General features: G+C 49.1%; 50 protein-coding genes and 1 pseudogene (2 of these 51 running past the window's edge). 36 read left to right on the forward strand and 15 right to left on the reverse strand.

Annotated features, from left to right (window positions below; translation table 11 throughout):
* The 12 genes from AC2T0J_RS08210 to AC2T0J_RS08265 form a co-directional block, all read left to right on the forward strand.
* Positions 1-1,259: the 3' portion of a mannitol dehydrogenase family protein gene (locus tag AC2T0J_RS08210; RefSeq protein WP_489809647.1), read on the forward strand. The gene continues 205 nt to the left of window position 1, outside the view; 1,259 of the gene's 1,464 nt are visible here — the last part of the coding sequence; the start codon falls outside the window, past its left edge; the stop codon is at positions 1,257-1,259.
* On the forward strand, positions 1,259-1,897 hold the full coding sequence (eda, locus tag AC2T0J_RS08215) for a bifunctional 4-hydroxy-2-oxoglutarate aldolase/2-dehydro-3-deoxy-phosphogluconate aldolase (protein ID WP_489809648.1): 639 nt from the start codon (positions 1,259-1,261) through the stop codon (positions 1,895-1,897). The genes AC2T0J_RS08210 and eda overlap by 1 nt, the downstream gene beginning before the upstream one ends.
* Positions 1,894-2,808, forward strand: coding sequence for a sugar kinase (locus AC2T0J_RS08220; RefSeq protein ID WP_489809649.1), 915 nt, complete (start codon positions 1,894-1,896; stop codon positions 2,806-2,808). The genes eda and AC2T0J_RS08220 overlap by 4 nt, the downstream gene beginning before the upstream one ends.
* A gap of 156 nt (positions 2,809-2,964) precedes the next feature.
* A complete protein-coding gene (locus AC2T0J_RS08225) occupies positions 2,965-4,332 on the forward strand; it encodes an alpha/beta hydrolase family protein (RefSeq protein WP_489809650.1) in 1,368 nt (455 codons plus the stop codon).
* Position 4,333: 1 nt separating this feature from the next.
* Positions 4,334-5,365: a sensor histidine kinase gene (locus AC2T0J_RS08230; RefSeq protein WP_489809651.1), complete on the forward strand. Its 1,032-nt coding sequence runs from the start codon at positions 4,334-4,336 to the stop codon at positions 5,363-5,365.
* The gene (locus AC2T0J_RS08235) at positions 5,356-6,072 is read left to right on the forward strand and encodes a LytR/AlgR family response regulator transcription factor (protein ID WP_489809652.1); all 717 of its coding nucleotides are present in this window, start codon (positions 5,356-5,358) and stop codon (positions 6,070-6,072) included. The genes AC2T0J_RS08230 and AC2T0J_RS08235 overlap by 10 nt, the downstream gene beginning before the upstream one ends.
* 52 nt (positions 6,073-6,124) lie before the next feature.
* A complete protein-coding gene (locus AC2T0J_RS08240) occupies positions 6,125-6,574 on the forward strand; it encodes an FAD synthase family protein (RefSeq protein WP_489809653.1) in 450 nt (149 codons plus the stop codon).
* Positions 6,571-7,176, forward strand: coding sequence for an SDR family oxidoreductase (locus tag AC2T0J_RS08245; protein WP_489809654.1), 606 nt, complete (start codon positions 6,571-6,573; stop codon positions 7,174-7,176). The genes AC2T0J_RS08240 and AC2T0J_RS08245 overlap by 4 nt, the downstream gene beginning before the upstream one ends.
* A gap of 323 nt (positions 7,177-7,499) precedes the next feature.
* A complete protein-coding gene (locus AC2T0J_RS08250; RefSeq protein WP_070175315.1) occupies positions 7,500-7,790 on the forward strand; it encodes a co-chaperone GroES in 291 nt (96 codons plus the stop codon).
* 33 nt (positions 7,791-7,823) lie between these two features.
* Entirely contained in the window at positions 7,824-9,461 is a 1,638-nt protein-coding gene (groL, locus tag AC2T0J_RS08255; RefSeq protein ID WP_489809655.1) for a chaperonin GroEL, read from the forward strand.
* Positions 9,462-9,840: 379 nt separating this feature from the next.
* Entirely contained in the window at positions 9,841-10,326 is a 486-nt protein-coding gene (locus AC2T0J_RS08260) for a fibronectin type III domain-containing protein (RefSeq protein WP_489809656.1), read from the forward strand.
* Complete coding sequence (locus tag AC2T0J_RS08265) at positions 10,323-11,771, forward strand: metallophosphoesterase (RefSeq protein ID WP_489809657.1); 1,449 nt, start codon at positions 10,323-10,325, stop codon at positions 11,769-11,771. The genes AC2T0J_RS08260 and AC2T0J_RS08265 overlap by 4 nt, the downstream gene beginning before the upstream one ends.
* A gap of 180 nt (positions 11,772-11,951) precedes the next feature.
* Here the strand turns inward: AC2T0J_RS08265 and AC2T0J_RS08270 are convergent, their stop codons facing one another.
* Complete coding sequence (locus AC2T0J_RS08270) at positions 11,952-12,329, reverse strand: DUF3224 domain-containing protein (protein WP_489809658.1); 378 nt, start codon at positions 12,327-12,329, stop codon at positions 11,952-11,954.
* A 105-nt stretch (positions 12,330-12,434) separates the two neighbouring features.
* Between AC2T0J_RS08270 and AC2T0J_RS08275 the strand changes: the two genes are divergently transcribed.
* Positions 12,435-13,253 carry a helix-turn-helix domain-containing protein gene (locus AC2T0J_RS08275; protein ID WP_489809659.1) on the forward strand — a complete coding sequence of 273 codons (819 nt, stop codon included), beginning with the start codon at positions 12,435-12,437 and terminating at the stop codon, positions 13,251-13,253.
* 12 nt (positions 13,254-13,265) lie between these two features.
* Here AC2T0J_RS08275 and AC2T0J_RS08280 read toward each other — a convergent pair whose 3' ends face one another.
* Positions 13,266-13,793 carry an NADPH-dependent FMN reductase gene (locus AC2T0J_RS08280; RefSeq protein ID WP_489809660.1) on the reverse strand — a complete coding sequence of 176 codons (528 nt, stop codon included), beginning with the start codon at positions 13,791-13,793 and terminating at the stop codon, positions 13,266-13,268.
* A 224-nt stretch (positions 13,794-14,017) separates the two neighbouring features.
* On the opposite strand from AC2T0J_RS08280, the gene AC2T0J_RS08285 reads away from it, so the two are divergent.
* From AC2T0J_RS08285 to AC2T0J_RS08315, 7 genes are all read left to right on the forward strand, one after another.
* Positions 14,018-16,357 (forward strand): glycosyltransferase family 61 protein, encoded by a 2,340-nt coding sequence (locus AC2T0J_RS08285; RefSeq protein WP_489809661.1) that lies wholly within the window; start codon positions 14,018-14,020, stop codon positions 16,355-16,357.
* A gap of 88 nt (positions 16,358-16,445) precedes the next feature.
* Positions 16,446-18,260: an Lnb N-terminal periplasmic domain-containing protein gene (locus tag AC2T0J_RS08290; RefSeq protein ID WP_489809662.1), complete on the forward strand. Its 1,815-nt coding sequence runs from the start codon at positions 16,446-16,448 to the stop codon at positions 18,258-18,260.
* A gap of 14 nt (positions 18,261-18,274) precedes the next feature.
* Positions 18,275-18,721, forward strand: a complete 447-nt coding sequence (locus AC2T0J_RS08295; protein ID WP_489809663.1) for a DUF3015 family protein — start codon at positions 18,275-18,277, stop codon at positions 18,719-18,721.
* A 412-nt stretch (positions 18,722-19,133) separates the two neighbouring features.
* The gene (locus AC2T0J_RS08300) at positions 19,134-20,291 is read left to right on the forward strand and encodes an NAD(P) transhydrogenase subunit alpha (RefSeq protein ID WP_489809664.1); all 1,158 of its coding nucleotides are present in this window, start codon (positions 19,134-19,136) and stop codon (positions 20,289-20,291) included.
* A 3-nt stretch (positions 20,292-20,294) separates the two neighbouring features.
* Positions 20,295-20,579: an NAD(P) transhydrogenase subunit alpha part 2 gene (locus AC2T0J_RS08305; RefSeq protein ID WP_489809665.1), complete on the forward strand. Its 285-nt coding sequence runs from the start codon at positions 20,295-20,297 to the stop codon at positions 20,577-20,579.
* A 12-nt stretch (positions 20,580-20,591) separates the two neighbouring features.
* Entirely contained in the window at positions 20,592-21,980 is a 1,389-nt protein-coding gene (locus AC2T0J_RS08310; RefSeq protein ID WP_489809666.1) for an NAD(P)(+) transhydrogenase (Re/Si-specific) subunit beta, read from the forward strand.
* Positions 21,981-22,099: 119 nt separating this feature from the next.
* Positions 22,100-22,588 carry a helix-turn-helix transcriptional regulator gene (locus AC2T0J_RS08315; protein WP_489809667.1) on the forward strand — a complete coding sequence of 163 codons (489 nt, stop codon included), beginning with the start codon at positions 22,100-22,102 and terminating at the stop codon, positions 22,586-22,588.
* A gap of 3 nt (positions 22,589-22,591) precedes the next feature.
* Here AC2T0J_RS08315 and AC2T0J_RS08320 read toward each other — a convergent pair whose 3' ends face one another.
* The 6 genes from AC2T0J_RS08320 to AC2T0J_RS08345 all read right to left on the reverse strand — a co-directional run bounded on the left by AC2T0J_RS08320 (position 22,592) and on the right by AC2T0J_RS08345 (position 29,622).
* On the reverse strand, positions 22,592-23,356 hold the full coding sequence (locus tag AC2T0J_RS08320; RefSeq protein ID WP_489809668.1) for a fumarate reductase iron-sulfur subunit: 765 nt from the start codon (positions 23,354-23,356) through the stop codon (positions 22,592-22,594).
* The gene (locus AC2T0J_RS08325) at positions 23,353-25,326 is read right to left on the reverse strand and encodes a fumarate reductase flavoprotein subunit (protein ID WP_489809669.1); all 1,974 of its coding nucleotides are present in this window, start codon (positions 25,324-25,326) and stop codon (positions 23,353-23,355) included. The genes AC2T0J_RS08320 and AC2T0J_RS08325 overlap by 4 nt, the downstream gene beginning before the upstream one ends.
* A complete protein-coding gene (locus AC2T0J_RS08330) occupies positions 25,326-26,087 on the reverse strand; it encodes a fumarate reductase cytochrome b subunit (RefSeq protein WP_489809670.1) in 762 nt (253 codons plus the stop codon). The genes AC2T0J_RS08325 and AC2T0J_RS08330 overlap by 1 nt, the downstream gene beginning before the upstream one ends.
* 631 nt (positions 26,088-26,718) lie before the next feature.
* Positions 26,719-28,215 carry a glycerol kinase GlpK gene (glpK, locus tag AC2T0J_RS08335; protein WP_489809671.1) on the reverse strand — a complete coding sequence of 499 codons (1,497 nt, stop codon included), beginning with the start codon at positions 28,213-28,215 and terminating at the stop codon, positions 26,719-26,721.
* 137 nt (positions 28,216-28,352) lie between these two features.
* Complete coding sequence (locus tag AC2T0J_RS08340; RefSeq protein ID WP_489809672.1) at positions 28,353-29,084, reverse strand: MauE/DoxX family redox-associated membrane protein; 732 nt, start codon at positions 29,082-29,084, stop codon at positions 28,353-28,355.
* A 160-nt stretch (positions 29,085-29,244) separates the two neighbouring features.
* Positions 29,245-29,622: a DUF3224 domain-containing protein gene (locus tag AC2T0J_RS08345; protein ID WP_489809673.1), complete on the reverse strand. Its 378-nt coding sequence runs from the start codon at positions 29,620-29,622 to the stop codon at positions 29,245-29,247.
* A gap of 283 nt (positions 29,623-29,905) precedes the next feature.
* Between AC2T0J_RS08345 and speA the strand changes: the two genes are divergently transcribed.
* Positions 29,906-31,834 (forward strand): biosynthetic arginine decarboxylase, encoded by a 1,929-nt coding sequence (gene speA / locus AC2T0J_RS08350; RefSeq protein WP_489809674.1) that lies wholly within the window; start codon positions 29,906-29,908, stop codon positions 31,832-31,834.
* Between the two features lie 35 nt (positions 31,835-31,869).
* On the opposite strand, the gene AC2T0J_RS08355 is transcribed toward speA, so the two are convergent.
* A complete protein-coding gene (locus AC2T0J_RS08355; RefSeq protein ID WP_489810306.1) occupies positions 31,870-32,973 on the reverse strand; it encodes a serine hydrolase domain-containing protein in 1,104 nt (367 codons plus the stop codon).
* A 248-nt stretch (positions 32,974-33,221) separates the two neighbouring features.
* Between AC2T0J_RS08355 and AC2T0J_RS08360 the strand changes: the two genes are divergently transcribed.
* From AC2T0J_RS08360 to AC2T0J_RS08370, 3 genes are read left to right on the forward strand one after another with little or no spacing between them, the layout of a single operon-like run.
* Positions 33,222-34,613, forward strand: coding sequence for a DNA-3-methyladenine glycosylase 2 family protein (locus AC2T0J_RS08360; RefSeq protein WP_489809675.1), 1,392 nt, complete (start codon positions 33,222-33,224; stop codon positions 34,611-34,613).
* On the forward strand, positions 34,613-35,065 hold the full coding sequence (locus AC2T0J_RS08365; RefSeq protein ID WP_489809676.1) for a methylated-DNA--[protein]-cysteine S-methyltransferase: 453 nt from the start codon (positions 34,613-34,615) through the stop codon (positions 35,063-35,065). The genes AC2T0J_RS08360 and AC2T0J_RS08365 overlap by 1 nt, the downstream gene beginning before the upstream one ends.
* On the forward strand, positions 35,066-35,962 hold the full coding sequence (locus tag AC2T0J_RS08370) for a DMT family transporter (protein ID WP_489809677.1): 897 nt from the start codon (positions 35,066-35,068) through the stop codon (positions 35,960-35,962).
* Here the strand turns inward: AC2T0J_RS08370 and AC2T0J_RS08375 are convergent.
* Positions 35,948-37,372: a sensor domain-containing diguanylate cyclase gene (locus tag AC2T0J_RS08375; protein WP_489809678.1), complete on the reverse strand. Its 1,425-nt coding sequence runs from the start codon at positions 37,370-37,372 to the stop codon at positions 35,948-35,950. The two genes, AC2T0J_RS08370 and AC2T0J_RS08375, sit on opposite strands and share 15 nt — an antisense overlap.
* A gap of 201 nt (positions 37,373-37,573) precedes the next feature.
* Here AC2T0J_RS08375 and glmU point away from each other — a divergent pair, with 201 nt between their 5' ends.
* Genes glmU through glmS form a run of 5 tightly spaced genes read left to right on the forward strand, consistent with a single transcriptional unit; the run spans position 37,574 to position 43,168 of the window.
* Positions 37,574-38,932, forward strand: coding sequence for a bifunctional UDP-N-acetylglucosamine diphosphorylase/glucosamine-1-phosphate N-acetyltransferase GlmU (gene glmU, locus AC2T0J_RS08380; protein WP_489809679.1), 1,359 nt, complete (start codon positions 37,574-37,576; stop codon positions 38,930-38,932).
* Positions 38,932-39,972, forward strand: coding sequence for a Gfo/Idh/MocA family oxidoreductase (locus AC2T0J_RS08385; RefSeq protein WP_489809680.1), 1,041 nt, complete (start codon positions 38,932-38,934; stop codon positions 39,970-39,972). Before glmU ends, AC2T0J_RS08385 begins: the two co-directional genes overlap by 1 nt.
* Positions 39,963-40,502 (forward strand): DUF6942 family protein, encoded by a 540-nt coding sequence (locus tag AC2T0J_RS08390; RefSeq protein ID WP_489809681.1) that lies wholly within the window; start codon positions 39,963-39,965, stop codon positions 40,500-40,502. The genes AC2T0J_RS08385 and AC2T0J_RS08390 overlap by 10 nt, the downstream gene beginning before the upstream one ends.
* Before the next feature lie 60 nt (positions 40,503-40,562).
* The gene (locus tag AC2T0J_RS08395) at positions 40,563-41,333 is read left to right on the forward strand and encodes a DeoR/GlpR family DNA-binding transcription regulator (RefSeq protein ID WP_489809682.1); all 771 of its coding nucleotides are present in this window, start codon (positions 40,563-40,565) and stop codon (positions 41,331-41,333) included.
* A 2-nt stretch (positions 41,334-41,335) separates the two neighbouring features.
* A complete protein-coding gene (gene glmS / locus AC2T0J_RS08400; protein ID WP_489809683.1) occupies positions 41,336-43,168 on the forward strand; it encodes a glutamine--fructose-6-phosphate transaminase (isomerizing) in 1,833 nt (610 codons plus the stop codon).
* A gap of 277 nt (positions 43,169-43,445) precedes the next feature.
* Here the strand turns inward: glmS and trpS are convergent, their stop codons facing one another.
* Positions 43,446-44,468, reverse strand: a complete 1,023-nt coding sequence (gene trpS, locus AC2T0J_RS08405) for a tryptophan--tRNA ligase (protein ID WP_489809684.1) — start codon at positions 44,466-44,468, stop codon at positions 43,446-43,448.
* A 274-nt stretch (positions 44,469-44,742) separates the two neighbouring features.
* Between trpS and AC2T0J_RS08410 the strand changes: the two are divergent.
* Positions 44,743-44,972, forward strand: a pseudogene (locus tag AC2T0J_RS08410) (transposase); the annotation flags it as partial.
* 596 nt (positions 44,973-45,568) lie between these two features.
* On the opposite strand, the gene AC2T0J_RS08415 reads toward AC2T0J_RS08410, so the two are convergent.
* Entirely contained in the window at positions 45,569-46,372 is an 804-nt protein-coding gene (locus AC2T0J_RS08415) for a transglutaminase domain-containing protein (RefSeq protein ID WP_489809685.1), read from the reverse strand.
* A gap of 126 nt (positions 46,373-46,498) precedes the next feature.
* On the reverse strand, positions 46,499-47,476 hold the full coding sequence (locus AC2T0J_RS08420) for a proteasome-type protease (protein WP_489809686.1): 978 nt from the start codon (positions 47,474-47,476) through the stop codon (positions 46,499-46,501).
* Positions 47,477-47,783: 307 nt separating this feature from the next.
* Between AC2T0J_RS08420 and AC2T0J_RS08425 the strand changes: the two genes are divergently transcribed.
* The 4 genes from AC2T0J_RS08425 (at position 47,784) to AC2T0J_RS08440 (ending at position 54,034) form a co-directional block, all read left to right on the forward strand.
* Positions 47,784-48,113: a hypothetical protein gene (locus tag AC2T0J_RS08425; protein WP_489809687.1), complete on the forward strand. Its 330-nt coding sequence runs from the start codon at positions 47,784-47,786 to the stop codon at positions 48,111-48,113.
* 203 nt (positions 48,114-48,316) lie between these two features.
* Entirely contained in the window at positions 48,317-49,402 is a 1,086-nt protein-coding gene (locus AC2T0J_RS08430; RefSeq protein WP_489809688.1) for an efflux RND transporter periplasmic adaptor subunit, read from the forward strand.
* Positions 49,403-49,413: 11 nt separating this feature from the next.
* Positions 49,414-52,596, forward strand: coding sequence for an efflux RND transporter permease subunit (locus tag AC2T0J_RS08435; RefSeq protein WP_489809689.1), 3,183 nt, complete (start codon positions 49,414-49,416; stop codon positions 52,594-52,596).
* Complete coding sequence (locus AC2T0J_RS08440) at positions 52,589-54,034, forward strand: TolC family protein (RefSeq protein WP_489809690.1); 1,446 nt, start codon at positions 52,589-52,591, stop codon at positions 54,032-54,034. The genes AC2T0J_RS08435 and AC2T0J_RS08440 overlap by 8 nt, the downstream gene beginning before the upstream one ends.
* Before the next feature lie 82 nt (positions 54,035-54,116).
* Here AC2T0J_RS08440 and AC2T0J_RS08445 read toward each other — a convergent pair whose 3' ends face one another.
* Entirely contained in the window at positions 54,117-54,959 is an 843-nt protein-coding gene (locus tag AC2T0J_RS08445; protein WP_489809691.1) for a DNA ligase, read from the reverse strand.
* A gap of 68 nt (positions 54,960-55,027) precedes the next feature.
* Positions 55,028-55,909: a helix-turn-helix transcriptional regulator gene (locus AC2T0J_RS08450; protein WP_489809692.1), complete on the reverse strand. Its 882-nt coding sequence runs from the start codon at positions 55,907-55,909 to the stop codon at positions 55,028-55,030.
* A gap of 166 nt (positions 55,910-56,075) precedes the next feature.
* Between AC2T0J_RS08450 and AC2T0J_RS08455 the strand changes: the two genes are divergently transcribed.
* Entirely contained in the window at positions 56,076-56,975 is a 900-nt protein-coding gene (locus AC2T0J_RS08455; RefSeq protein ID WP_489809693.1) for a DMT family transporter, read from the forward strand.
* 157 nt (positions 56,976-57,132) lie between these two features.
* Positions 57,133-57,671: the start of an alpha-glucuronidase family glycosyl hydrolase gene (locus AC2T0J_RS08460; RefSeq protein ID WP_489809694.1), read on the forward strand. The gene runs 1,567 nt beyond the window's last position; the window shows 539 of its 2,106 coding nt (coding positions 1-539); the start codon lies at positions 57,133-57,135; its stop codon lies beyond the right edge, outside the window.

Below are 57,671 nucleotides of genomic sequence, written 5' to 3' on the forward strand. Positions count from 1 at the left end.
CGCTCAAGCAAAAGCTCGCCGATCAGGACAACCTGTATTCGCTGGTGGTACTGGACAACGAACCCTATGTGCAGGTCATTGGCGTCTTTGACAGCGTATTGGTGCTGAATGAAGACCGTGAAGCCATTATGACGGCGCTCACCGACGCCAATACTCATATTATTTCGTTAACGATTACAGAGAAGGGTTATTGCCTGACCAGTAATGGTGAGCTCGATACATCCCATGCCGACATCATGCATGATTTAACCCATCCTGATGAGCCGGTATCGGCGGTAGGACTTATTGTTAGCGCGCTTAAACACCGTTTTGAACAGGAACAGGCTGATATTACCGTGATCAGCTGCGACAACCTGGCTGACAACGGCAAAAAACTGGCCAAAGCGGTATTGCAGTTTGCTGAGAAAATCCAGCCAGAGCTGGCGCAGTGGATTGAACAGAATATTGCCTTTCCCTGCACCATGGTCGATAGTATAACGCCGGCAACCGATGAAGCACTGATTAGCCTGGCGACCGACAAGCTGGGTGTTGAGGATGCCTGGCCTATTCAGCGCGAAGGGTTTACCCAGTGGGTTGTCGAGAACAGGTTCAGTGGGCCTCGTCCAGCCTGGGAGAAAGTCGGTGTGACTTTTACCGATAATGTGGCTGCCTTTGAAAATGCGAAACTTCGTATTCTGAATGGTACCCACTCAACGCTTGCTTACACTGGTATTCTGCTCGGCAAAGAAACTGTTTATGAAGCGATCAGTGACAGCGCCCTGGAAGGTTTTATTCGCCGTTTGCTCAGTGATGAAATTATACCGTCTATTAGCGCTGAAGGCGTGATGGATTTACCGGCCTACTCAGAAGATATTTTAAATCGCTACAAGAACCGCCACATTCGCCACTTGTTGGCACAGATTGCCTGGGATGGTTCGCAGAAGCTGCCTTTCCGCGTGCTCAATACCGTGCGCGACAACTTAAAACTTGGCCAGCAGGCAAACCTACTGTGCGTGCCCATTGCCGCCTGGATTTTATTTATTGCCAAACGTGCTAGCGACCAGGAAGAACTGGTAGATCCGCTGGCGGAAACGTTAATTGGTTTAGCGAACCAACATCAGGGTAACCTGCAGGCGCTGGCCGCTGCTGTGCTGAACCTGCCTCAGGTGTTCGCCGAACTGACCGCCAATACATGGTTTAAAGACACTGTGCTGGAACAGGTTGAGAAGTTAACCTTAATTAACGCCAGCAATGCGCCAGATCTATTAGGAGCACTGTAATGACGCATTTTAAAAGCCTTATTCAGGGCACGCCCCTACTCCCAATCCTGCAGCCGCAAAGTGTAGAGCAGGCGCTTAACATTGCCGCTGCTGTGCATGCCAGTGGCTTGCGCAGTATTGAGGTGGTTCGACGCACGCCAGCAGCTGCGGCAGCGGTAACCGCCATTCGCGATACCTTTCCGGATCTGCTGGTGGGTATGGGCACAGTGTTAAATCAAGACCATGTACAGGAAGCCGTAGATGCCGGGAGTCAGTTTATTATTACGCCGACCATCAGTGAAAAGCTGTTATCGGCACTGAGCGATATCGATATTCCCTATTTGCCTGGTACCGCTTCTCCCTCAGACATTTTACTGGCTGTTGAGGCCGGTTTGTCGGAAGTGAAATTCTTTCCGGCCAGTTTAAGCGGTGGTGCCGCGATGCTGAATAATTTCCGGGCCATTTTTCCGGAAGTATCCATATGTCCCACCGGTGGTATTTCCAATGCTAATTTATATGAGTACAGCAGCCTGCCTAACGTGTTTGCCGTGGGCGGCTCCTGGATGATTCCAAAGAGCTGTATAGCAAGCGGCGACTGGCAGGGCGTAACCGCTGCCTGTGCGCTGGCGCAACAACAATTTACTAAGGATGCCGCGTGAAAAAAGTCGTCATTTTTGGGGAATGTATGGTGGAACTGGTGTCAACCAGCGCCACCGAACTAAAGAAGAGTTTTGCTGGTGACACCTACAACACCGCAGTGTATTTAAAGCGCAATGCGCCGGGCCTGTCGGTCAGTTATCTGACCGCCATCGGCGAAGACTTTTTAAGTAATGAGCTGCTGTTTGCCATGGGTGATGAGCAAATCAATACCGACCATGTGTATCGCTGTAATGAACGAAACCTTGGCTTGTACATGGTACGAACCGATCAGTACGGGGAGCGCACCTTTGCCTACTGGCGGGCCGGTTCGGCAGCCACACAAACTCTCAATGTGATGACGCAGGCCCCGGACAATATCGAAATGTTTTATTTCTCAGGCATTTCGGTGGCTATTTTAGATGTCGAGCAGCGCGAAAAGCTGTTTAAAATGATCAATAGGCTACGTAGCAGCGGTTGCAGAGTTGTCTTTGATCCTAACTATCGCCCGCGATTGTGGCGTGACCTGCAGGAAGCTCAGATTTGGATGGATAAAAGCTATCAGGTTGCTGATATCGCCTTTCCGGGCGGTGATGACCACCTGGCGTTATATGGCCATACCAATGCCGATGATGTGCTGGCGCACCTGGCCCCTTTTGGCATAGGCGAAGTGGTGATGAAAAACGGCGCAGTGGGCGTGCATATTGTTAATCAGGATGGCCAGTTTATTGTGCCTGTGCAAACGGTGACGAATGTTGTGGACACTACCGCTGCTGGCGATGCATTTAACGGTGGTTATCTTGCCGCACGGTTATCCGGTAAAAATGTGACTGAGTCAGCCAGCTTTGGTGCCATGGTAGCTGGTACCGTTATTCAACACCCCGGCGCTATTGTTCCGGCCGACATCCTCAGAAACGCCGTAACACCTCTGTAATGGTTACCAGCAGGGGAACTTAGGCCCTGCTGGCTTACCGCCCATCCCTCCTATTTACCCTTTATCCGCCGTTATTACCGTTAATCATTTAATCCACCAGACTTGATTTAATCAGGCATTCTGTGTTCCATAACACAACCGTTAAGGAGACATTTCATGCTTAAATGGATAACAGGTTTAATTTTCGGATTACTGTTGGCACACAGCAGCGCAGCAATGGATACCGCTGGTGACTGGCACGGCGAGCTTAATATTCAGCCTGGTGTATCACTCCCTCTGGTATTGCATATAAAAGGCAGTGACCCTGACTGGGCGGTGACTCTGGATAGTCCTGCTCAGGGCGCGATTGGCATCCCGGGGAGTGCTGAAAGTATCACCGGTACTTATGTAAAGGTAAAGTTTACAGCTATCGGTGCTTTCTATGAAGCCGCGCTGCAAGACGGCAAGCTTGCGGGGACATTCACGCAGAGCGGCAAATCTTTTGCGCTGACTCTGGCCCGCCAGAGCGAGGAGGGAAAAGAAAAAGCCAGGCAGACAGCGGCACGACCGCAGCACCCTAAGGCGCCTTTTCCCTATACCGTTGAAGAGGTCAATTACCCACATACTTCCGGGGCTTTTGAGTTTGGCGCAACCCTTACTCTGCCCAACGGCAAAGGCCCCTTCCCGGCAGCCATTCTGGTATCTGGTTCCGGCCCTCAGGACCGTGATGAAACCCTGATGGGTCATAAGCCTTTTCTGGTAATTGCCGATCATCTCACCAGGGCAGGCATTGCCGTATTACGGTTTGACGATCGAGGTACCGCCGCCAGCGGCGGTACCTTTGCCGGGTCAACCATTGATGATTTCAGTACTGACGTGGCATCCGCTTACGGGTACTTACACTCGCGCGATGATATAAACCAGGATGAGATTGGCTTGATTGGTCATAGTGAGGGGGGCGTAACGGCGCCGCTTTTTGCTATCCGTCGGCCAGAGGTGGCATTTGTTGTACTGCTTGCCGGATTAGGGGTGGATGGCACTACATTATGGGCGGAACAACAACGGGATATAGCAAAGGCCTACGGCTTGCCCAATAGCGAGGCTATCTATCAGGCGATGCACGTTTTTGCAGAGCAGGTGATTGCCGGAAAAAGCCCTCAGGCCATAGAGCAGGATTTGCTGAGCAAAGGCTATGATAAGGCGACTGCCCAACAGTACATTAAGGTGGTGGCCAACGATTGGGGGCGAAGCTTTTTAACCTACCAGCCTCAAGAGGTACTACCAAAGCTGACTATGCCGGTATTGGCGTTAAATGGCGAAAAAGATTTGCAGGTAGCGGCTGCCAGTAATATTGGTGGTATGAAGGCCATTTTTACAAGCAGTGACAACAAGGATGTTACGCTGAAAATACTGCCTGATCTGAACCATCTTTTTCAGCAAGCAGAATCTGGCCTGCCGGACGAGTATGGTAAGATAAATCAGACTTTTTCGCCGCAGGCGCTGACGATTATCAGTGAATGGATCAGCCGTCGGGTAGGGGAATAGAGTGAAGCAATACTGGCTGCTCCAGATTACCGGCTGGGGATTATTTTACGCCATTGACTCATTGTTAAAAGTGGCTGCAGGCGTTGTCAGCTATCCGCTATTTATCGCTGTTTTTATCCTTTATGGCTTTGCTATGGCTGCCTCACATTGTTTGCGCATCTGGTATCGCCGCTGGCAGCGTTTACCCTTGTTAAAAGTGGTTGCCGGAGTTCTGATAGCTTCCCTGCTTGGCGCTGCCGGATCAACGAGTCTGATGCTGGGCACCCTGGTGGTCATCAAAAGCCCGATTATCCACCAGGCCAGCGGCGCACTGGATTTGCTGTTTATTAACAATCTACTGGTGGTTTGGGCGGTCCTGCTTATATGGAGTGGCCTTTATTTCTTTATTACCCGGCAACGCAAAGTGGATGAGCTGGAAACGTCCCAACAGGACCTGCAGCACAACCTACAACAGGCGCAGTTAAATGCCTTACTGAGTCAGTTGAATCCGCACTTTATGTTCAACTGCATCAATAATATTCGAGCGTTGATTTTGGAAGATGCGGCTAAGGCCAGAGACATGCTCGCCAATCTGGCCGACATGCTGAGGTACAATCTGCAAAGTGATGCCGGGGAAACCTCACCGCTGAGTGAGGAGTTGGCTATCGTTGAGACTTACGTGAGTTTAATGAAGATGCAGCACGAATCCCGGCTGGCCTATGAAGTATGTGTGGATGACAGTGTGCGTCAGGACTATCCTGTGCCAAGATTAATGCTGCAACTGCTGGTGGAGAACGCTATTAAGCATGGTATCGCTAAACAGGTGAAAGGGGGCGTGATAACCTTATCTATCCGGCTTCACCAGCATTGCCTGCTGATTGAAGTGGCCAACCCGGGCTCACTGGATGCCGGCCAGGGCGGGATAGGCGTTGATAATATACGTCAGCGGCTCGAAATACTGTACGCAGAGCATCATGAATTTAGTCTGAGCCAACAGGAAGGCAAGGTCGTGGCAAGGGTACAAATACCGTATAAGGACAAACCATGCGGGTAGTCATCGTGGAAGACAGCCGACTGGCGAGACTGGAGTTGTGCGAGCAGCTCTCACAGCTGCCTGATGTCACCCTGGTGGGGCAGGCTGATACAGTGGATAGTGCCACAGCCCTTATCAACGAATTGCAGCCCGATCTTATTCTGCTTGATATCGATTTGCCCGGTGGCACCGGCTTTGATTTACTTGAGCAACTGGAGGTACTGCCGAAAGTGGTATTTACCACCGCCTTTGATGAATTTGCGGTGCGCTCGTTTGAAGTGGATGCGCTGGACTATTTACTTAAACCCATCACGTTACCGCGTTTATCCAAAGCCCTGGCTAAAGCCGAAGCGCAACTTGCCGCGCAAGAGGCCGTTACCACCGAGACCAGATTGCATGGCGACAGCCAGTTGTTCTTAAAAGAGGGCGAACAATGCTGGCTGATCAGGCTCAGGCAGGTGCAGCTGTTTGAGTCGGTTGGTAATTACACTCGGGTCTATTTTGAACAGCATAAGCCTATGTTGAATAAGGCTATATCGCATATTGAAGCGCGCTTGCCGGAGGCCGAATTTTTCCGCATCAACCGTTCAGAAATTATCAATCTGGCCTTTATTGATGACATCGAAGTACCGCTTAACGGCCAATGGCAGGTACGTATGCAAAACGGGCGTATTCTGGTGCCATCACGCCGTCAGGCCCAGGCATTCAGGCAACGGTTGTCACTGTAATCACGCTTAAACAATGTTACCTTGAGAGCATAGCTACGTAGGAAGAATAAAAATGAAACCAATAGTCTATGTATCCGGCACCTTTGATTTATTTCACAGTAACCACCTTAAGATGATCGAATATGGCGCAGGGTTTGGCGGTACGTTAATTGTGGGGGTGAGTACTGACGAACTTGTCTGCACATATAAAAATCCTCCTGCTGTACCTTATGAAGAGCGCGCGGCGATTATTTCTGCTTTAAAATATCCCAATATGGTTATACCGCAGCGTTCGCTGGATCACACTGACCGGGTAAAAGATCTCAATATCGACGTGTTTGTAGTGGGTGATGACTGGCGCGGTAAATATGATTATCTGCGCGATTTAGGCGTAGAAGTGTACTACTTCCCCTATGGTGAAGGTGTCTGCACCAGTAAGTTAAAACAACAAATCACCGAACAATACAACAAGCTGAAAAGCACCGCTGATAAACATGAAAACCCGGAGATAAAGAAATCATGAAGCGAATTTTAATCACCGGCGGCAGCGGTGACTGGGCGCAGAGTTTTACGCAGTATTACGGTGATCAATTCCATATCGATACTCCGGGGCGCAGTGAGCTGGACGTAACCAGCGAAGCGTCTGTTAAAGGGTATTTTGGCGGACTGGCGGCCCCTTATGATATTGTGATCAACAACGCCGGCTCCATCCATCCCAAACGTATTCTGGAATCAGACAGTGCATTGTGGGTGAATGATATTCAGGTTAATCTGGTGGGCACTTATTATGTCTGTAAGTATGCCCTTACCGTTTCTGAAGCCACTCAATTAATTCAGATCTCATCAACGGCTGGGTTCAATGCTTACAAAGACTGGTCGTCTTACTGCGCGTCGAAAGCCGGGGTGATCACCTTATCGAAAAGCCTCGCCGCCGATGGCTATAACGCTATTTGTTTATGCCCCGGCGCCATTGATACCAAATTCCGCGATTACTTTGATTTGCCCAACAATAATATGATGACCTGTGAGCAACTCACCGGCTATGTAATGCAGGTTATTAATGGCGACTTTACACCGGGAGATGTGTTATTTATTCGGGCTAATGAATTTAAGCTTAACCCTTAATTGTTGGGGTGGGGGCGGCATTGACGGTTGCCGACCCCTTAACACATGTTCAGCCTACACTGTTGCTACTGAGTCGATATCAGATCCTTGTTAAATAGCGATTGCCATGCCGGCAGTCGCCTTGCACGTCACAATGTGTGGTATCTGAAAAAAATTTCACTTTTTTTTTAACAAAGCCCTTGAGTTTATCCGGGTACTCCCCCATTTATCCACGCAGACAATATTTTACGGCCCTTACAGGCCAACTAGGCAAAGGCCGCACGAATATTTGTGCAGCCGAATAACACTTAAATTGAATAGTTGATTATTCAGGAGATTTGAAAATGGCAATTCGTCCTTTACACGATCGCGTTATCGTCAAGCGCGCAGAGCAAGAAAGCAAATCTGCTGGCGGTATCGTATTGACCGGTTCTGCGGCAGAAAAATCGACTCGCGGTGAAGTTATCGCTGTGGGCAACGGTCGCATTCTGGAGAATGGCGAAGTGAAAGCATTAGACGTTAAAGTCGGTGACACCGTTATTTTCAACGACGGTTACGGCGTGAAAACCGAGAAGCTGGACGATCAGGAAGTGCTGATCATGAGCGAAAGCGACATTCTGGCAATCGTAGAATAAGAACCGTTTTAACCGAATAAAGAGGAATTAATCATGGCAGCTAAAGAAGTACGTTTTGGTGATGACGCCCGCACAAAAATGCTCAAAGGCGTTAATGTTCTAGCCAACGCAGTTAAAGTTACCTTAGGTCCAAAAGGCCGTAACGTTGTTTTAGATAAGTCGTTCGGCGCGCCTACCATTACTAAAGATGGTGTATCGGTAGCCAAAGAAATCGAGCTGGAAGACAAGTTCGAGAACATGGGCGCACAGATGGTAAAAGAAGTTGCGTCGAAAGCGAATGATGAAGCGGGTGACGGTACGACTACTGCAACCGTTCTGGCGCAGTCAATTGTAACTGAAGGCTTAAAATCCGTTGCAGCGGGCATGAACCCAATGGACCTGAAGCGTGGTATCGACAAAGCGGTACTGGCAGCAGTTGAAGAACTGAAAGCTCTGTCTACTGACTGTGCCGACAGCAAAGCGATTGCACAGGTAGGTACTATCTCTGCAAACTCCGACGCCGAAGTGGGCGACATCATTGCAAAAGCAATGGAAAAAGTCGGTAAAGAAGGTGTAATCACCGTAGAAGAAGGTCAGGCTCTGCAAAACGAGCTGGACGTGGTTGAAGGTATGCAATTCGACCGTGGTTACCTGTCTCCATACTTCATCAACAATCAGGAAAGCGGTGCCGTTGAACTGGACAGCCCTTACATCCTGTTAGTTGATAAGAAAATCTCTAACATCCGTGAATTACTGCCTACGCTGGAAGCGGTAGCAAAAGGCGGCAAACCTCTGCTTATCATCGCTGAAGACGTAGAAGGCGAAGCATTGGCCACTCTGGTTGTTAACAACATGCGCGGTATCGTTAAAGTGGCTGCGGTTAAAGCACCTGGTTTCGGCGACCGTCGTAAAGCAATGCTGCAAGACATCGCTATTCTGACTGGCGGTACGGTTATCTCTGAAGAGATCGGCCTGGAGCTGGAAAAAGTTCAGCTGGAAGACTTAGGGACGGCTAAGCGTGTTGTTATCAACAAAGACAACACCACTGTGGTTGACGGTGCGGGTGAAGAAGCCGCTATCGAAGCACGTTGTGAGCAAATCCGTGGTCAAATCGCTGATTCAACTTCAGACTACGACAAAGAAAAACTGCAAGAGCGTCTGGCTAAACTGTCTGGCGGTGTAGCAGTAATCAAAGTTGGCGCAGCCACTGAAGTAGAAATGAAAGAGAAGAAAGACCGCGTAGAAGATGCACTGCATGCTACTCGCGCAGCAGTTGAAGAAGGCGTAGTCCCTGGTGGTGGTGTTGCGTTGGTACGTGCAGCCGCTAAACTGGCTGACCTGACTGGCGACAACGAAGATCAGACTCACGGTATCAAGCTGGCACTGCGTGCAATGGAAGCGCCTCTGCGTCAAATCTCTATCAACTCTGGTGCAGAAGCCTCAGTGGTTGTTAACGAGATTAAGAACGGCTCTGGTAACTACGGTTACAACGCAGGTAACGACACTTACGGCGACATGCTGGAAATGGGTATCCTTGATCCAACTAAAGTGACTCGTTCTGCGCTGCAGTTTGCTTCATCAATCGCTTCACTGATGATCACCACTGAAGCCATGATTGCTGAACTGCCTAAAGACGACGCACCTGCAATGCCTGATATGGGCGGCATGGGTGGAATGGGCGGCATGATGTAATCAAAGCTGCTCTCGTCTAGTCCTTGTAAATCAAAGGCTTACAGGTGTTGTATACATAAAAGTAGACACAAATGTAGACTGTGATGTAGGACAGAAAAGAAGCCAAAAGAAAGGCGTTGGGTTAACACTCAGCGCTTTTTTGTTTTAGTTGGTTTTGGATGGTCTCTTCCAACTTTCTCAAACAAGTGATATGGAGATACATGAGCTTCTCTAAGTTTATGAATCTGACTTCTTCAGGAAATATAGCTGGCCAGCAGCTTTTGGTAACTCTGTCATAAAGGGTTCATCGAAAATTCATAGCCGATGTTTTAAACGGACATACCTCCCTTCTACCTTACTAGTCTGATTGTTAACTGACTTTTTTATTGAGGGAGAATTTATGAAGCCGCAACTGCGTTTGCTGAGTGTTATTTGCCCGCTAATCTTGCTGGCGGGTTGTGATGATGAGACCGTAGAGGTCGAGGTTCCGGTGGAAGTACCGGTTGAGGTGCCGGTAACGGTTAACCCGGAACACAAAATGCTTACGGACCCCTTCTTGCAATTGCCTACAGAAAACAGTGTAAATGTAGTGTGGTTTACTAACTTTGAAGGTACTGCTCATGAGTTACATTACGGCGATCGCTCCACCACCGACGTTACCACCACTGCGCTTACCCGCATGATGGAGGACGCTTCGTCTTCAGTTACCGGTGAAACTTACGATGAAGTCACCTACCGCAACGTGTATCGCCATGAAGCCACAGCAAACGGGTTGACCCAGGGCGAGCGTGTAACTATCACGTGTCCAGTACCGACGAAGACGGCTTTGCTTTTAACAGCGAGCAGTTCACGCTTGCTCCAGCGCCGACCGAAGGTCAGGCCATGAAAATACTGCTTACCTCTGACTTACAGTCGAAAAAAAATGTGGTAGCGAACTATCAAAAAGTAGTGGAAACCGTGGGGACTCCGGATGCCGTGTTATTTGCTGGCGATTTTGTAAACGTTCCTGACCGCGCGTCTGAATGGTTCGATCAGGCGCAAGACAATGCACCAGCCTTCTTCCCTGCGCTGCAAGGCCATTATCAGGCATATATGCCGGGCTTTCCGTACAATGGCGGTGAAATTTTGCAGCACGCACCCTTGTTTGGCACCATTGGTAACCACGAAGTCATGGGCCGCTATACGCCTGATGAAGACGGCTATAGCTTAAACGGTAGCTTTAACGACCCACAACCTGCCTGGTTTGCTGAAGTGGCCTACGAAGAGGTAGCTGCAACGGTCAACCCCACCGGCGATGCCGACATAAAGGCTCAGTGGATTGCCGACCACTCTCACAATCAGCAGAGCTTTTTGGATATTTTCAGCTTTCCGGAAGACGGCCCAGCTGGTGAAGACTACTACGCCGCTAAGTTTGGTGATGTATTTATTATATCCATGAATGTGTCGAGGATATGGCGCTCTTGGAGTGTGTCTGGTGCCAATAAATCTAAGTTTGTAGAAGCTACTGAATCGTTAACCTCTCCATCTGATTGGGGGTTTGGTGAGTTCTTGTTTGAGCGTTTCGATGCAGAGTCTGAGCAATACGCGTGGTTGGAAGAGGTCATGGCGACTGATGACTTCAAAAATGCAAAATACAAGGTGGTAATGGCGCACCAAGGCGTATTCGGCTTAGGTGACAACACCCTCCCCGTGCTGGCACAGCCCATTATGCAAGTAGTGCAAACTGACGCTACCGGTGCTGAGACCATTGAAGAATTTACATTCCCCCTCACCGCCACGCAATGGACAGAAAACGTTGCGCCTTTACTCGAAGAGGCGTCTGAAATTCGTTACCAGTATCCGCTTGCTCAAGATGTGTGGCTAAACGACATCGAGCCACTGCTTCTCGATAATGATGTGGACCTGGTTCACATTGGTCACTCGCACTTGTGGAACCGAGCACAAGTAGGCAATTTGCATTACTTAGAAAGCTCTAATGTAGGTAACAGCTATGGTGCCTACTATGTTGATACTTCCGGTGAGTACACCAGTGATGTGCGATCCAGTTACGCCGATTTCTGGGACGATGTAAACTCAGCAACGCCGCGCTGGGACATTGCAAACTACCCGCCAAATGGCGATCCTCAAGGCCGTGTAATGAGTTTCCCAACGGTTTTTAGCCCGATGGATGCAGAAAATGAGAGTTACCCGAATCTGCCCTTTGTAGCCAGCAACACAATGTCGGTTTTCTCTATACTTGATACCGGATCGGGCAGGGTAAAAAGCTACGTGTTCGACCCTACTGATTTAGATTCAGAAGTTACGTTGTTCGACGAGTTTTCGCTGAACTAAAAAAGTGAGCGCAGTACTGTACTCTGTTTTAATAAACACCAAGGCATGCTTAACTAGGCATGCCTTTTTACAACTTTCTTCGCGGCTTGTAGATGCACAAACAACATTTACAGTATTAGCACTGGAAAGGCACTCTTTGGCGGCCTTTCTTGTTTTAGGCCCTCACATTCAGGTTATTAATTACTCGCCAATAACATAGGTGGCTTTGCCACCTTCGGCAGAGGTAAAAGACCCTGTTTGTCCCTCTAGGGCCTTAATCATGTCGCACTCAATAATGGTAAAGTGGCTGCATGCAACACCTTGTTGAAATGTGCCAATGTGGCTTATCACCAATCGACAAGGCTGATTATCAATAACGCCGTTAATGTATTCAAAGCCACTGAAACTAGCATCACCTGCAGCACTATAATGCATGTGATAAAACACCTCGCTGGTGCCTGTTAGCTCGCCGCTATAGTGCTGGGAAACTTTGGCAATATTGAGTTTACTGCCCTGCTCAAAGGCTTTTTCAGTCGTTTCCTGCCAGTCGGTTATCGAAAACATGCCTTGTAGCGTCATTTAAACCTCTTTGTTGTATGTCGTATTTAACTTTGCAGGTTATCATTGCCGCCGCCTCTGGTATTGTAAAAACACGACACTAATCTTTTAATAAGAGCCATCGATTTGCAACACAGTCATCATCCTGTATCCGGCGTCATGCATCACAGTGACAGTAAAAAACACTACCGTCTGCGCCGTTATGTGCCTGACACGCCACTGACAAACCTTGTTGAACAGTACTGGTTGGTGAACTGGCAATTGAAAAGCGGTGTTAAGCATGTGCAGAAGAATTTGCCTGATCCTAACTTTCACTTAACCTTCGATGGCGCTGGTGTAAAATTGATCGGGCCGGTGAGCAAAGTGTATCAATATCCGATGGCTGCCAGTGGTTTTGTGATTGGTGTTAAATTTAATCCTGGATCACTCAATGTGTTGTTGGACAGCCCACCAAGCGATTATGTCGATAAGGAACTCTCTGCCAGCAAATATTTCGGTCCAGATGTGAATGGCATTTTTGCAACAGGTGCTGTTGCCCTGGCTGACGAAAAGATTGTATCGGCACTAAATCAGTTCTTAGTGCGCTTTGTAGAGCCTGTTACGGCACAGCAAACGCAGGTGGCAAGGCTTCTGGAATGCATAAAAAATAGCGGTGAGATTTATACCGTTGCGCAACTGGCTAAGCGCGCTGACCTTTCGGTGAGGACTTTACAGCGATTATTTAACAAATATGTTGGGCTGTCGCCAAAATGGCTGTTGCGCAAATACAGGTTGCATGACGCACTTGCGGAGCTTGAAACAAACACACTGACAATGATTGAACTCGCCGCTCAGCTTGAATACACAGACCAGTCGCACCTGAACAGAGACTTTAAAGATATGCTGGGGATGTCACCAGCGCAGTACCTGTCAGACAGGCATGCGCCGGAAAACACACCCTCGTAATAAGAGTGCATACTAGCCAGCTAATTTAGCTACCGCTGCTTTTAGCTCGGTGTTCAGGGCTTCATCTGTTGCTTTGCCAGCTTCCATGTCGAACTTGTCGTAGAAACCGGGTACTGAAACCGTAGCTTTAACATTAGCGGCGTAGAAAGGCGCAGAAGCTTCAGCTGCGGCTAATACTGATTTCGCACCGCTTGGGCCTGGAGAGGTTGCCAGATAAACCGCCGGCTTTTGTTTGAACAATTCACGATCGATACGCGTTGCCCAGTCAAACAGGTTTTTATACGCCGCTGGGTAATGGCCGTTATGCTCAGCATAAGAGATAACAAATGCATCAGCGTCGGCCAAATCGTTTAAAAACTCTTTAGCGCCGTTAGCCTGGCCAATTTCTTTTTCCAGATCTTCGCTGAACATAGGTACATCATAATCATTGATGTCCAACACTTTAACTTCTGCGCCGTCAACCAGACCGGCAGTATAAGTAGCCAGTGCCTTGTTGATTGAAGTTGAACTGGTACTTGCTCCAAAAGCTACAATTTTCATAGTATGCCCCTTGCTAATTTAGTGATTGTGGTAATGATAATGGAGCCTGAAAAGCACATCCATCAGATTAAAACCCCACAGATATTCGTTTTTTCAGAATGATGTTTACAAATTGGACAAATATTCGTCAGTTAAAAACGAAGGCACAAAATACGATTTCCGTTGTGCGAGGCGGCTGGTATGTGTGCTAATATGACGCCGTTTTCCAGGGACAGAGCAGTAGTTTGAATAAGCGCGTTATCTTTCATGTGGGTCCGCCAAAAACCGGCAGTTCGGCGATCCAACAGTTTCTTCATCAACATCGTCAGCAGCTATTGGCGTCGGGGGTTTTATATCCTGCGCACTCAGTGGATGAAAACGGCATTAGCTCCGGTAATGCCAGAGAAATTTGCGCTCCGGATCCAGAGGGCCGCCTGGCACTGGATCATCAAAAGTTAACCAATGTTCTCAACGCCTTTGAGAACAACCCTAAAGCTCACATACTTCTGTTAAGTTCCGAATCGTTTTTCAGAATTATTGATGACATTATTCAGGCTGTGCCTGATGCTGAAATTATCTGCTTTTTGCGTAATCCGGTAGAGTTTCAGCTGTCAATTTATAACCAGTCGGTTAAACGTCATGGTAATCAAAAACCATTTACACCTGGTAAGCGCCTTAATCTCGGTCAATGGGATAACATATTAAAAACCGCTAACCAACTCGAAGCTCATCAGCTTCACTGTTTCGCTTATAAAAATCATGGTGAAAAGGGCAATGTTATTCCCGACGTTCTTGGCGTGTTAGGTCTGCGGAATGAACTTTCAGTGAGTGATAACTCGGTGAATGTCTCGTACAGTTTCGCCGCGCTCGAACTCAAACGTTGGCTCAACCAATTCCCGATTAGCGCCTTGCAGGGGGAGCTCGATGCTTATTTGCAGGCTGTCAGTGCCGGAGCAGATCGTTATCGTTTGTTAGATGATGAAACCCTGGCTGCGTATAAACAGCAGCTTGCCGAGGTCACGACTAAATTTCAGCAGTTATTGCCTGAGCAGGACTGGTTTCTGGTTACTGAAGCGCTTACTAACGTTGCTGCATTGCCCTGGTATCAGCAGGGTGTGCATGAGTCGGATATTGCCGGTTTGGTCTGTCAGTTGCGACGAGACAAGCGAATGCTTTTCAGGGCGCTCAGCATACTCGTTGATTCAGCCGAACAACCGGTTTACAACGCGTCGCTAAAGACCTTGTTTGAGTTGAGCCCTAGTGCGCGCTGGTTAGCTGCATTGCCATTATTCGGTAAGCGCATGCTGGGCGATATCAGACAAAAACAGAATATTTCAGCGCAAAAACCGACGCTGCAACCCCCGGCATCGCTTAATAACGCGGTAAGGGTCACCAATGCTGACATCATTCCGCAATTATCCGGTTCGACGCCGGCCAGAGTCCGCGGTGGTGTGCGGGCACAGGACCTGCCGGAGTTTGCCCATCAGTTTCGGTATCAAAAAATCAGGTTGCAGCAAACGGCACCAGTGTGCGTGACCGAAACTGAAGTACTGGCAAATCAGCCAGAGATCAGCCGTACTAAAAAGGGTCATTACTATTACGGCGGACCGGCGTTCAGTAACTTTGGGCATTTTATTGCCGAATCGATACATCGGTTAGCTGCTCTGCCCGGAGCCGAGCAGCAGGCTAATATAAGCAAGGTGCTTTTTTTACCTCAGTTGCACCGCCGCTTACGTATATTAGCCAAACCGTTATTACCGCCTAATTTTTATGAAATACTGGACTATCTTGGCGTAGATAAAGCGCGGGTAGTGTTAGTTGATAAGCCGCAGCGTGTTGAAAACCTCTGGGTCGCGCCACAGCAGAGCCTGTTTCGCATTCGCAGTGAAATTTCAACGGATTATCGTCAGTTTCTGCTGGAATGCGAGCGCCGTGCCGAGATCGCGCCTGATAAGCAATTGCCCGCAAAAATTTATGTGAGCCGCACGCCGTTTTTATTGCGGGGCAGCTTCGCGGGGGAGCGGTATGTTGAGCAATTTTTTGCCCGGCAAGGTTACACGATTTTCCGACCAGAGAAGCACGCATTACATGAACAATTAGCTTACTACAAGAGTGCCAGCGAAATCGTGCTTGCCGAAGGAGCTGCCTTGCATGTTATGGAATTGCTTGGCGACATTCCGGCTCGAGTAACCGTGCTTCAGCGTAGGAATAATTCTGATCATCTGTTTGGGCCATTATTAGAGGCCCGTTGTAAGAATGTCGACTTTTTCGGAACCCTGAAGGTGTTGCCGTCATTATTTGTTCTAAAAGGTTATAAGAGTGCCGCCCACGGCAGCGCTTTGTCTGTTTTGCACGCAGAAGCGCTGAGTGATCACTTAACGCAGCACCTCGGTCTGGACCACTTTGACGTTAATGAATTCTTAGCCACTGTTCAGCTGGATATTGCTGCTTACCTGCACGCCTATGCAGACATTCTTCGTGCCAACAATGATACAAAACACTTACCGGACGAATTTATTAAAAAAGTCGACGACTTAGAATCAGACTATCGCGGTGAAATGCCAGCTAACTGGCAACTTGATTAACTGCTCAGATGTGTTGTATCTTGCCACATTCAAAAAAAGCTAGCGTAAAAAGCAGCTTATAGACGTAGTAGTATTAAACGGAATTTCCATGCTTCGCCGTAGTTTGTTGCGAATAGCCCTGCTTAGCTGCATTACCTTTAACGCTCTGGCGCAAACAGCCTCTGATGGGGAGATTGCTTCGCATCCTGTCTGGGCGCAGTTGTTGCACACCTGGCAAACGCCGGTAACGGGTAAGTCTCAGTTGTTTTATCTGGCGGCCGACGGTAGTGAAAGCCCCTTAGCAGAACTTCAGGCGACCCTTACTGCGTTTCAGCAACACCCACAATCTCAATGCCGGTATCCGGCACGGCGACTATTTCTGCAGCGCTATTATCCGGCCCGTTATTTTCCGGCCGTACAATGCGCCGACTATCAGGCGTATATGGACGCCTTTGTCACTGACAGTGTGAGCCTCATCTATGCGTCGGGTTATCTGGGTAATCCGGCCTCTATGTTTGGTCATGTATTTCTGAAATTTAATAGTGACGGCGAACATGATTTGTTGGATAACACGTTCTCCTACGGTGCCAGTGTGCCCGACGCAGACAACAAGCTCGCTTATATCGTTAAAGGGATAAGCGGCGGCTACGAGGGGCACTTTACCAATCAGAAATACCATCATCACGACCTTACTTACAATGAGTCCGAGCTACGCAATTTATGGGAGTATCGCTTAGATCTTGGCCGCTCAGAGGTGGCGTTTATTCTTGCCCATTTATGGGAACTTGAGAATACGTCGATGACCTACTATTTTTTCCGGCAAAACTGCGCCTATCAACTGGCAAAGTTACTGGAATTGGTGATCAATACGCCGCTTACTGAGCCGGGTAAATACCAGGTTATGCCGGTGGATTTGATAATGCGCTTAAACAAAGCGGCAAACAGTTCACCGCTTTATACTGATGTGCGTTTTCATGGTTCACGTCAGCAGGCGCTTTATGAGCATTACTCGCAGTTGAACGCAATGCAGCAGAATACGCTTATGGCCATAATCGCAGCACCCACCTCGCACACCACAATGCTTATAGCAGCTTTGGACGATGAAGATGCTAAGCCGGTTATCGACACCCTATACGATTATGTGGCCTTTCAGGAAGTGCGTCAGGATGAAGTGTCGGCGGAATTACAAGAGAAAAAACGCTTAGCCATGGCGAAACGCTTTGCCATGGCACCAGGCAAGGTGCAATGGCAGAGCTCAACACCTGTAGCACCGCACCATGCTCAGTTTACGTCATTGTTGCAAACCGGTATGACCGTAAATAACGGCGTCTCTTCAGTCATGTTCAGGTATCGCGCCAGCTACTATGATTTGCTGACCTATAACCCGGGCCGGATTCCCTTTTCTGAGCTCAGCACCTTCGATTTGCGTTTGGCGTACAGTGATAACCATGAACTATCGGTCCAACAGTTCAATTTACTTAGCGTGATAAACCTAAACGCCTCACAAACGGGACTGCCCGGTGACGACGCCCTGGCCTGGAAAATGGCGCTGGGTTATCGCCAGCAATCCAATACCTGTCGCCATTGCGGCAGCGCATATGTTGAAGGGTTTGTTGGCAAGGCCTGGTCACCCTCTGCCGGCCAGGTATTTTACGGTGCTGTTTCCGGTACCGCTACCAGTTCCAATCGCATGGGCGGCAACCTTGCCGCCGGTGCCGAAATGGGAGGTGTAATAACCTTTACACCAAAATTCGCAATGTCCTTCTCTGCCGGGCATCAATGGTATGTAAATGCGTTGTCTGAACATCGTCAGTATGTTCAGGTGGAATCCCGTTGGTTGATAAGTCAGCACTGGGATCTGCGGGCAACCTATCAGTATCTTGGACAGGCGGAAGCAGGGGTGCATATTTCATATTATTACTAAAAAGGAAAACTACAATGTTCAAGAAGATCGCAATTGCTGCAACACTGATGTCTGCAACGTTATCTGGCCAGGCTATGGCTCAGGAAAACATCAACCCATGGAAACACTGTGGTATTGGTGCAATGATTTTTGATGACAATGGTACAGCGGCGGCAATCTCAAACATTATCTGGGATTTAGGTACAACTGCTGTGTCTTCAAAAGTATCTTCTGCCGATTCTTGCGAGGGTAAACTGGTTACTGCTGCAGTATTCATTCAGGATAACTTCAAAAAAGTGATGGAAGAAACCAGTCAGGGCGAAGGTGAGCACCTAGTTGCCATGATGGATATTCTGGACGTAGCACAAGCCGAGCGTGGTAAAGTTATCGCGGCGGTACGTGCGGATATGGCCAGTGTTGTGGCAGTTAACGCTGAAACATCACCAGAAACCTATTACAACGCTGTTGTTGCTAACATCTAATCACTTATCAGTGACAACCAAAGCGCGGCGTTTTGCGGCGCTTTGCATATCTGCGCTCAATACTCAATTCCCCGCCCGCACTATTTACCTACTTCTTTGAATTACATTATAAGTAAGAGTTATAAGACTTAAACGTTTCATAAGCGGTATTTACGTGTTTAAGGTTAAATTTTCTCTTTCAATTTCGATTTTATTTATGCATTATTGGCTCCTCGCTGTAATCCTTTCCTAAAACTCCAATAAAAATGGAAGATTACAAAGTTGTAGATATAAACCAGTTTTATAGAGCGAAAGCTTTACAATTTTGTAATAAATGGATCAAAAGCACCTTGTGGCAACAAACAGATACCGCTTAATCGCTCATTCAAAATAGCGGTTAGGTTAATTTTGCCCGGAGGAAAGGAGGATACTCTTGAAACTCTTAGTTCTAAACGAAGCAAGGCACGCTATTGATGATAGCTTTGTCGAACAGCGCTGTGCGGTAACGCCTGCCACGGTTATGCGGTTTTCCCGAATGGGCTTTACCGTCATGATTGAACAAGATGCAGGCGCGTTATCAGGCTATCCCGATGTCGCCTACACCGAACAAGGTGCCACTATCGTAGAGGCCACTGCCGACGTGCTGGGTGATGCTGATATTGTGCTCTATGTTAATCGCCCACTGAGTAGCCAGCTTGCACAACTCAAAGCCAACGCATTGGTGATTGGTCATATCGACCCGTTTTTCCAACAAGAACTGGTTGAGAGCATGGCCTCCAAAGGGTTGTCCACACTTTCAGTTGAGATGATCCCGCGTTCTTCCCGCGCCCAGAAAATGGATGCCCTGAGTTCTCAGGCGAGCCTGGCAGGTTATGTGATGATGATGCAGGCTGCCAATGCGCTGCCAAGCATTCTGCCTATGATGATGACCCCGTCCGGTACGATTAAGCCGGCCAAAGTGTTTATTATTGGTGCGGGCGTGGCCGGTTTACAGGCCATTGCTACAGCCAAGCGCTTAGGTGCCAATGTGCTGGCTTATGATACTCGCCCGGTTGTAGCGGAGCAGGTCGAATCCTTAGGGGGTAAGTTCCTCAAAATCGATATTGGTGAAACCGGTCAGACCAAAGACGGTTATGCCAAAGAACTTACCGACGAACAAAAAGCCACACAGCAGGAAGCACAGCGTGACGCGATTGCCGATTCAGACATCGTGATCACCACTGCTCAGCTGTTTGGCCGCAAACCGCCGGTGCTGATTTCCAGACAAACCCTGGCTCTCATGAAGCCCGGCAGCGTTGTAGTGGATATGGCGGCAGTGTCAGGCGGTAACGTTGAAGGCTCTGTGCCTGGCAAAACGGCTGTGGTCGAGGGTGTTACCGTCATTGGCGACGGTCACTGGAGCCAGCGCGTAGCGCGCGATGCTACCGATATGTATGCCAATAATCTGATCAACCTCATTGATGAGTTTTTCGATAAAGAGTCCAAGCAGTTTACGCTGGATCTGGAAGACGAAATTCTTGCTCAAAGCGTGATTACGCACGCTGGCGAGATCACCAATGACATGCTCAAAAACGCATACAAAGGGGGCTAACGCATGGAAACTATTTACCTGATCTTTATTGTTCTGCTGGCTGCCTTTTTAGGTTTTGAACTTATCCGCAAGGTACCGGCTACGCTGCACACACCGTTAATGTCCGGCTCTAACGCCATCTCTGGTATCACCCTGGTAGGCGCTTTGGTCGCTTCCGGCTCAGACAACAATACGCTAACCACTATTTTAGGTACGGCGGCCGTTGCGCTGGCCAGTATCAATGTAGTGGGAGGGTATATGGTTACCGACCGTATGCTCAGCATGTTCAAGAAAAAACAAGGCAAGTAAGGAGATTATGCTGTGAGTGATAATGCATTGATCATTAATCTTGCCTACGTACTGGCAACCACGTTATTTATTGTTGGCCTTAAATTACTCAGTCATCCGTCGTCGGCCAAAAAAGGCAACCTGGTGTCGGCTGTGGGTATGTTTATCGCCGTGGTCGTTACCTTAATCGACCAGCAAATTATCAGCTATCACTGGATCCTGTTGGGTTTTGTGATTGGTGGCGCCTATGGTGCCTGGAAAGCTAAAACCGTGGAAATGACCTCCATGCCGGAAATGGTGTCGCTGTTTAACGGCTTTGGTGGCGCAGCTTCACTGCTGCTTGGCTGGGCAACAGTGTCGGGGATGAACGCGATTACACTGGCAACTACCGACGCGCTGATTTTCGTGACCGTGTTTCTGACCATATTAATCGGTGGTATTACCTTCTCTGGTTCAGTGATTGCCTGGGGTAAACTGTCGGGTAAGATGTCATCGAAAGCGTTTATTTTTACCGGTCTGCGCGAGCTGAGTATTCTGCATCTGATTGCTTTTTTTGTGGTGGGTTACTTGTTTGCCACCGATCCGGGTAATCCGTTGTGGCTCTATGTGTCTATCGCACTGGCGTTAAGCTTTGGAATCTGGGCCACCATTTCCATTGGTGGTGCTGATATGCCGGTCGTTATTGCGTTGCTTAACTCCTACTCAGGCGTGGCAGCCTGCGCCGCTGGCCTGGCGGTAGCCAACACTATTTTGATTGTCACCGGTCTGTTGGTGGGGGCATCTGGCCTCATCCTGACCAACATCATGTGTAAGGCCATGAACCGTTCATTGATGAATGTGCTGTTATCGGGTTTTGCCAAGCCGGTGGAGATGGGGGAAGCCATCCAAGGTGAGGTCAAAATCATGTCTGCCCAGGATGCTTTCTACGTACTGGAAGCCGCCCAGTCAGTGCTGGTGGTACCGGGATATGGTATGGCGGTCGCGCAAGCCCAGCATGCGGTTCGCGAGATGCAGTCGCTGCTGGAAGAAAACAACTGTACAGTGGAATATGCTATTCACCCGGTAGCAGGGCGTATGCCCGGCCATATGAACGTACTGCTGGCTGAGGCCGACGTGCCTTATGATTTGCTGTGTGAAATGGACGATGTAAATCCGCGCATGGAAAATTACGACGTGGTTATCGTTATTGGTGCCAACGACGTGGTTAACCCTGCAGCGAAAGAAATGAAAGGCAGCCCGATTTACGGTATGCCGGTTATCGAAGTGTATCGCGCCAAAACCGTGTTTGTACTTAAGCGCTCAGCCAATGCTGGTTTTGCCGGGGTTGATAACCCGCTGTTCTTTAAAGATAACACCCGCATGGTACTGGGTGATGCGAAGGAAACTATCAATAACATCGTTCGTGAGTTTGGTGACGACTAATCGTTACGCTTAGTCAATCACCGTAAAAATGGCCTGCATAAGAGAATTGTGCAGGCCATTTTTTGTTTTGGCTGATACTATTGGGAACGGTTTCCGGCAGATGATTATTGGAGAAAGCGGTGAAAGATAAAGTCCTGTCAGTTGCACTGGTGTGTATTATTGCGCTTAAGTGCATGGACCTGTACATCGATTTTTCAGAAGACCTTGAACTTATACACATTGTTCAGGAGTCTTTATTAATCCTTATTTCTTCGGGTCTGTTTCTCTTTTTGATTTTCGATATCCGTCAGCGTTCCACAGCTTTAAAAGCACTGCGGGCAGATCTTGAGCTTTCTAATTCCAAGGTCAACCAGATGAGTGAAGAACTCAAGCGTTCCAAACGGGATTTCTTCGCTGCTGTTCAGGAGCAGTTTGACCGCTGGCAACTCACCCCCAGTGAAAAGGAGGTGGGGTTATTTTTGCTCAAAGGCCTAAGCCTGAACGAAATTGCAGAGTTGCGGCAAACTTCCGAGAAAACCATTCGCCACCAGGCGTCGGCAGTGTATAAGAAGTCAGACTGCACCGGCCGCCATGAATTAGCGGCGTTTTTCTTTGAAGAGATGGGGTAGGGGCTATTTCACTCCGGTCACGGCCATAGCACGGCGCATATAAGCAATCTGCTGCGCCAGTGGTAACTCTTTCGGACAAAAATCTTCACACCCCAGCATGGTCATACAACCAAATACACCGTCATCGTTACCTATCACTTCATAAAATTGCGCATCAGTGCGATTGTCCCGGGGATCAATCTTAAAGCGTGCCAGCTGATTAAGGCCTACGGCGCCCACAAATTCTGGGCGCATTTGCGCAGTACCACAACCGGCAATACAGCAACCGCATTCGATACAGCGTTCCAATTCGTAAATTTGTTCCGCTTGCTCTGGTGCCATTTTTTCTTCCATCGCATCAAAATTGCTTACTTCGGCGCTATGGATCCAGGTTTGTAAATGTTCACTCATTCCGCGCATCCATTTACCTGTGTTCACCGATAAATCGCCAATCAGCTCAAAGCCGGGTAACGGCATTAAGGTTACTTTTGCCGGGAGCTGACTAACCAGTGTTCTGCAGGCAAGCCCCGGACGGCCGTTAATTAACATGGCGCAACTGCCGCAAATACCAGCCCGACAGACAAAATCGAACTGTAATGAAGGCGCTTGCCTGGCGCGTATCTCGTTGAGTGCGATAAACAGCGTCATGCTGTCGGCTTCTTCCAGTTCATAGTGTTCAAAATGCGGCTCACTGGTGTCGTCATACGGATTGTGCCGAAAAATGGCAAACTCAATGGTTCTCGCAGTGCTGACCGTTACCGGAATGGTGTTTTTGGGTGAGACATTCATGCATCAAGCTCCTCTGACAAACGGGCATTGCGGCCACGGAAAGGTTCAGGCAAACAGTCAGCAAAAGGCATCAGTTGCTGTTGTTTAGCAAAGCGGTCTGCTTCGCCCGCTTGCACGTTATCTACCTCAGCCTGACGAGTATTGGTATCAGGATGATCAATGCGCTCTTTGCCGCCATAGCCGCGCCACCCGGGTGGGAGCTCCATACTCATTACATCGAGCGGTTCATAGTCTATGGCAGGTGAAGCAGCTTCCGGTGACCAGCTGGTAAGCGTGCGTTTAAGCCAGTCTTTATCATTTCTAAGTGGAAAATCTTCACGGCAATGCGCACCTCGGCTTTCTTCCCGGGCCAATGCGCCGCTGGCCACACACAGGCTGAGTTTAAGCATCTTTTTGGCCCGGTATGCGGCGCAGAGTTCCGGGTTAACGCCGCGACTGGTGTCGCTCACTTTTATCCGTTCGGCACGCTCGCAAAGCGTTTGCAATTCGGTCACCGCTTCAGTCAACTGCTCGCCATGGCGGAAGATGCCAACCTTTTCGGTCATGACCGATTGCATGGTTTCGATAATCTGCCAGGCGTTTTCGTTGTTATCGCTGCGCTGGAATGAGGCAAGTTCATCACAAACCGCTTTAACCTGGCTATCAATCGCCGTTGAGTTGATGGTCAGGGTGGCGTCTGTTGTCAGGCTATCGGCCATAAACTCCCCTACAATCATGCCTGCCACCACGGTTTCTGCCACCGAATTACCGCCTAAACGGTTAAAACCATGCATATCCCAGCACGCGGCTTCTCCGGCGGCAAATAAGCCTTTTAGCGTAGGTGATTCGCCACGGTAGTCGGTGCGAATTCCGCCCATGGAGTAGTGCTGAGCCGGGCGCACCGGAATCAGCGACTCGGTGGGGTCGATGCCTAAGAAATACTGGCAGATTTCTTTTACTTCGCGGAGTTTACTGTTGATGTGCGTTTTACCCAGCAAACGGATATCCAGCCATAAGTGCTCGCCGAAACGTGACTGCACGCCGTGGCCGTTGCGAATATGGGTTTCCATCCAGCGTGAGACCACATCGCGTGAGGCGAGCTCGCGTTTCTCAGGCTCGTAGTCAGGCATAAAACGGTGTTCTCTGGCATCCAGCAGCAGACCGCCGTCACCACGACAGCCCTCGGTGACCAGTATGCCGGCAGGAAAAATGCCGGTAGGATGAAACTGCACCGCTTCCATGTTGCCAAGCTTGGCGATGCCGGTCTCAAGCGCGATGGCTGTGCCAATGCCCTGATTGATTACCGCATTGGTCGATACCCGGTAAATGCGACCAAAGCCGCCGGTGGCGATGCAGGTGACCCTCGCCAGGTAAACAATAAGCTCGCCGGTAATAAGATTACGAACTATGGCGCCCTGACAGCGGCCGTCTTCGTGAAGCAGAGCAATGGCTTCCATCCGCTCGTGCACTTCGATGCCTTCGGCAATGGCCTGATTGCTCATGGTATAAAGCATCGAGTGGCCGGTACCATCGGCAACATAATTGGTGCGCCATTTGGCAGTACCACCAAAGTTACGTGCGGTAATCAGCCCGTGGGCTTCATCGCGTTCGGTGATAGTGACTTCTTCACCGTTTATCACGCTTTTGTGATCACCTTTTTGTACGCGATTCCAGGGAACGCCCCAGGCAGCAAGTTCGCGAACCGCTTTCGGTGCGGTATGCACAAACATGCGAGCAACCAACTGATCAGCTCCCCAGTCGCTGCCGCGAATAGTATCGGCAAAATGCACATCTTCGTTATCTCCCCATCCCTTGGCACTGTTGCCCAGGCTGGCCTGCATACCACCCTGAGCCGCAGCGCTATGGGAGCGCTTAGGAGGCACAAGGCTTAAAATAAGTGGCGTAAATCCGCGGCGTTTAACACCAATAGCGGCTCTTAAACCGGCCAGACCGCCGCCTATAATCAATGCATCGGTTACAATAGTTTGCATTAGTGGTTGCCTCCCTGCGATGCATTGTTTACCTGCGAATATGCTGCTGGCTGATAACGTTCTCCGGCCCGGTCCTGGTGCTCATAACCTATTTTCATGTAGGCGGCCAGGGTCATCAGTCCCAGTATCAGAAAGAATAAGGTGAGTACCCATTTAGCAATGGTCAGGCGTTTGCGGCCAACTTTCGGATCCTTACCCATAAACCAGCCCCATTTTACTAATACCCGATACAGGCCAATGCCGCCGTGTAGCTCTACCACAAACAGCAGAACCAAATACAGAGGCCACATGCGCCCTGTCCATACTCGGTCGGATGAGGCGAAGGGGCCAATGTCCGCCGGATGCATAATGAGCTGGTATAAATGTACCGACGCTAAAAAGAATAGCGCAAAGCCGGTAATTACCTGCACATACCACAAGTAGCTGTCGATGTGTCGAACCCCGCCAAGGTGCTTATGCAAAGTGCGATACTGGCGGTGGGTGGCCGGAAACTTGCGCATTGCCAGAAACGCGTGCAGCACAATTAACGACAGGATAAACAAAGCAAACAGGCTCACCAGAATGGGATAGCCCTTGCCAAATAGGGGCTCGCCTTCAAACATCTTGGTGATCCAGTACATGGCATCGTTGCCGAGCAGAATGCTCGAGACCATAAACATGTGTGCCCACATAAACAGGGCCAGGATGATACCGCTGACACTTTGCAGCATGTCCATTACCGCGGGGCCGCGGGGGCTGGTTAACGGGGTTTTAAACAGCACAGTACTTTCTCCCTGAAAGTCGGGTTCCCTGAGTGCAGGGAAGATTAGCCTGAGTGGTTGAATGTAAAGGTTACGTTTTACTTTGTTATGACATGGCTAGTTGGGATTGAATAAAACGTCAGCACTAACCATGTGGTATTTGTTTTAGCTTAGGGTACTAAAAAGTACCGCGCAATGCACCGGCAAGGTGATCATACAAGTGTTTGTTCTGGATCATAGAGGCCGGACCCGGCGGATAGGGGAATTTATAAAATCTCGATTGTTCGGGCAAACAGCCAATAAAATGGAATTATCTTTCTATCCGCACACGATTAATTCGAACGACCAGTGGGCAGCAACAATGGTGTTGTCGTTAATGAATATGCCGTTGTTATTCTGTGTCGACAAAATAGCACCGGTCCTGTTTTGCTGATTGCGCGGTGACAACGCGCATGCCAAATATTTTACCGATGATGCGTATCACGCAACGGCTGAGCTTAATGAGTAGCTCATTCTCGCCGGTACGGTACATGTCGATTTATACGATCAACCGGATAAAACCCCCTCCGTTAAAATCGACGCGTTTTTTAGCGACAACCTGCAGGAATAATACTGTTAAACCGGAATATCATCCTACTGATATTCAAACAGGCTACTTTGCCATGTGCAAAGTGGCCTGAACCGCTTTATGCCACTGTGTTAACCGATGTTCCCGGTCGCTGTCTGATGCCCCGGCTTCAAACTGGCGCTGGCAAGGGTTTGCCTTCGCCAGCTGTGCCGGCTCGTTGATATCGCCAGCCTGAAAAGCAGCCAGTAACGCGGCGCCAAGCGCTGTGGTTTCCATCACTTTTGGTCTTACAACCGGGACATCCAGCGTATTAGCCAGGTACTGGCAAAACCAGTCATTGGCAACCATGCCGCCATCCACCTTCAAAATGGTCGGGTGATTACCGCCGCTACTCATGGCCGTGACTAAATCGTGAGTTTGAAAGCAAATTGACTCCAGCGTGGCGCGAACAATGTCATTCGCAGTGGTGGCGCGGGTAATGCCGAATACCGCTCCGCGGGCATCGGGAGCCCAGTGCGGGGCACCAAGGCCGGTAAAGGCAGGCACCACTACCAGGCCATGTTCGTTACCCACCTGCCCGGCAATAGCTTCGGAATCGGCGGCTTTTTCAATCAATCCAAGCCCGTCGCGCAGCCACTGCACCGCAGCCCCGGCAACAAAAATGGAGCCTTCTACCGCATAATGAGTAACGCCATTGAGCCGATAAGCGATAGTGGTAAGCAGGCCGGTGGTGTTGATGTCACAGTGACTACCGGTATTGACCAGCGCAAAGCAACCCGTACCATAGGTAGCTTTAACGCTCCCCTGAGTTATGCAGCCCTGGCCCACCATAGCTGCCTGTTGGTCGCCAGCCACACCGCTGATGTTTAGCACTACCGGCAACAGGCCTGGTTGTGTTCGGCCAAAGTCGTCGGCACATTCTTTTACCTCTGGCAGCAGGCCGGTTGGAATATCAAACAGCGCTAAGAGTTCCTCATCCCACTGCTGGCTGTGAATATTAAACAAACTGGTGCGACTGGCATTGGTCACATCAGTGGCGTGCACGTTGCCGTTGGTTAAGCGCCAGATTAAAAAGGTATCAACGGTCCCAAACAGCAGTTTGTTATTTGCTGCCAGCTCGGCCGCGTCTTCAACATTGTCGAGGATCCAGCGTATCTTGCTGGCCGAAAAATACGGGTCCAGTTTGAGGCCGGTTTTTTGTTGCACCAGGTTTTCATGCACCGATAAGCTGCTGCAATAGCCACTGGTGCGTCGGTCCTGCCAGACGATAGCATTATATACAGGTTGGCCTGACTCTTTATTCCATACCAGGGTGGTTTCCCGTTGATTGGTGATCCCCACATGCTTAACTGAGAGTTTGAGATCGCTGGCAACGGTTAACGCCTCACGAGCCACATTCAGTACTGACTGCCATAGCTCTTCCGGATCCTGTTCTACCCAGCCATTTTTTGGGTAGTATTGCGGAAACTCCCGCTGCGCCGTGTATAGCATTTCAAACCGTTGGTTAAACAATATGGCCCTTGAAGAAGTGGTTCCCTGGTCGATAGCCAGGTAGGCAGAATTCCCGGTTGCAGCAGGCATACATCGCTCATTTTTTAATTAGTTATACTTCTGTAGTTTAACGGGATAAAAGCGGAACGCCAGTTATCCGCAGGTACGCTTTATTCAGTATTCCACGCAACTGGCTGCCATCCGGCAGCCTTTTTTAATCGCACGGGTTAGTTAAGTAGCATCAGCAAACCACCGCCAATCATAAACAAGTTTTCCGCCAATGAGACAAAGCCCAGGGGCACATTGCTGTCGCCGCCTACGCAGGCACATTTGAGTTCACGTTTATTTACATACACCGCTTTAAATACCGATACGGCACCAACAGTACCAATAAACAGGGATACCGGAGCAACCCACAGGGCCGGAAAAGCGGCAATCATACCGATACCTGCATAAGCCTCTAAAAAAGGATAAATATAGCCGTACCGTAGCCAGCGCATGGCCAGCAAATCATAAGTGATAAACGATTGGGTAAAACGATATAGATCCTGCAGTTTTTGTACTGCCAGAAAGCACATGGTCACGGCAATAAAAAGCAGTAATGAAGATACACTAAGCAGGCTGCTGGCCGAGGCTAACTGCCAACCCAGGGTCATTAGTGCTGCTACCGAGAAAATGGCGATTACCGGTGTGTAGGTAGTACCGGTCTGGCCTGCTTCGCCTTTACCAAAATATTCGCGCAGGTCGTCGTAACCGCCAATTCGCTTTCCATCGATAAAAGTTTGCGGGGTGGTTTCTACATCGTGTTGTTGTTTAAACGCATCGGTTTCTGCGCGGGAAGATAACTGATGATCTTCCACCTCAAACCCTTTCCGCTCCAGTAAATCTTTAGAGCGCAGGCCAAAAGGGCAGATATGTTGTGATGTCACCATGCGATAAAGTTTTGCTGTGTTGCTCATGACGTCCTCCGCAATGAAAATTATTCACCCACCGACACGACCAACCTGTAATAACTACATCTCAGTACGCAAAATTAGGGGGATAAAGACTCTGCAGAACATGGCTGCAGGAACCATTCCTGTATGGTGAGTCAGGAGGGTAAGCTACTCAGAGGGGGATTCAGGTAAAATCGAACTCAAAGTCGTAGTAGTGCTTACCTTCTACGATTTGGATTTGCATGTTGCCATATAAGCCGGTTAAGTCTCCGGAGGCGGAGTCAGGCACGACGACAATAGTGAGTTTTTGTTCACCACGGCTCATAATACCGAGGTGCTGCAGGGAGAAACAGCCTCTTTTACCTAGCAGCTCCCCGGTAAAGGTTTCCATGGCAACATAACCTGCTGAACCCTGAACGGCACTGCGTTTGCTTAGCATCTGACCATTTGAAATGCCAGCAAGCTCACCGGTGAACGTTTTCTTGATCAACATCCTGCCCATATCCAGCTCATCCTGTTGCGGGGTTAACTCAACAGCAAACTCTCCTAATACACGCTGCATTATCTCATACTCCTTGGCGTGGACTTATCCCGGCACTGCGAAATGCTCACGAATGATGTGTTAATATCATGAATTTGTTCTACTTTATGGTACGGTGATGTGTAAAAAATAGTCAACACATTTCTATCATATTGATTGAATACGTAAAAAAGCAATAATCCGACTCAATGGCTGACGCGTAAATTGTCATAGCGCTGACTGCAAAGACCGTTATAATACGCGCCATGTGCACGACAGCTGCAAATCATTATTACCAGCACGCAAAAAATTTAAGGTGTTAACGATGGATGGAACTTCTAAGGAGTGGTCTGTTGAAGAGGCGGAACGCGTATATGGCGTTTCCCGCTGGGGCGGTGGCTATTTTCACATTGGTGAAAACGGCAATATTAAGGTCACCCCCAACCCTTCGGATCCTTCAATTCAAATCGATTTTAAAGCGGTCATTGAAGAGATCCATCAAGAAGGCGTGCAACTGCCCGTTGTAGTCCGTTTTCATGATATTTTGCGCTCTCAGGTTGCCAACCTGAACACCATCTTTCGTAATACTATCGCTGAGGCAGATTATAGCGGTGAATACCAGGGTGTGTATCCGGTAAAAGTAAACCAGATGCGTGAAGTGGTAGAAGAGATTGTGGATGTGGGCGAACACTACAATTATGGTCTGGAAGCTGGCTCCAAAGCTGAGCTTATCACTGTGCTCGCGCTCAACACCAATGAAGACTCGTTAACCATTCTAAACGGTTATAAAGACGAAGAGTTTATGCGCCTGGCTTTGCTCGGTCGCAAACTGGGTCGGCGCATGGTAGTGGTGGTGGAAAAATACTCAGAGCTTCTGTTACTGGTTAAAATCTCCAAAGAGCTGGGCATCGAACCGTTAATTGGTGTACGCGCCAAGATGACTGTGAAAGGGCGAGGAAAATGGGAGAGCTCCGGTGGTGAGCGCGCCAAGTTTGGTTTGAGTTTTGCCGAAATTATCAATACTGCCCGTTACCTCAAAGAGCAGGGCATGGCTCACTGCCTCAAATTATTGCATTTTCATATTGGTAGTCAGCTCACCGACATTCGCTCGGTAAAAGAAGCGATTTCTGAAGGTGGCAGGATTTATGCGGAAATGCATAAGATGGGCTTCCCGCTGGATTATGTTGACGTTGGCGGCGGTTTAGGGATCGACTACGACGGTACCGCTTCTACCAGTGAATCCTCGCGCAACTACTCCATGCAGGAGTATGTGGCAGATGTGGTCTATGGTATGAAAGAAGTGTGCGATCTGGAAGGCGTACCACACCCTCATCTGGTTAGCGAAAGTGGCCGCGCGATTACCGCACACCACAGCTGCGTCATCACTCAGATCATGGGTGAAATCCGTTCCAACAGCGCTGGCGTAGACACCTGCGAGGCCGAAGGCGAGCATTATTTCGTTAAGAACATGCGGGAAATGGCCAGCACCTTCGACCAGCAAACCAATATGCAGGAGTTATATAACGACGCATCGCAATATAAAGAACAGGCATTGGATGCCTTCAAATTGCGTGTCCTTTCGCTGGAAGAGCTGGCAAAAATCGAAACTCTGTACTGGGAAATTATGGTGCGCCTGCAAGAATATTACGCCCATGCGGAGTATGTTCCTGAAGAATTGCAGGAACTCGATTACAGTTTATCTTCGCAGTATTTGTGTAACTTCTCGGTGTTTCAGTCGGCTGCTGATACCTGGGCTATCGACCAGTTATTGCCGGTCGTGCCGATCACACGTATGAATGAACGCCCGGAGGTGAACTGTTCGCTGGTAGACATAACCTGCGACAGCGATGGCAAAATCGATCAGTTCACTGTAGGCCGCGAAATTACCGACGTATTGCCAATGCATAAGCTGAAGCCGGACGAACCCTACTATATTGGCCTGTTCCTTACCGGCGCTTATCAGGACGTTATGGGTGACATGCACAACTTGTTTGGTCGCCTGAACGAAGTACATATTTTCAGTTACGACGACGATCCGGAAGATTTCTACATCGAAGAAGTGGTGAAAGGGACATCAGTGGAAGATGTGCTGAGCATTATGCAGTACAACCCCAAAGCCATGGCTTATGATGTTAAGCGGTTAATTGATAAGCAGGTTTCAGCAGGAAAGATCAAACCCCGTGAAGGTGTACGCTGGACAGACTTTTACGAGGCTTGTCTGAGCGGCTATACCTATTTGAAAACCGGTAAGTAACAAGGAGTCCTGCTCGCAGCTAGGCGAGCGGGCAACTATTCTTGCGAGCGACGCTTGGCCTGTTCAAAATAGGCTTCCCAAAAGTCGGCAGTCGTGGTGTTTATGAGGTTAGACTCGGCGTTCATCAGCATCACATAGCCGGCTTTGTATTTGGGAGAGAAGGACACATCGGCACGATAGCCTTTTACCCAGCCACCATGATAGTTAAGCACTTCACCGGCGTAATCATAGATGCGCCAGCCAAGTCCGTAATGCGCATCGTTCAGGTCTTCACGCCAGCCGCGGCGATAAACTTCTCTTGTCGTGCGCACTCTCGGCGTTGTGACCGCAGTGACCACATCTTCTGGTACTACCGTTGGAAACTCCAGTAACATAGCCTGTAGCCAACGTGTCATGTCATTGATACTGGCGTTGACCCCGGCCGCAGGCGTAAACCGGTAGTAATTACTTTCCACCTGACCTTCGCGCCAGCGATTTCGCGCAATCGCAATATGGGGGCGAGCCCATTGTGCAGACGCGAGCAGTCCGCCCTTGCCGGCACTGGCGGTATCCATACCCAGTGGCGTGAGTAATTGCTCCTGAAGCTGGCGCTGATAGGACGTGTTACGACTGACAAAATATTCCTGGATCACACCAAACAAGGCGTTCTGGTAGGTATAACACTCCCCCGGGTTACATAATGGCTTGAGTCCGGCGAGCTGATTAAGTACTCGTTTTAACGGGTAATTGGCCTCAATCAGGTTATCGTATGCGTTCGGCATAAAGCCACTGGACTGGCCAACAATATGGCCCAGTGTCATGCCCGGATTCAGCGTGCCAGCAGCGCCCAGCGTTGGGCTCATTTCCGTCACCGGAGTGGTCCAGTCGAGTTGCTTTTGACGTACCAGTTTGGCCATCAGTACGGCCGTGAAAGTTTTTGATACCGATGCCAGGCGGAAAACAGTGTTTGCATCAACGGCTTTTCCGCCACTGTGGGTTCGGCCATAGACTTTGATTACCGGTGACTCGCCCTGTTGATAAAACACCATGGCGTAGCCGGGGACATTGTATTTGCGTGCGTCGCGTTCTACCTGAGCAGCATAGTCTTCAAACCACTGGTCGGCGGCGATTGTGGTGTTACTAACAATGCATCCAGGCATTACACACAGCGCGATAAAGCAGTATCGACGCAGCAGGTCCAAATAAGGCAAACAAAAACTCCGGAATAGGGGATTGAATAATGTTGTGTCAAATAATCGTCGCTATTATGCGGGGTGACCGCACAGTGATCAACTTATTGAAAGTAAGTGCTGATTAATCCAGCGCTGACTGTCAGTTCCGATTTCTTCGTATTCTGGCCGGCAAAGCAGGATACAATAGAGACCAATACATTAACTGAGAGCCGGTTATGCTCAGCGCATCAATGCAGCAACAGTACTCTGCAGCCCGAAAATCCCGGGACCCACGGTTTGATGGCCGTTTTTTCGTAGCAGTAAAAACCACGGGTATATTCTGTCGGCCTGTATGCCCGGCCCGTATCCCGGATGAAAGAAATGTGGACTATTATCATTATGCTCAGCAGGCTATTGAGCATGGCTATCGACCCTGTCTACGGTGTCGGCCAGACAGTGCGCCGGGATCGTTTGCATGGCGTGGTGTGAGTACCACTACTCAGCGTGCGCTGCGCTTGTTGAGTGAGGCGCTCGACGAAACGGTACAGAGTATTGCCGAGCGGTTGGGGATCAGCGAACGCTATCTTGGTCAGTTGATTACCAGGGAAGTGGGCATGTCACCCAAGCGGTTTCAGCTACATAGCCGGTTGTTGCTGGCTAAGCGCCTATTACAGCAAACGACTATGTTGGTCGGCGATGTGGCGCTTGCCAGTGGATTTCAGTCGAGCCGGAGTCTGCAAAGCCATTTGAAGAAGGATTTTGGATTAACCGCCGGCGACATTCGTAAGGCTGGCGGGCGTCATTCGGCAGGGTCAGAACTGTTGCTCTTTTTGCCCGTACGGTTGCCTTATAACTGGCCTCAAGTCAGGGACTTTCTGCAATTAAGAGCGCTAAAAGATATCGAAAGTGTGGATAGGCAAAGTTATAGCCGCGCCTTTAGCGTTGAGAATGAACCGGGTTTTGTTTGCGCCACTTATGATGAGCAACAAGGCGGCTTTCACATAAAGGCGCAGCTCACCCGGCCGCAACATTTGCAGCCGTTGCTGATCACTTTACGCAGGGTACTGGATATGGATACTGATCCACATAGCGTGGGGCAGGCACTAACCAACGCCGGAGTGCCCTCCGAACAACAGACTGAAGGAATACGGTTGCCCGGTGTGTGGAATGTGTTTGAAGCCGGGTGTCGGGCGATTATAGGTCAGCAAATCAGTATAAAAGCGGCTATCACACAATTGCAGCGTTTAAGCAACGAACTAGGCGAAAAACAGCAATATGGCCATACTTTTCCAACCCCGGAGCGTGTGGCTGCATCGTCGCTGGAGATGCTTAAAATGCCGGGTGCCAGAAAACAGGCGATCCGTGACTTTGCCGCGCTGGTGGCCGCACATCCGGGTAAAGAACTCAGCGACAGTGACATTCTGGCGATTAAAGGGATTGGTCCCTGGACCTTACAATATATTAAACTACGAGGTAGCAGTGAGCCGGATATTTATCTGGAAAAAGATCTTATTGTTGCCCGTCAGACACAACAATATGCCATTACGGCATCGTTGGCCGCGCCATGGCGCAGCTACCTGACCATTCAGCTATGGCGACTGGCCAATCAGCACAATGGAGAAGCCTAATGGCACTCAGTTACTGGCAAAGTCCTTGTGGACTCATGGCAATCAGCGCAGACGACACGGGGATTACCAGTATTCGCTTCGTGTCATCATCGGGTGAAGACGCTTGCCCCTCAGCCCTTACTCAAATCTGTTGCGAACAGCTTGAAGCGTACTTTGCCGGGCAGTTAACCGCTTTCGACGTTCCGCTAAATCCTGCTGGCACCGCATTTCAGCAGCAAGTATGGCGCCAGTTACGAACAATACCTTATGGTAAGACGGTGAGTTACGCAGCTATTGCCAGTGCTATTGGTAAACCCACGGCATCGCGGGCGGTGGGTATGGCCAACGGCAAAAACCCGTTAACCATTATTGTGCCCTGCCATCGGGTCATTGGTCAGAACGGCACATTAACCGGTTATGCCGGCGGACTACGCAGAAAGCAATTTTTACTGGAACTGGAAGGAGCTATTTAGGTGACATCGCGAGAACTTGGAGCGTTATTACTCCTGGGGGCAATCTGGGGCGCCTCATTTATTTTTATGCGGGTTGCCGCCCCTGAGTTTGGTATCGTACCGCTGGTGGTATTGAGAACATCACTGGCCACCTTAGTCTTCCTGCCCTTTTTATTTATCACCGGTGGTGGCCGGCAGATGGTGAGACTCTGGAAACCAATGTGCTTGCTGGGCGCCATTAATACGGCGGTGCCTTTTGCGTTGTTCAACTTTGCCAGCTTGCAACTGCAAAGTGGGGTATTGGCTATTCTCAATGCTACGGCGCCGATGTTTGCCGCTCTGTTTGCGTTTATCTGGTTAAGGGAGCGTCTCAGCAGGCTCGCTATTATTGGCTTGTTGTGCGGATTTGTCGGCGTGGTAGTGATCAGCCTGGATAAAACCCTGGGCAGCCAGCTTAGTATTGTACCGGTGCTGGCTGTGCTCGGCGCCGCCGGATGCTACGGCTGGGGAGCCTGTATGATGAAAAAATCCCTGGCTGGCGTTAAGCCAGTCGCCGTGGCAGCGGGCAGTCAGTTATGGGCCTCATTATTATTGACCCCATTAGCTTTAATGCAGTTTCCGCAGGCCTGGCCTACGTCGTTGGCATGGATGAACGCCCTGGCACTGGCCCTGGTTGGTACTGGCCTGGCTTACTTGTTGTATTTCTATCTGATCGCGTCAGCCGGTCCGGCCAAGGCGGTCATGGTGGGCTATCTGGTGCCGTTATTTGGCATTGCCTGGGGCGTTATTTTTCTTAATGAGATATTAAGTGTGTGGGATTTCTGCGGCGGATTGTTGATATTGCTGGGGATCAGCTTTACCACGGGGGTTGCCCAGCGCGTTGCGCACTGGGCAAAACATCGGTTAGTCGTCAATTAATTGCACACGAACCAGATTACGGCCATCGCGACGGGCCTGATATAAAGCATCCTCAGCGTGGGCCGTGAGCTCATTGAGGTTACGCTTGGAAGCCGTGAACGACACGCCAAAGCTGGCGGTTAAGTGCATTTCCGGATAGTCGCTCGGCGGCGGCAGAATAGCAATGCCGTGGCGCAGAGTCTGCGCCAGTTCCTGCGCTTCACGGGGCCCCATTTCGGGTAGCAGAATAATGAACTCCTCACTGCTCCAACGCCCCAGTACATCCTGATCGCGCAGGTGACTGGAAATAAAACCGGAGACTTTATCGAGCACGTCATCACCGGCATTGCGGCCAAACTGGTCATTGATATCCATAAAGTGATCAATATCGACCATAATAATACTCAGTGATGCGTTTTGTTCCGTGAGCGACTGGTAGGTCACTTCCAACTGATTGCGATCCGGCAAACGGTGCGTATTACGAATTATCAGCTCAGGCTGCATATCGCGGCGGAAGTAATAAAGCAGATTATAGATAAGCAGGAACAGCGCAAAAATAATCACCAGCATGGTGACTACGCTGAAAATAAAGCCCTGGGATATCTCTGCTTGTCTGGCATCCAACGGACTCAACAGGTAAACCGTCCAGCCAAACTGAGGAAGGCTCACTTCAGCAATCAGATGATCTTTACCATCGATGGTGATCAATTGGTTGTTCAGGGCATTTTCGGCACGAACCGCTTCCGGTAAACTGGCGTACCAGGGTAGCTCAGATAAATTAGTAAAATCAGAATAGGTTGCAACCAGCGTTTGATCGGATGACAGCATAATGTCACCTGAGCCGTCGACGAACAAAAAGTCGTAGCCATACTGACGTTTGTAGGTTTCGAAAACCGAAACAAAGCTTTTTAAGCTTTTTCCTACACCAAAAAAGCCTAAAAACTTACCGGCATCGTCATAAATTTTGATATCGATATAAAAATGCGGATTTTCCCACTTACCAATATCCGCTACCGCATCGGCTTCTCTGTCACGATATTTAAAATACCACGACACTTCGCCTTCAATCAGCGCGAGCCTGGTACCGTCAGAATTGTACTGCATGCGGGCCAGGTCGCTGGCAATAAAAAAGGTTAAGCCAAACTCTTGCTCCAGACGGTCCAACGCGGCAAATACCTCAGGCTCGTTAATGTCCTGATGCTCCATTAATTCAACCAGCTCCCGGGATTTCCCAAGCGCTTCAGAAACATGCAGCGGTTTTAAAATTTGTGACACAATCAGCGAAACCGCTGGCGACAACGACTGTTGTTGAGCCCGGCTTTGCTCAGCGACGATTTTTGAGATGCTGAAGTGTACTAAAGTGACAATCGCAATCACTACTACTGCAAAGAGCAATAATATACTTCGATGTAATGTCCTGAACGCATTCACTTGCTTTCTGTTTCTCCCTGTAAGCGGTATTGTTGGCCCGAAACTGAGTATAATACAGACTGAAGGCTTTTCATGCTACTGTCGCCAAACACTGACGTATAAGCACAAACACCTAAATAATGAGCCGCTTGCAAATGAGCGCTGACTTGTTGTGCCGGCTTGGTTACACTATTGCACAATATCAGTTTAAAAGGATGAGTTATGGCGTTTTCTGTAGTGGTTTTGGCTGCCGGTAAAGGTACCAGAATGAAGTCGGCGTTACCCAAAGTGTTACACCCGGTTGGCGGTGTGGCGATGGTTCAACGTATTATCAATACCGCAGAATCCTTAACGGCCACTGCCGTACATCTGGTTTATGGCCATGGTGCTGACCAACTGCAGGCCAACGTATGCGGGCAACAGATTAACTGGTGCCTGCAAGCCGAGCAATTAGGTACCGGCCATGCCGTAATGCAAACGGTTGAGCATATCAGTGACGAAGAAGACGTTATGATCCTGGTAGGGGATGCACCGCTGATCAAAGCCGACACGCTGCAGCGACTTATCGATGTGAAAGCCAGTTGCGACCTGGCGCTACTCACCGTAAACCTCGATGACCCAACCGGCATGGGGCGCATTATTCGTAGCGACGATAACATTGTGGCCATTGTGGAACATAAAGATGCCACAGAAGCGCAACGTGCCATCACCGAAATCAATACTGGTATGATGATGATGCCTGGTAAAGACCTAAAACGCTGGCTGAGTGAACTGAACAACGACAATGCCCAGGGCGAGTATTATCTTACCGACGTGATTGCCATGGCCGCCGGTGAAGGCAAAGTAATTAAAGCTGCGCAGCCTGACTCACCGCTGGAAGTCGAAGGCGTAAACAATCGCATTCAACTGGCCCGCCTGGAGCGAACCCTGCAGCAATGGCAGGCTGAAGAACTCATGACCAATGGTGCAACCCTGGCCGATCCCTTACGAGTGGATGTGCGTGGTGAGTTAACCACCGGACAGGATGTGTTTATCGACATCAATACCCTGTTTAAAGGCAAGGTAACGCTGGGTAACAATGTGGTGATTGGCCCCAACTGCGTGCTGATTGATTGCGAGGTGGCCGATAACGCCGTAATCGAAGCCAACAGCATTGTGGAACAAGCCAGCGTTGGAGAATCCTGTACTGTGGGCCCATACGGACGGTTACGTCCAGGCGCGGTCATGGAACGTGGTGCTAAAGTGGGTAATTTCGTCGAAATGAAAAAAGCCCGTTTAGGTGAAGGTGCCAAAGCCAATCACTTAACCTATCTTGGTGATGCCGACATTGGTGCGGGCAGTAATATTGGCGCCGGTACCATTACCTGTAATTATGATGGTGTAAATAAGTCTAAGACTCTAATTGGAGAAAACGCGTTTATTGGCTCTAACTCGGCGCTGGTTGCCCCGGTAGAGATAGGTGCGGGCGCAACGGTTGCAGCAGGCTCTATTATTACATCAACAGTGCCCGTTGATGCGCTGGCCGTGGCACGCAGTAAGCAGCGCAATATCGCTGGCTGGCAGCGCCCTAAGAAAAAATAGTGGCGCTTTCCGTATTGATAATGGGTTTTGGCTACGCCGCCAAAACCTTTCATGTACCGTTTTTACAGGCTATGGATGCGTATAGCATTCAGGGCGTGGTGTCATCGGATCCGGCCAAGGTTCAGGGAGTGCTGCCGGGTGTTAACGTATATAACAGCTTTGAGCAGGCAATCGCTGACGATGATTTTGACTTGGTAGTGATTACTACACCCAATCATCTTCATGCTGAGCAGGCTGAAGCGGCGCTGCGCGCCGGTTGTCATGTGCTGGTGGAAAAGCCTTTTACCTTGAGCAGTGACAGCGCACAGCAACTCGTTAAGCTTGCTGCTCAGCTTAATAAACACCTTTGCGTGTTTCATAATCGTCGCTTCGACGGCGATTTCCTCACCCTCAAAAAGCTCATAGCCGATGGGGCGGTGGGTGATATTAAGCGGCTTGAAAGTCGTTTCGATCGGTTCAGGCCTACCCCCCGTAAACGCTGGCGGGAAAATGCCGGCCCTGGGAGCGGTATTTTCTGGGATCTGGGTCCTCACCTGATCGACCAGGTCCTACAGTTATTCGGGATACCGCAGCAAGTGTCGGCCGATATCCGTATTTTACGCAACGGCGGAGAATCAGACGATGCCTTTGAAGTAACACTGCATTATCCGAATATCACCGTGAGAGTAGGCAGTTCTCCTTTTGAAGCGGGCCCTACGCTGAGATATGCCTTACAGGGCACAGCAGGCAGCTATCGTAAATACCACCTGGATCCGCAGGAAGACCAACTGAAAGCTGGCCTGCCATTTGATGCTCCCGACTGGTCTGTGGCACCCGCGGCACAGTATGGCACGCTTTATCATGAAGCTGAAAGTACAACGGTTGCTACGCTTAATGGCGGCTACACTACCTTTTACCGTCAGCTGGCAACGGCACTAGTAACCAACAACGCCGAGGCGTTACCTGCCAGCGGTCAGAGTGTGGTGGCCGTGATCAGGGTGATTGAACTGGCCAGGCTTGCCAGCGAACAGCAACAAACAATAAGCGTAGAATGCAGTTAACCGATCCGGACCTTGTTGCCCTGGGCGATGCTCGTGCGCAAATTCGAGTGTACATTGGCAATCGCCCGGATACGCAGATTGAGCTCTTGCAGCCTGGTGTATCGCCGTTGGTGGAGCAGGATATTTATAATATTGGCCAGGCTTGCGGGAACGGCTGGCGCAAAGTGTTTAACGTGTACGCCAAGCTGATATTTGCGTTACCGCCATCACTGGGATTGAGAAACTCATCCTCCCGCTGGCAGGACTTTCGCGATGGCACCCTACTTCAGGCCGGTTCTAACACAGCGTTGTGGTTCTGCGAACCCGAAGAGTTTTCTCCCGATGCGCTGCACATTGTCACCGGCAAAACTTACGCAAATTCCTTGTCTATAGCGTCCTCGTTGCATTGGGAAACCCCCGAGTTCGCGCTGAATAAGAAGCGCAACATTGTGGTGTGCCCGTACTTCGATTACCGACAACTTTCGAACGCGAAAATATTGTTTCTAATCGACCTGTTTAACCAGTTACAGTTACCTATGTATAAAAATTAATGCGTAACTTTTGAAAGTTTAGTGCTATATTTGATTTCAAATGAAATATATAACTTACGAATGAAACAAAAAAGAAATCTTCACGCGCGCCATGAAAGTATTGTTAACTGGGTTGTTCAGCACGGACAAACCCCGGTGGAAACCCTCGCCCGTGAGTTTTCGACCTCTGAAGTCACCATTCGTAAAGATCTAACCTTGCTTGCCGGCCAGGGCCGCCTTATCAGGCAGCACGGCGGCGCAGCACCTTTAACCAAGCCGCAAACCATTGCGACTACTCAGTTATCATTCAAACAAGCGATTGGACAACTTGCCGCGACGCTGGTAAATGACAACCACAAAATCGTTATCGACAGCGGCAGTACAACCGCCACTATGGTGGAGCATCTAAGACAACCGTCACAGCTTGTTGTGATGACCAACTCGCTCGATGTGGCCAATCAACTGGTAACCTTTGATAATGAACCCACCGTGCTGATGACAGGTGGTACCTGGGATAAGCAATCCCAGTCGTTTCAGGGCAATATGGCAGGTAAGATGCTACAGTCCTATAGTTTTGATCTGGCCTTCGTTGGCGCGGCCGGACTGGATGTTGAGCGCGGCACCACCACCTACAATGAACTGACACTACTGAGCCAGGAAATGGCGAGGGTGGCCGGTAAGGTGGTGGTGCTGGCGGAATCCACCAAACTCAGGCATAAAATGCCGAATATCGAATTGGCCTGGCAACAGGTAGCAGTGCTGGTAACCGATGATGGTTTACCATTCAGTGCAGAACAACAATTAAATCAACAAGATGTGAAGGTTATGAAAGCCTCACTTAATGGAGAATAGCTATGTGTGGGATCGTCGGTGCGGTTGCAGAGCGTAATGTTATTGAGATATTGCTGGAAGGCCTCAAACGCCTGGAGTATCGGGGGTACGATTCTGCCGGGGTAGCGTTGTTACAACCCAATGGTATTCTTAGCCGCGTGCGCCGCACCGGTAAGGTACAGGAGTTGGTGGATGCGTTAAGCGATCAGCAAGCACTCGGCTCCACGGGTATTGCGCATACGCGCTGGGCAACCCACGGCGGCGTTACCGAAGCCAATGCCCACCCGCACTTCTCCGACGATCGCATTGCCGTGGTGCATAACGGCATCATCGAGAACTATCAGTCTCTGCGTGAACAACTCACCACCAAAGGTTATACCTTTACCAGCGATACAGACACCGAAACTATTGCGCATACGGTTACAGAAGAATTAAAGAATACAGATTCTTTATTGGCGGCGGTACAGGCTTCAGTTAAGCAATTCCACGGCGCTTACGGCACCGTTATTATGGATCGTGCCGACCCTTCTAAAGTTGTTGTTGCCCGTTCCGGTAGTCCGCTGGTAATAGGCCTTGGACTGGGCGAAAACTTTATTGCCTCGGATCAAATGGCGCTGTTACCGGTTACCCGCCGGTTTATGTTCCTGGAAGAGGGTGATGTAGCCGAAATCACCCGCCGCAGCGTGTCGGTATTTGATAAAGACGGAAAGCCGGTCAAACGGGAAATCATTGAGTCGAATATTGAGCACGATGCCGGTGACAAAGGCGGCTATCGCCATTACATGCTCAAAGAAATCCATGAACAGCCAGTGGTGGTGCGCAATACCTTAAAAGAACGGGTGAGCGACGAAGGTTTGCTGCCAAATATTTTTGGTAAAGGGGCTGATGAACTACTGGCTAAAATCAAACATGTGCAAATAGTGGCCTGTGGTACCAGCTACCATGCAGGGATGACCGCACGTTACTGGCTGGAACAGTTTGCCAATGTCTCCTGTAACGTGGAAATCGCCTCCGAATTCCGCTATCGCAAATCAGTGGTGCACGAAAACAGCCTGCTGGTAACCATTTCCCAGTCGGGCGAAACGGCTGATACCCTGGCGGCGTTGCGCTTAGCCAAAGAGCTGGGCTATACCGCCAGCCTGACCATTTGTAACGTGCCTGGCTCATCGCTGGTTCGCGAGTCGGATATGGCGTTTATGACCCGTGCCGGCGCAGAAATTGGCGTAGCATCCACCAAAGCTTTCACTACCCAGCTCACCGCGTTTTTAATCCTCACCCTTGCTTTAGGCGAGCACAACGGGATGGCCGCAGCCGATAAACAGGCTATTGTGCAGGGGCTCCACAGCCTGCCAGCCAAGTTGGAAGAAACCCTGGCGATTACTCAGGGGATCGAAGACCTGGCCGAAGAGTTTGCTGATAAACATCACTCACTGTTCCTTGGCCGTGGCGACCAGTATCCCATTGCCATGGAAGGTGCGTTAAAGCTTAAAGAGATTTCTTATATTCACGCTGAAGCCTATGCTTCCGGTGAGCTTAAGCATGGCCCGCTGGCGCTGATCGACGAGGAAATGCCGGTGATTGTGGTAGCGCCCAACAACGAATTACTCGAAAAACTCAAATCCAACGTTGAGGAAGTGCGTGCCCGCGGCGGTATTATGTACGTGTTTGCCGATAAAGACGCGTCATTCGCCAGCGACGAAACCATGCGGGTGATTAACGTACCACACTGTGACGGCCCGATTGCCCCCATTATCTACACTATCCCGTTGCAGCTACTTTCCTACTATGTGGCGTTGATAAAAGGGACAGACGTAGACCAACCACGAAATTTAGCCAAGTCGGTAACGGTCGAATAAGAATAAGATAATTCCCAGTTTTTGTGTAGCTGCTGCTTTTAGAGAGTAAAAGCAGCAGCTACACAATCAAGTATCATACTTAAACGAAAGTAAACGACAAGATGGGATTCATCGACGTACAATTCCTAATAGCAGGCTGTCGAGCGGCGATGCTCGACCTCCCTAAACTTTTCTAAAAACGCTCATTTTCTGCTGAGGTGGGTATGGCATACGAATGCAAATTGGATAGCTTCGGGAGCATCACTTGTTAATTTGAGCAAGCCGAAGCGCGAGTTGTTCAGAGGATATTCAGACCAAAAATAGCTTTGATATCAAAAAGCACCCTTTCAGTTTTCTCTTTAGATACTCGGCTGCCCTTAGCCAAAACATCGATTAGCAGTGCTTTATCATCTAATAGTTCAGCTCTTTTCGTTCGAATAGGGCGAAGCAGTTCTTGCAAGCATTCTTCAAGGATCTTCTTCGTAGTTCCATCACCAAGACCTCCACGTTGGTAATGATCTTTCAATTGAGTGATGTAGTCTGCATCTGGGTGAAACGCATCGAGATATGTAAAAACAACGTTTCCTTCAACACAACCAGCATCCTCAATCTTCAAGTGATTAGGGTCAGTATACATTGATTTTACGGCAGCACTGATCTCTTTCTGGGAAGCACCAAGGTTGATAGCATTGCCCATTGATTTTGACATCTTGTTCTTTCCATCTGTGCTAGGCAGACGTGATGCATTACTTAACAGTGGACGGCATTCATTGAGAACTGTATTTCCTGCGAGGGAATTTACTTTCCTGACAATCTCATTCGTTTGTTCAAGCATAGGCAACTGATCATCCCCAACAGGAACGAGAGTTGCGTTGAAAGCTGTGATATCAGCGGCCTGAGAAATTGGGTATGTCAAAAAGCCAGCAGGGATTGAGCGCTCAAAGCCTTTATTTTGTATCTCGCTTTTCACCGTAGGATTTCGCTCCAATCGCGCTATTGTTACAAGATTACTGTAATACATCGTTAGCTCAGCTAATGCTGGTAACTGCGACTGGAGACAAATCGTTGTTTTACTTGGGTCGATGCCTACCGCAAGATAATCTGCGACGACATTAAGTATATTGGAAGATACTTTTAATGGATTGTGAGCATTATCTGTTAGACCTTGCATGTCAGCGACAAGAATAGTCTGATCGTGAACATGCTGCAAAGCGACACGCTGCTTCAAAGAACCGATATAGTGGCCAAGATGCAATGGGCCAGTAGCTCTGTCGCCTGTTAAAATGATTTCTGATTTATCAGAGGATTGATTAGTGTTCATGATTTTATCTCCTAGTAAATAGATCGCTACTGGAGATAATGAGAACACAGTCTTAGCTACCTTCCAGCAGCTCAAGAATGTGAAAATCCCGTGCCGCTCTAGTTAGAGCGCCACCAAAAGAAAAAAGATGAAGGTGTTGGGATACGTTTCATCCCAACAAGCTAACAATAAATAGTGTTAAACTCAACCTCTGAGAAAACCATCTCTAGAGAAATGCGAATAAGTCCCTGTTGTGAGATCATGTCGGTATAGTAAAACACAACTAGCAGCACCCATGAGCCAACAGTTAACTTTTGCCGATAGTGAGTTTTCCAGCCAGCGCCGCCAGACCCGTAAAGAGATTTTCTTATCCGGATGGACAACCTGCTGCTGTGGTCAGAACTGCTGGACGTGATTGAACCTTTTTATCCTAAAGCCGGCAACGGTCGGCGTCCCTATTCATTGGAAACTATGTTCCGTATTCACTGTATGCAGCAGTGGTATAGCCTTGGTGATGAAGCAATGGTGGCGCCCACTTGAAAAAATTTCTCTTTGCAGTACCCCAGACCACACCGATATTGGGGTCAGTTCTGCGTACGATGTCACTCATACGATGATTTACTCCACTATCGACAATGAGGTGGCGCTAAAAATGCGTAAGAACAAGGCTTTCCCCTTCGACATGAACTGGTGGAATTTGCTTTTACAGCGGGTCTCAGCCGTTCGGCGGCCAGCAAGATAGTCGATACCCTGGCAGAAAGCATCTTGGTGTCCCTCTCTTAAAATAGACGAAGTGAACGCTATGAATAGGTTAAGGCGCTCCCTTGAAGCTCACCTGAGTAGTGTGATGGAAAAGTCAGGAATACAACGGGTATTCCGGCACGACAAAAAGAAGAAGTACGAATAGAGGTCCCAATATCTAGCATCAATATGCCGAACTTGCTGTAAAGCGAAGAGACACTGATTTCGGCATATTGGGGGATATACGCAAGTGATTATGTGTACTGATATAATCTGGCTAACATTCAGCTGCAATGAATTGTACTTACTTCATACCGCTTTATCCGCTCTGGGTTCGGCGTGAAGCCGTTTAATGACAAATGTCTGATGTCTGAGGCCTTTTAGACAACATCATCAGGCGGCTCAATTTCACTCACACCCACGGTCATGGTTTTCGGCTGTACGGCCGGCCCAAATTGCGTGAAGGTAGCAACATCTGAGGCATCATGGCCGAAGGCAATGGCCACGCGCGCACCATCGGAGGAGGGTTGGGTGGCATCAAATGTGTACCATCGCCCACCTACGTAAGCTTCGAACCAGGCGTGCATATCCATAGGCGTTAAGCCGTGCAGATACCCCACCACCATTCTGGCGGGAATACATAAGCTGCGACACATAGCGATGCCCAAATGCGCTAACTCACGACAAACACCCTCGCGGGACTGATTGACCTCGGTGGCAGATAACTGAAAGTAGAGCGAGTCGGGATTAAAACGTACATTGGTTCGGATCCAGTCTTCTATAGCTGCTACTTGTTCATAGCCGGGTACGCAATTGGCCACAATACTGTGGGCCATTTCAACAAACCGGTCCGACTCACAATAGCGTGAGGGTAAAAGATAGCTCAGTACTTCATTGGGTAAGGTGTCTATTTCGCAGAACCCTGCCCAGCGGTCACCTAACAGCACTGGTGAGGTTAATACCTTGGCTGACGTACTCACCGAAAACATTCCGACCGGCGCGACCAATCGCTGACATGAATTGCCAAAACTATCGTCGTACTCGATAACCGGGACATTAGGCGTAATGATATAAGTTTGCTCAGCTACCCACTGGCTGAAATCATTGCGGGGCCGCAACATCAGAATAAACGGAGTAGGTGTTGTAATTTCAAAGGTAAGATTGCACTGTGTTTTTAACCACATACCCAGATTATTTCCTTGTTAATCGCGTGCCAAGCGGCAATAAAATAGCGTCTTAGCAAAAGTGTATAAACAGAATAGGCGTTTAACGGTTGTTACGCGGGGTTAGAGGAGCTCGCCGCTATCGAATTACTTGCCAATCCTGGACTGTTGTAGCTGTTTTGTTGGTATGGTGTCACCCTGCGTATTTTGCACAGGCTGATTGTTTTGCGCAGCATGCACTAAATTGTTTGCAGGTGGCGGTTGATGTTGTGCTATTGAGGTATCGTCTGCGGTTGCTGCCGCCGGTGCAGACGGTTGGGAACGGTGGTTCTCTGTTTGCGCTGGCGCCGAGCCTGCAGGCTGAGGCGGTTGCTTTAAAGAAACCACAGGGTTGTTATCAAACCCCTCAGGAGCCGGTAAACCATCAAATAAGGTTGTTAAGCCCTCACGCCATGATGAACTGATGTGCGAAAAGTATGCGTCATCTTCGGTAATGTGATACTGATTATTAAACTCAAATTGGTCGCGTTTTAAACTCACCAAATCAATCGGCAAACCGACGGAAATGTTACTGCGTATGGTCGAATCCAACGACACCAGAGCACATTTTATCGCATTGACAAGAGGGGTCTCGGGCTGCATAAACCTATCCAACACAGGCTTTCCGTATTTGGTTTCGCCAATTTGAAAAAACGGTGTTTCATCAGTGGCTTCGATAAAGTTGCCTGCCGAATAAATCAGGAATAGTCGCTGCGGTTCGCCAGCTAACTGACCACCCACAATAAAGTTAACCCCCATATTGATCCCGGACTGGTCTAAATAGGCGGCGGTCTCATTTCTGACCTCACGCAAACATTCACCGAATAAGGTGGCGACATCGAATAAGGTCTTAGCATTCCAGATGTTGGGTACGTCAGGATCATTGGCGCGTTGTTCAATGAGATTAACCACACTCTGTGTAATGGATAGGTTACCCGATGTTAAGGTCACAATGACGCGATCTTTGCCGTTACTATAAGTACGCATTTTTTTGAAAGACGCGATTTGATCAACACCGGCATTCGTTCTGGAGTCAGAGGCGAAAACCATGCCTTCGTTCATTTTTAGCGCCAAACAATAAGTCATAGGTTATCTCACGGTAATCAAGTTAAAAAGCATAAACCACATTACCGATCGATACAACAAGCGCCTTTTTCACTGAGGTCTGGAATGACATACGTTATTTATGGTGCCAGTTTCAAACACGTATGTAGTCAATGTCAGTAACGGTTTATACGCGTTGAAAATCAGTTAGTGCTAAACAACGAGGCAACTGGTAATACAACTTTAGCGGTAAGCAAATAAACCCATAAACTTAGCCTGAATGACGCTTGTCAAAACTTTCTCCCATGCGTAGGATAATGAGGATTTTTTCCTGTTAAATGTTTGAATAATGTTAAATTTTTTAAATAATTGTAAGCAGAATGGGCAATGCAAGCAGTGGGCGTTTTCGCTCTTACTGCTTATGGCCATTTTGTTTGCAGGTGAACATTTTCAGCATAGTTTCGCAGTCAGCCATCAGGATGATGCCTCAACCTGTACCCTGGTATTTGAAAACGATCAGGAAGAAATACGCAAAATCGAATCCGCGTCACCAGCCAGTCTGGCTGTTCCCTGTCCACCCTTTGTTGTCGTTGCTTTCATCACTGATGTACCGTTAGCAGGCTCTTCGTCTACTTACACTTATCATCAGCCCCCGTCCAGGGCACCACCACTCGCTTAATAACTCGCTTTGCCGTCATAAATAATGATGACGTGTAACAGCCATTTCTTTACTCATATTTAACGTTCCTGACTGATTACGGTCGGGCAAATGCATATGTTCTCGCCAACATAACGCGATCTTTCGTTGTGCGTGAGAACCGGGTTTTTAGTGCTCCGACGATGGGGTTACACCTCGTTGGTTTTATAAAACGATTAAAAAACATGAACAAAAAAACATTAGTAACATTAGGCGTGCTTACGGCATTACTGGGCGGTTGTGGGCATGAAGAACATGCTACGCATCATGCATCCCTGGAATTTGAAGTCACCAATCCATTACGTCAGACCAACACTCTGGTGAAGGAATATGTGAGTCAGATCCATGCTATTCAACATATTGAAATGCGTGCCATGGAGAAAGGCTATCTGCAAAAAACCTTCGTGGATGAAGGGCAAACCGTTGAGCAGGGTCAAACCATGTTTAAGATCACCCCAACGGTTTACGAAGCCGAGCTTCATAAGGCGCAGGCGGAAGCAGAAGCCGCTCGCGTAGAATATGAAAATACCAAGTCGCTGGTAGCGCAAAATATTGTATCGCCAAATGAACTGGCAGTGTTAAAGGCAGAATATGATAAAGCGTTGGCCGAAGTCGAACTGGCGCAAACACACCTGGACTTCACCGACATCCGAGCGCCGTTTACCGGCAAAATGGATCATCTTGAAGTACGCACCGGCAGCTTACTGGATGAAGGTGAATTGTTAACCACACTGGCAGATTTGAGCCAGATGTGGGTGTATTTTAATGTACCGGAATCCCAGTACCTGGATTATGTGCAAAGCGGTAAGGACATTACCCATACGCCTGTTAAGCTAAAGCTCGCCAATGGTTCAGTCTACAACTACGAGGGCAAAATCGATGCCATCGAAGCTGATTTTGACAATCATACCGGTACTATCGAAATGCGCGCCACGTTTCCAAACCCTGATAACCTGCTTCGGCATGGCCAAACCGGTAATATCCTGATGGATGTTGTATACCCTGATTCACTGGTTATCCCGCAAAAAGCCACCTTTGAAATCCTTGATCAAACTTATGTTTATGTACTCGATAGCGACAACAAACTGCAGTCACGCCATATACAGATTGCGGCTGAATTACCGCATAAGTTTATTGTTACCGAGGGTCTCGAAGATAACGACACTATTTTGATTGAAGGCTTACGCCGTGTCTCTAACGGCACGCATATTGAGCCCCATAAAGTGTCGGCTGAACAAGCCTTGTCTGAATTAGCACTGCACGCAGAGTAAAAGGTCGCCTTATGTTTGGAGTATTTATCAAGCGGCCTGTTATGGCCATTATGCTATCGCTGATGATTGTGTTTCTCGGCGTGCTATCCATATTTTCGTTACCTACGTCACAATATCCCGATATTGCCCCGCCACGGGTGCTCATATCTCTGGCTTATCCGGGCTCTAATGCCGATGTGCTGGTAAAATCGTCACTGGTGACCATTGAACGTTCGATCAACGGTGTGCCGGGCATGAAATACATTGTGTCCGACGCCACCAGTGCCGGTGAGGCCACCATCCAGGTGATTTTTGATTTGGATGTGGATCCTAATCAGGCATTGATGAACGTTAAAAACCGCCTCGATCAAATTATGAACCGACTGCCGCAACTGGTGCAGCTCGAAGGCGTGGTGGTTGAACGGGTGCAACCGAGCATGCTGATGTATATCAACGTGTTTAGTACCGATGAGGACGCTGATGAGAAGTTTTTGTACAACTACTCCAACATCAACCTCATCCCTGAAATTCAACGGGTAAAAGGGATCGCGAGCGCCAAAATTCTCGGCAGTCGCCAGTATGCCATGCGCATTTGGTTGAAGCCCGATCGGATGCGTGCCTACAACATTTCTGTTGACGAGGTGATGGAATCTATCGACGAGCAAAGCCTGATTGGCCGTCCCGGTCGCTTAGGACGAAGTTCGGGGATCGAAGCACAATCCAAAGAATACGTGTTGGTTTATGAAGGCCGTTACAATGAGCCGGATGAGTATGAAAATATCATTATCCGCGCCGACTCCGACGGTAAATTACTTAAACTTGGTGATATCGCCGAGGTTGAACTGGGCAGCGAGTTCTTTGATATTTATTCCAACAAAGATGGTTATCCTTCTGCTGCCATCGTGCTGAAGCAAAACTACGGCAGCAGTGCCGATGAGGTCATTGCCCAGGTAAAAGCTAAAATGGCCGAACTTGCGCCAAATTTCCCGGCCGGCATGCAATACGAGATTAACTACGACGTGTCTAAATTTCTGGATGCGTCCATTGAACAGGTATTGCACACGCTGGTTGAAGCTTTCTTGCTGGTATCCCTGGTGGTGTTTGTGTTTTTGGGCGACTGGCGCTCCACACTAATCCCCATTCTGGCGGTGCCAGTATCCTTAATTGGTACGTTCTTTTGCATGCAGGCACTGGACGTTAACATTAACCTGATCACCCTGTTTGCGCTGGTACTGGCCATCGGTATCGTGGTGGATAACGCCATCGTAGTGGTTGAAGCCGTGCACGCTAAAATGGAACACGATGCCAACATGACACCTTACGTGGCCACACAACAGGTGCTGGGTGAAATGGGCGGCGCGATTATCGCCATAACGCTGGTGATGGTTGCGGTATTTGTACCACTAATCTTTATGACCGGGCCGGTGGGCGTGTTCTATCGCCAGTTCTCAATCACCATGGCCGCTTCGATTATTATCTCCTGTATCGTGGCGCTGTCATTAACGCCCGTGTTGTGTGCCATGCTGCTGAAAAACCATCATAGCCACCCTAAAAAACGCACGCCGTTAAGTATTGCCATTGATGCTTTTAACCGCTGGTTTGAACGTATCACCGGGCGTTACACCGCAATGGTAAAAGCGGTAGTGAATCGTCGTAGCGTGACGTTAGTGGTGCTTGGCGGCTTTATGTTCAGCACCTTCTGGGTTAACCAGAGCTTACCATCGGGCTTTATTCCTGGTGAGGATCAGGGGCAGATATACGCCATTATCCAAACGCCGCCGGGTACCACCCTTGAAGCCACCAACAAGATTGCGCGCGAGCTTCAGCACATGGCGTTGGAAATTGACGGCGTGTCGTCGGTTTCGTCGCTGGCCGGTTATGAAATTTTAACCGAAGGACGTGGTTCAAACGCCGGTACCTGCCTGATTAACCTCAAAGACTGGGGCGACCGGGAACAATCGGTCCGTGAGATTATTGAAGAGCTGGAAGCCAAAGCCCATCACCTGGGCGCCGTGATTGAGTATTTTGAACCGCCGGTCGTGCCAGGATATGGGGCATCATCAGGACTGTCTTTCCGATTATTGGATAAAACCAATAATACCGATTATCAGGAATTCGATGTCATCAACCAGGACTTTATGGCTGAGTTAGGTAAACGTAAAGAACTGAAAGGGTTGTTTACGTTTTACGCGGCTAATTATCCGCAGTTGAAAATCGAAATCGATAATCAGGCTGCTATGCAAAAAGGGGTCTCCATTGCCGCGGCCATGGAAAACCTCAACATTCTGATTGGCAGCACCTATGAGCAGGGTTTCACGCGCTTTAATAACTTTTTTAAAGTGTATACCCAAAGTGCACCAGAATACCGCCGTTATCCCAGCGATTTAATGGACTATTACGTCCGCAATGAAGAAGGCGAAATGGTGCCTTACTCAGCCTTTATGAAGCTGGTAAAAACCCAGGGTCCTAACGAAATCACCCGTTATAACCTGTATACCTCGGCTGCCATTCGTGCCGAACCCGCTTCTGGATATACCTCTGCTGATGCCATCAAAGCTGTGCAGGAGGTCGCCGAGGCTACGCTGCCCCACGGCTATGATATCGGTTGGGAGGGGTTATCCTATGATGAAGCCCAACGCGGTAATGAAGCCTTAATTATCTTTGTGGTGGTATTGCTGTTTGTTTACATCGTACTGGCTGCCCAGTACGAGAGCCTCCTGCTGCCGTTTGCGGTTATTTTATCATTACCGATGGGGATCTTAGGCTCTTTAGTCCTGCTTAAGGTCATGGGACTGGCAAACGATGTGTATGCACAACTTGGGCTGGTGATGCTGGTTGGCTTGTTGGGTAAAAACGCGGTACTGATTGTTGAATATGCGGTGCAGAAAAACCAACAAGGGCTGTCTCTGTCGCAGGCCGCGGTAGAGTCTGCCACGGCGCGTTTCAGACCGATCCTGATGACCTCTTTTGCCTTTGTGGCCGGATTGATCCCGTTGGTGGTTGCAACCGGAGCCGGCGCTGTAGGTAACCGCACCATCGGTTCGTCAGCGTTGGGCGGAATGCTGTTTGGGACTATTTTTGGGGTGCTGATTATTCCTGGCCTGTATTACCTCTTTGCTAAGTTAGAAGAAGGTAAATCGCTGATCAAAAACGAAGATCATTTACCACTCACCGAAAGTTATCACTACAACAGCGAGGAGCTTAACAATGACTAAATGCGTTAAAAAATGGCTCAGCATTAAGCCAGTCGCCGTTGCAGTAAGCGTAGCGATATTGCTGCAAGGCTGCGCGATTCCTGACATTGCAACACGGGATGTCAGTATTGACCTGCCGGCTCAATATCCTGCGGCTAATGCCGATCCGGTTAACATAAACTGGAATGAATGGTTTGATGATCCACAACTCATCGCACTGATTGATATTGCAATTGCCAACAATCAGGAAATAGCGGTCATGTTGCAACGTATCAATATGGCTGCTAACGAAGTTTACGCCCGCGAAGGGGAGTATTTACCACAAGTGTCGGCAGGCACCGAAGCGGAAATAGGCAAGGTTGGTGAGTACACCCGCGAAGGCGCGGTCGAAGAGGAACTTCATGTTCGTGAAGACAAAGACTTTCCGGATCCGCTGGCGAATTTGCGTCTTGGCCTGAATGCCTCCTGGGAGCTTGATGTGTGGCACAAGTTACGTGACGCCTCGAAAGTTGCTTCACTGGAATACCTCGCCTCTATTGAGCACCGTAAATTTTTTGTGACTGAGCTGGTGGCCGAAGTATCACGGACCTATTACGAGTTGCTGGCACTGGATAACCACCTGAGCAATCTGGAATCGACCATTCAGGTGCAGCACGATGTATTAAATACCATCGAGCAGTTAAAAAACTACGGGCGCGCATCTTCGCTCTCGGTGGCCAGGTTTAATGCCGAAATCAGTAAAAACCAAAGCGAACGTTTTTTGATCCAGCAAGAAATTGTCGAAACTGAAAATAAGCTTAATTTATTACTCGGCCGCATGCCCCAGCCAATCAATCGTGATGCCGGGCAGCTAATGACGGTATCATTGCATAAGCCTTCAGCTGGCGTGCCGTCTGAGCTACTGGCTAATCGTAATGACATTCGTCAGGCCGAACTTGAACTACAGGCAGCAAAACTGGATATTGAGGTGGCAAAAGCTAATTTCTATCCGTCGTTTACCCTGCGTGCCGGGGTCGGTCTGGAATCCTTCGATCCCCGTTATTTGTTCAATGTACCTGAGTCCCTGGCTTATTCGTTATCCGGCGATATGTTTGCACCGTTGATTAATCGCAGGGCCATTGAGGCGGAGTATAACAATGCCAGTGCTGCCCAAATCCAGGCCGCTTATGATTATGAGTATACCGTCATCCGGGCGGTATCTGAGGTAACCGGCGGGTTAGCCAAACTCGACAATCTCGCGCAAAGCTATACGTTAAAGGACCAGCAGATTAAACAACTGGAAACCTCCATTGATATTGCCAATCAATTGTTTGCTTCAGCCCGTGGGGAGTACCTTGAAGTGCTGTTGGCGCAGCGTGAAGCACTTGAAGCCAAGAGTGAGCTTATCGATACTCGTAAAGAGCAACTTACGGCCCTGGTTGAGCTTTATCAGGCGTTAGGGGGTGGCTGGCGTAGTTAGTGTTTAAGTCACCTGTAAAGTGAGACGTGGTACTCGTTGCCGCGTCATTACTATGCGCAAGCAAATAGCATTGCGGCAGCGGTTACCTGGGTCTGTCCTGCTCAGGACGATTGTGTAAAAAACTGGCAAAGCGGGGAACGCCATGTTTTGTCAGCCCATAGTATTTATAGGTGACCCAGCTTCCTATCGGTGGCGGTGACTGGCGCTGTGCCAGGTTAAACCCGCTGCCAATTTTAAATTGCCGGCCCTGCCGGGTTTCCACCAGCAGTGAACCCATCATGCCTTTAAACTTACCTTTGCCGGGCAGGTGAGCGAGTACTTTGGCTTCGTCATCCTGATAGCGTTTGGCTTTTAATAATCCCGGGTTGCGTCCCTGCTGATAGTAAGCCTGACGATGATGGAGCATGAGCCCTTCAGCACCTTGTTGGGTAAATTTATCCAGTGCATCTTCCAGCGCGGGCAACGAATCCAGTCTGAATTGTCTAATCAGTTTCAGGCTGGGATTATTCGTTTGGGTTATTAGCTTTTGCATCCGCTTGACGCGGTCCTCGAAGGGCAGGTTTTTAACAGGTATGTCAAACACCATCATTTTAATTTCCTGCCAACGTTCATCAGGGTGATCACTCAGCACGATGGATGCGATTTCTTCAAAGTTGCGCCGTTTGCTCCACAGTTCGCCGTCCATGGGCTCCGGCGGCCAGTTGCGGGTAAACCAGGTGGGTGGGTGAATAAGGTTACCATTACGGGTAATAAGTGTAGTGCCTGTCCAGCGAGCGCGAATGCCGTCGAGCTTTTCACTCACCAGGTAGTCACCAATGACGATGTCGCCTGTATAGGTTTGAGCCAGTTGCAGCGGCGCCGTCTGGGCGGTTGAAGCGGCAACGAAAAGCGCGCTGAGTAGGAACATCAGTAGTCGGATAATCATGGTCAGCCCAGGGTAAAACTAGCAGTGTAGTGTGTTTAGGACACCGGTAAACTGGGCCTTGGGATAGTTTAGTGTTGATGGCTGGTGAGATAACGTTTAAGGCTTTTTGGCGTAACACCGGTTTGCCGTTTCACTACGCGGGACAAATGGCTTTGATCGCTAAACCCTGCGGCATCGGCAATATCGATGAGTTTTTGCCCTTTTGTCAGCAGTTCGCGAACGCGTTGTATACGGCAGGATTCAATATAGCGATGGACCGAGGTATAAAATGACTGGCGAAATGCCCGGGCAAAGTGAAATTCGCTCAGTCCTACCGTACTGGCAATGTCTGCAATGCTGATGGAACGATGCAGGTTGTCTTCAATATATTGCCTTACCGTTTTTTTGCTGCGTAAACTCAAACCGCCAAAAATACGCGCTTTTTGTGCTAGCCGGTGCGACTGCATTGTGCACAACTCGGCAAATACTTCCTGTACCACCGATTGGATGCGAAGCTGTTGAATGGCGTCCTGCCAGTCCTGCGGCTGGCCTAATTGCTGTAGGATCGCTGCGAGCTTAGCATGGTGTAAAAAAGACCGGTCCGCCAGACTGAATAACCGCGGCTCAAGATCCAGTTCCCGGGCAATAAACGCTCGCAGATGGTTGTCGGTAAAATATACGTGAGTAAACTCAAAGCGCCCCTGTATTTCCCATACCGATTCCTGTTGTTGGGGGATAATGCAAATAGCATGCTTGAAACCATTACGCTGCGGTTGGTGCCCATCCAGGCGATAGGTTTGTTCGCCACCCGCGGTGTAAAGCGAGAGCGTATGCACTTCATCAGTATGATAACTCACTCTGTCCAGTTCATTTTGCCAGGCGGCAAGGCGAATATTGGAGGGCAGGCGTAATTCCCCTCTGAGTGTGGCGTTGGAATGGGATAGGGTGTCGAAGATGGCCTGTTTCATCATTGCACTATTATTCATCAACGCTGGCAGTGAGCAAAGAATAATTTGGCGGCGGGCACGGTGAAGTCCAAAAATAACCGCAGGATTGTCCCAAAATGTCAGGAATGTCCCAGTTTGTTTGTACTGCCAGCGTTATGCTCACGGCTTTCTTTTTCTGCGAGTAAAACTGATGACGCTATTTTTATATGTATTAACCGTCGCCATTTGGGGGACCACCTGGCTGGCTATTTATTATCAGCTGGGCAATGTGGATATTGTAGTGTCGGTATTTTATCGGTTTGGGTTGGCTACAGCGATGATGATCCCATTGGTGATGCTGCTAAAAAAAGGGCGGATTGGCAGCCACCACGATCAGTTGTTTTTTGTTGCTCAGGGAGCCTGCCTGTTCTCGCTGAATTTCATCTGTTTTTATTATGCTACCCGCTATATTCCTTCTGGTCTGGTATCCGTCATCTTTTGCCTTGCTACGCTCTATAACGCTATAAACGGCCGGATATTCTTCAAAACCAGGGTAGAGAGCTATGTCTGGCTGGCGTCATTGTTTGGCGTAATTGGTCTGGCTTTGTTAATGGCACCGGAAATTCGTTTGGATGACAGTTGGCTCTCTACACTTAAAGGTTGTGGTTTGGCGGCCCTGGGGACTCTGTTCTTTTCGTTTGGTAATATGATTTCAGTTCGCCATGGTAAGGCGGGTATCACACCGTTACAAAGTAATATGTGGGCCATGATGTATGGCACCGTATTGTTACTGGCTATCTGTTTGGTTCGAGGAGTGCCTTTTGCCTGGGGGGCTGGCGCCGAGTACACTTTTAGCCTGCTCTATCTAGCGTTGTTTGGCTCCGTGATTGGCTTCACGGCTTATCTTTCTTTGGTCAGTCGCGTTGGACCTGGGACTGCGGCTTATACCACCGTCCTCTTTCCGGTGGTCGCGCTGAGCTTGTCTGCCCTGTATGAAGGCTACCACTGGACACATAGCAGCTCCGCTGGTCTCTTGCTGATCCTGATTGGCAACTACTTAATGATCAACAAAGGGAGATGGTTTATACGGTTTGCAGGCGTTCGAACGTAAGATGCGATTCCGGGAAGCCAGTTGATAAAGCGGGAGATAACAGAAGTTACGACTTTTACGTTTTATTATGAAGTTAACACTAAATTTACTTATTCGCTGACGAGCTAAATCCACAGTGATAGGCTCGCCCATGATGTGTTAGCCATTGGAGAGTTACGTGCGAATTGTAGTCTGCTTATTGTTATTGATCAGCGCCCGGGTGATGGCAGTACCGGATTTTAGCGGAGAGGACGGCTATCGTCTTTGGCAGCGTTATAATGTGATTGATGCGGCATTACCGGCTGCGCGTCTGAACGTGGTTGGTCGCACCGAGACCCACAATATAATCCGCGATGAATTTCGCCGCGCATTTGCTAACCGGGTGGGTCAGTCCAATGGCACCTTGCTGGTACAGAAGCTTAACCAGACGCTTCAGTCTCGCTTCAACCTGCAGGCTGATGTAACATCAAAACTGGGCGATGAAGGCTTTATTCTTAAGCGTCACGGTAACGATATCCTGATCACCGCAAAAACGGATATTGGTTTATTGTATGGCAGTTATCACCTGTTACGTTTGGTGTTTACTCAACAGCCACTGGATTCGTTGTCGGTACTGCAAAACCCCAAAATTCAACGTCGCTTATTGAATCACTGGGATGACCTCGACCGTCATACAGAGCGTGGTTATGCTGGTGAATCGATTTTTGACTGGCATCG

It is taken from the genome of Alteromonas sp. ISO5 (assembly GCF_058105165.1).

Bases quoted from the DNA above. Each gene is read 5' to 3' on its own strand.
- AC2T0J_RS08250 (WP_070175315.1), top strand. From the start codon at position 7,500: ATGGCAATTCGTCCTTTACACGATCGCGTTATCGTCAAGCGCGCAGAG.
- glmS (WP_489809683.1), top strand. From the start codon at position 41,336: ATGTGTGGGATCGTCGGTGCGGTTGCAGAGCGTAATGTTATTGAGATA.
- AC2T0J_RS08240 (WP_489809653.1), top strand. From the start codon at position 6,125: ATGAAACCAATAGTCTATGTATCCGGCACCTTTGATTTATTTCACAGT.
- eda (WP_489809648.1), top strand. From the start codon at position 1,259: ATGACGCATTTTAAAAGCCTTATTCAGGGCACGCCCCTACTCCCAATC.
- AC2T0J_RS08290 (WP_489809662.1), top strand. From the start codon at position 16,446: ATGCTTCGCCGTAGTTTGTTGCGAATAGCCCTGCTTAGCTGCATTACC.
- speA (WP_489809674.1), top strand. From the start codon at position 29,906: ATGGATGGAACTTCTAAGGAGTGGTCTGTTGAAGAGGCGGAACGCGTA.
- AC2T0J_RS08445 (WP_489809691.1), bottom strand. From the start codon at position 54,959: ATGATTATCCGACTACTGATGTTCCTACTCAGCGCGCTTTTCGTTGCC.
- AC2T0J_RS08260 (WP_489809656.1), top strand. From the start codon at position 9,841: ATGAAGCCGCAACTGCGTTTGCTGAGTGTTATTTGCCCGCTAATCTTG.
- AC2T0J_RS08340 (WP_489809672.1), bottom strand. From the start codon at position 29,084: ATGAGCAACACAGCAAAACTTTATCGCATGGTGACATCACAACATATC.
- AC2T0J_RS08455 (WP_489809693.1), top strand. From the start codon at position 56,076: ATGACGCTATTTTTATATGTATTAACCGTCGCCATTTGGGGGACCACC.
- AC2T0J_RS08355 (WP_489810306.1), bottom strand. From the start codon at position 32,973: ATGCCTGGATGCATTGTTAGTAACACCACAATCGCCGCCGACCAGTGG.
- AC2T0J_RS08420 (WP_489809686.1), bottom strand. From the start codon at position 47,476: ATGACTTATTGTTTGGCGCTAAAAATGAACGAAGGCATGGTTTTCGCC.
- AC2T0J_RS08360 (WP_489809675.1), top strand. From the start codon at position 33,222: ATGCTCAGCGCATCAATGCAGCAACAGTACTCTGCAGCCCGAAAATCC.
- AC2T0J_RS08450 (WP_489809692.1), bottom strand. From the start codon at position 55,909: ATGATGAAACAGGCCATCTTCGACACCCTATCCCATTCCAACGCCACA.
- groL (WP_489809655.1), top strand. From the start codon at position 7,824: ATGGCAGCTAAAGAAGTACGTTTTGGTGATGACGCCCGCACAAAAATG.
- AC2T0J_RS08325 (WP_489809669.1), bottom strand. From the start codon at position 25,326: ATGCAAACTATTGTAACCGATGCATTGATTATAGGCGGCGGTCTGGCC.
- AC2T0J_RS08365 (WP_489809676.1), top strand. From the start codon at position 34,613: ATGGCACTCAGTTACTGGCAAAGTCCTTGTGGACTCATGGCAATCAGC.
- AC2T0J_RS08295 (WP_489809663.1), top strand. From the start codon at position 18,275: ATGTTCAAGAAGATCGCAATTGCTGCAACACTGATGTCTGCAACGTTA.
- AC2T0J_RS08425 (WP_489809687.1), top strand. From the start codon at position 47,784: ATGTTAAATTTTTTAAATAATTGTAAGCAGAATGGGCAATGCAAGCAG.
- AC2T0J_RS08270 (WP_489809658.1), bottom strand. From the start codon at position 12,329: ATGACGCTACAAGGCATGTTTTCGATAACCGACTGGCAGGAAACGACT.
- AC2T0J_RS08390 (WP_489809681.1), top strand. From the start codon at position 39,963: ATGCAGTTAACCGATCCGGACCTTGTTGCCCTGGGCGATGCTCGTGCG.
- AC2T0J_RS08280 (WP_489809660.1), bottom strand. From the start codon at position 13,793: ATGAAAATTGTAGCTTTTGGAGCAAGTACCAGTTCAACTTCAATCAAC.
- AC2T0J_RS08320 (WP_489809668.1), bottom strand. From the start codon at position 23,356: ATGAATGTCTCACCCAAAAACACCATTCCGGTAACGGTCAGCACTGCG.
- AC2T0J_RS08265 (WP_489809657.1), top strand. From the start codon at position 10,323: ATGAAAATACTGCTTACCTCTGACTTACAGTCGAAAAAAAATGTGGTA.
- AC2T0J_RS08305 (WP_489809665.1), top strand. From the start codon at position 20,295: ATGGAAACTATTTACCTGATCTTTATTGTTCTGCTGGCTGCCTTTTTA.
- trpS (WP_489809684.1), bottom strand. From the start codon at position 44,468: ATGAACACTAATCAATCCTCTGATAAATCAGAAATCATTTTAACAGGC.
- AC2T0J_RS08415 (WP_489809685.1), bottom strand. From the start codon at position 46,372: ATGTGGTTAAAAACACAGTGCAATCTTACCTTTGAAATTACAACACCT.
- AC2T0J_RS08435 (WP_489809689.1), top strand. From the start codon at position 49,414: ATGTTTGGAGTATTTATCAAGCGGCCTGTTATGGCCATTATGCTATCG.
- AC2T0J_RS08440 (WP_489809690.1), top strand. From the start codon at position 52,589: ATGACTAAATGCGTTAAAAAATGGCTCAGCATTAAGCCAGTCGCCGTT.
- AC2T0J_RS08225 (WP_489809650.1), top strand. From the start codon at position 2,965: ATGCTTAAATGGATAACAGGTTTAATTTTCGGATTACTGTTGGCACAC.
- AC2T0J_RS08430 (WP_489809688.1), top strand. From the start codon at position 48,317: ATGAACAAAAAAACATTAGTAACATTAGGCGTGCTTACGGCATTACTG.
- glmU (WP_489809679.1), top strand. From the start codon at position 37,574: ATGGCGTTTTCTGTAGTGGTTTTGGCTGCCGGTAAAGGTACCAGAATG.
- glpK (WP_489809671.1), bottom strand. From the start codon at position 28,215: ATGCCTGCTGCAACCGGGAATTCTGCCTACCTGGCTATCGACCAGGGA.
- AC2T0J_RS08245 (WP_489809654.1), top strand. From the start codon at position 6,571: ATGAAGCGAATTTTAATCACCGGCGGCAGCGGTGACTGGGCGCAGAGT.
- AC2T0J_RS08235 (WP_489809652.1), top strand. From the start codon at position 5,356: ATGCGGGTAGTCATCGTGGAAGACAGCCGACTGGCGAGACTGGAGTTG.
- AC2T0J_RS08345 (WP_489809673.1), bottom strand. From the start codon at position 29,622: ATGCAGCGTGTATTAGGAGAGTTTGCTGTTGAGTTAACCCCGCAACAG.
- AC2T0J_RS08395 (WP_489809682.1), top strand. From the start codon at position 40,563: ATGAAACAAAAAAGAAATCTTCACGCGCGCCATGAAAGTATTGTTAAC.